Origin of the sequence: Nostoc sp., from assembly GCF_036919615.1 — a bacterium.
Lineage (GTDB): Bacteria > Cyanobacteriota > Cyanobacteriia > Cyanobacteriales > Nostocaceae > Nostoc.
In genome coordinates, this window is record NZ_JBALCN010000033.1 from 1 (window position 1) to 57671 (window position 57671).

The following is a 57671-nucleotide window of genomic DNA, read 5'->3' on the forward strand; positions in this document are numbered from 1 at the left end:
AAACGCTCTAAATTGGTTTAATCATTGTGGTCTATTTTTTGAGCCTATTCGATAGTTATTTTTGTGGTTTTTTTGATCGCAAACTGCTGTAAGTGAACGTTTTCAAGCTTTTATTTCTGAATGGAATACAAAAGCACATCCTTTTGGTTGGAATGAAAAGTCAACTTTGAAAGTATCGCAAAGTGCCAAATTCCAGATTCCAATTCTACGGCCCAAATAGACTTAGCGATCGCAGCTTAATTTCCGACCCTTTTTTGTGATTATTTATACTTAGTAGCAAAAAGTTGGTATCGACAAGATAAGTCACTTAAATATCTTCGGACTCCTGATCGTCGTATATTCCTGCCCGACTTAAAGCAGACTCTTGATAGTAGGGGCGTATCTCGCCTATGGCTCTCTGCCCATTCCCAAAAAGCTGTTATCCACTCAAGATCCGTTGCAGTTTTGTAAAATGGTTGCTCCTGTTTTGATTTTATCAACTGCTCAATCAATGCATCTAAATGTGGCTTAACCACTTCAACAGGGAGCTTAGTTACGTTTGCTAACACCTGCACAACGCCTTCTAACTATTCTTTGTCAACCTCTGGGGGTAATGGTAGTATTTAATTATTATTGTTGACCACGCTCGTAGCTCTCCATAAATAATATTGTATCTACTTTCTTCATTATCAGGTAGTTTTGGAATGTAGAGTTGAGTTTTTCCAAAATGTCTTTAACTGAAGAAATTCTTTCCCAATTACCCGGCAATGTTTTAGGAGGTTTGCGCCAAAGCGATCGCATCCTCACATCTGTGCGAGAAAACTCTGCACCTATCCCAATGTTAGTTAAAGAAAGTCAACAGCCTTTAGGCGTTGTAGACTTCGATGTAGTTATCTGCGGTGGTACTTTAGGCATTTTAATTGGTTGCGCCTTGGCGGTGAAGAGGCTACGGGTGGCGTTAATGGAAAGGGGAATTTTGCAGGGGAGGGAACAAGAGTGGAATATTTCTCGCAAAGAATTAGATGTGTTTGTGGAATTGAACTTGTTAACAGAGGAGGAATTAGCAAGTGCGATCGCCACTCAATATAACCCAGCGCGAGTTAGTTTTGATGGCGGTACAGAAGTTTGGGTGGAGGATGTTTTGAATATTGGTGTAGATCCAGTTTATCTACTAGCTACTTTGAAAACCCGATTTCTCACCGCTGGTGGAAAGTTGTTAGAAAACACACCCTTTACCGAAGCGGTGGTTCATCCAGATGGGGTGATGGTAAATAACCAATTCAAAACTCGGTTGTTAATCGACGCGATGGGACATTTTTCACCCATCACCCAACAAGCACGCCAAGGAAAAAAACCAGATGCCCTGTGCTTGGTGGTAGGAAGTTGCACCCAAGGTTTTCCAGAAAATAACTCAGGCGATTTATTATTATCATTCACATCTTTGCAGAATCAATGCCAGTACTTCTGGGAAGCATTCCCAGCCAGGGATGGCAGAACCACTTACTTGTTCACCTACATGGATGCACATCCTCAACGTTTGAGTTTAGAAGCTCTATTTGAGGAATATCTGCGTCTTTTACCAGAATATCAGGGAGTGGAATTGAGCAAGCTGAAATTTCAGCGGGCGCTATTTGGTTTCTTTCCCACCTATCGCCAAAGTCCGCTAAAAACTCCTTGGAGTCGCATCCTACCAGCCGGAGATAGCAGTGGTAGTCAATCTCCTTTGAGTTTTGGTGGTTTTGGGGCAATGGTACGTCACCTGAAGCGTTTAACATTTGGCATTTACGAAGCGCTGGAAACTGAACAATTATCTGCAAAAGCCTTAGCACTGCTGCAACCCTATCAGCCAAGTCTGACTGTCACCTGGTTGTTTCAAAGGGCGATGAGTGTTGGTGTAAATCAGAAAATTGCTCCAGATCAAATAAACCAACTCCTCGCAGTGGTATTTCAGGAAATGCAACAGTTGGGTACACCAGTGCTAAAACCATTTTTACAGGATATAGTGCAGTTTTCAGCATTAACACAAACACTGTTAAAAACTGGTTTATCCCATCCAGGATTAGTTGCCAAGATAATTCCCCAAGTAGGTTTAGGAAGTTTGTTAGATTGGATGGTGCATTACGGAAACTTAGGTGTATATACTGCCTTGTTTTGGTTGAGTCCAATGCTAGAAACATGGATTAAGAATCAACCAAATGAACAACAATTTTATTGGCATCGTTTAATTGATGCCTGGAAGTATGGTTCTGGCGCTGATTACTCAGATGAAACTTAGAATTTTACCTGTGTGAAAATAATATGATTGAACGGAAATCTTTAGGGATAAAATACTTTGCGGTGTTGATTGGTTTTCTGCGCGATCGCCAAGGATTTCTAGAGGAAGTTCGCCAAAGTACAAGATTACCAAATAAAATTATTTCTCTGCTGGTTTGTAGTTCCTTATTTATCGCTGCTTATGGCGGAATCATTGGTGCATACCATAGTTGGATGCAAGCCTTGTCTTCCGCCATTAAACTCCCAGCCCTTTATTTAATCACACTCCTGATTTGTATCCCGACGTTGTACTTTGCTAATATTATTTTTGGTTCAAAGCGAACTTTTGCACAGCATTTAGCATTAGTTTTAACTGCTGTTTCAGTTACAAGCGTACTTTTATTTAGCTTTGCTCCAATCACACTGTTTTTCTTGATTACCACCAATAATTACCAATTTTTAATTCTGTTAAATGTCTTTATCTTTGCCATAACTGGATTTATTGGTGTTTCGTCTTTATATCACGCCACGAGTTTAGTTTTAGAACAAGATAATGAAGGTAGCAAGACACGCCAGAAAATTTTACAATTTTGGCTATTTCTTTACGCTTTTGTAGGTAGTCAGTTAGGATGGACTCTCAGACCGTTTTTTGGCACACCTGGTTCTGCCTTTGAACTATTCCGCGAAAGAGAAGGTAATTTCTATTTGAGTGTAATTCAAGCTATTAGCTATCTTTTGGGAATCCATTAATGAGTTATTAGTAATTTAACAAAATATAAAAGATATAAATTTATGCTGAAAAAGCCAAATCGCGGAATTCAACAATTTGGGGTTTTGGTTAATTTACTCCGCGATCGCCAATCATTCTTAGAAGAAATTCGTCAGGGAATCCGATTACAAAATAAAATCAGTTCTCTGTTTGTAACTAGTTCTATTTTCTTTGCCATCTATGGTGCAATTATTGGTGCATCTAACAGTTGGGCACAGGCATTATCTGGTGCTATTAAACTTCCAGCATTTTATTTATTAACACTGATTATTTGTTTCCCGACTTTATTCTTTTTTAATGTTTTGTTTGGTTCCCGGAGCAGTATTCAACAGCATTTTGTTGTGTTACTCACATCTGTATCAGTGATTAGTGTGCTTTTATTCAGCTTAGCACCAGTTACGCTATTTTTTCTGATCACTACACCCGATTCTTATCAATTTTTTAAACTGTTGAATGTGTTAATTTTTGGGATTACAGGCATTTTTGGCGTTAAATTCCTGTATGAAGGAATGCAATTACTTTCTCAACAAGATGAAGTTGGTAAAAAAACCCGCACCACTATTTTAAGATCCTGGTTATTGCTTTATGCCTTTGTTGGTATGCAGTTAGGATGGTTTCTCAGACCGTTTTTTGGTGCCCCTGACTCGAAATTTGAATTGTTTCGGGCGGTGAAAGGCAACTTTTATCTTGATATTGTAGCGGCAATTTCTGAAATTTTAGGTTTGCACTAATCTAAGATTGATACCAATACCCTTGGTGTTAGTGATATTTTTGACATTTATGCGTGAAAACTGGGAGTGGCATTAATAGAAGATATCACGAGTGACTGTGGTAGTACTGCATTTACTAGAGAGCGTTAACTAGGGTAAAAAATTTCTCTGATGACTTGTAACACTTTTGCTAACAGTGTTGGGGCGTGAATTTACCCCATCTAGAGTTAGAAAATTATGGGATTGCATCCGAAATCAGCTTATTTGAAGATGTAGAAGATTTTGTCAGCATAGAAAAGCAAAATCATGAAGCGAAATTTATTTAGTGTAATTGCTCTTTTAGCAACATCTACTTTAGTTGGGATTAATAGCCCTGCTAATGCTAGACCTAGCAGTTATCAGAAAAGCTGTAACCACATCTCAGTTTATGGCAACATTCGCTCAGCTTATTGTAGCCAAAGCAATGGTTCGTTCAAGAAAACTTCAATAGAATTACAGGGGATTGAAAATATTAACGGCACTTTAAAAGTGACTGACCCTAGTAAATCTAGCAATTATCAGTTCAGTTGCCAGCATATCCGCATCAGAGGAAACTATTTAAAAGCTGCTTGTAAAACAAGAGATAGCACACTTCAGTGGACTTCAACAGTCTTGCAAGGAATTGAAAATGTTGAGGGTGCTCTGAAGTATACCAGCAGTCCCTGAGTCGAAGTAAAACCGACCTCCAAAACGGCGATCGCGAAATCAGCGAACTTCTGAGTACGAAATACCTGACTTTCGTCTGACACTACAGTTGAGTGGAGCGTTGCCGATCGAGTTCCGACAGGGCGATCAACTGTATAAGACATGTATTAAAACCAGAGTATTTAAACGACTCACATTTAGACTTATCGTCAATACATGTACATGGTGAGGCAGCGCGGTTTTCTCCCTTTGGGAGAGGCTAGCGCCAAGGGGAGCCAGTTCCTTCTTTTGTCAGGAAGGAACTGGCTCTCCTTGAGCGACTGCTGAACCCAAAGAGGGAATACAATTCGAGTTTACTAAAGGTAATATTTTAAAATCAAACAGTTGTTAATTCTTCACAAAAAAAGAATCACAACTGTGGAGAATAATAGCTCGCGAGTGTATTGGCTTTTTGCACTAGGAACAAAAATAAGTCATCCAGTGTCTAGAGACATAATGCTTTCTCTAAAAGCCCATAACACTTACAACGGCATGGCATCAAGTTGACAGCCTTTTGATGAGGTGAACAACAGCGCAACCTTTACCCACAACTAATAATTGCAGTTTATTGATTACAATGTGGTTTCATGAATAAATTTGTAATTGGCAGTTTTTTAGCACTTTTGATTCCTGTGGGATACACACTAGCTCAACCCGTACCATCCAGACAACTAGTTAAACATGTAACTACTCCTAAACCAACTACTATTAGGTTGAGAGATAACAGTACATTGACTGCCGAAAAATTGATTCCACAAGCTAAAATTCTTGCCAGGGTTAATAAAAAAGCTGTGATTAAATCTATCAAACTTGTGCATTTTGGCGAACATCTAGCCACCGGTAAAAAAGTGGTTGGTGTAGAGTCCCAAAATCCAGTGATATCCAGCAATCGATTAGTGTATGAATTGATTACGGAATTGACAGATTTTACAATTCCCCGCGCCGGTCACTTTGATCGTGCTACCATCACAACGATTATTGACGCTGAGACAGGAGAGGCTTTGAGTAGTGATATTTATGCTCCAGCAGGTGCATTTCAATCTAACCATGACGCCTTACCACCTCGTGAGCAATGGAAAAACAAGTAAGGGGTATTAGTAGCATTGGATGCTGTTTGTTAATTTTTATTTACTAACCACTACTGGTGTTTTAATCTCAGTAAACCAAAATTTTTTTAAGTAATTAAACTATAGAGTAGGGTAGCACAGCTAGCTGTGCTTCCTTATGACACTGCATTGCATCTTCTAACTAAGTAATGATCTTTGGAGTTATAAAACTCCCAATACGCTACAACAGAAAAAACCCTCTGCTAAACCTATGAAAAAACGAGTAACACTCACCTTCCCGAAACGCGCCGTGCAAATGCCAGTCACTTATGTACTGGCCAAAGAGTTCAACGTCGCTGCCAATATTATCCGTGCCCAAGTTGCTCCAAATCAAATTGGCAAACTGGTAGTAGAACTATCGGGAGATATCGATCAACTAGATGCAGCGATCGAGTGGATGCGATCGCGCCATGTTAGCGTTTCTTATACATTAGGCGAAATTGCGATCGACGAGGATGTGTGTGTCCACTGTGGTTTGTGTACTGGGGTTTGCCCTACCGAAGCCCTCACCCTCCACCCAGAGACATACAAGTTGACATTCACGCGATCGCGCTGTATCGTCTGCGAACAGTGTATCCCCAGCTGTCCTGTACAGGCAATCTCTACTAACATTTAAGATTACAGAGGTAAGGGTTGGGTTCTGATTCAATTTTTGCTAGCCTTTTAAAATTTTTTACATCTGTATTTTCGGGTTTGGGTTTTTACGTTTGTAGCTGTGAGAACCAACAAACCATAAGTAATAATCAGTGTAAGCAAGTCCTTCTATATCAATTTTTTGGTCTTTAGGTGCAGGTAAATTGATAAATTCTGCTACCCAAAATTGTTCATGGTCTGTAAATTTATCAGTATCAACCAAAGAGAGACGTTCAATAGTTGAGGTTTCATCTGACCCCAACTATAAATACTTCTGATGTGTTAGCCGCACTGCTGATAAGTCTTCTCTATGTTCTTTAAAATTATCTACAAAAGTCAAAGAAACTTGACTGAGCAAATGTGAGTTTTTCATTATAAATCATGTTAATAGTTACAAAAATGTTAATCATGCTATTATGATGTCAAGTTATATCTCCGTAAAAAATTATCTAAAAAATATAGCTGATATCAAATCGCCAGGGGGAATCTGCTACTTAGACCTTTGATAGATATTGCAGATTTATCGAAGAGTATGCAACTATCAATAGTCATAAACATACTTTACAATCCTCATTGCATAAAAAAATATCAAAAGTAGATACAAGTTTTTAACTAATGTTATTATGCAATAACCTCATGAGGTAGTAATTAAGATCAATTATGAAATTAGCCACACAACCCACGGTAAAAACTTTGGGGGACTATGCCTACCAAGCGATTGAAAAACACTTTAAGAAAACCTTGAAGTGGGAAAAATCAGTGAAGAAAGATGAAGATCCAGAAGCGCTACACCAAATGCGAGTGGGAATGCGTCGCCTACGGACAGCGGTAAGTCGGTTTGGGCTTGCAGTGGATGTGCCAAAACCAGTCAGCGATAAAAATATCGGTAAAATAGCCCGTCGTCTTGGTAGTCTCCGAGATTTAGACGTACTCAAAGAAAGTTTGGAAAACAATTACAAACCAAACTTACCATGCAAAGAGCAGGAATCTCTGCAAACAGCTTTCACAGCTTTGGCGAAACAACGTGAAGATGTACAATCGAGTGTGCAAAAAACGTTAAAGGATGAATCGTATAAGTCTCTAAAAGATGCATTAGATAAGTGGTTAGATAAACCCAGTTATCAACCTTTAGCATCTATTCCCATTCAACAAGTGCTACCAGATTTACTTTTACCAGAAGTAAGTAGTTTTTTACTGCATCCGGGTTGGCTAGTTGGCACCCAATTTGTGGAATCAGAAGTGAAAATTCATAAAAACTGGAAACCAGAAAAGATAGAAAAACAATTGACAACAGAAGGTGAAGTTCTTCATAGTTTGCGAAAAGAAGCTAAACGTATACGCTACCAGATGGAGTTATTTACTGATTTGTATGGCGAGTCTTATGAAGCTTGTCTTACAGAAGTGAAAAGTATCCAAGAAATTTTGGGTACGATGCAAGATAGTGCGGTCTTAACTGACTGGCTTTCAGATGTCTTCAAGTCAGAAATTCAGACTGAGTTACCCACTCTTGCTACTTTGTTAACTAAAAATCGTTACCAGTCGTGGCAGCAATGGCAACCTCTGCAAGAACGGTATCTGAAAACTGAAACTAGACATAGTTTTCATTTAACAGTATTGCACCCGCTTTCAGGAGTAATAAATTAAAAGTTTCTTTTTGTTGGGCAAGGATTGGACTAACGAGCAGATAATTGAATAGGAGCCTCTAGCGACAAAACATAAACACTGCTCTGAGGAATCTGGACAATACGGGTATTTTCGGCAGAGCGCAAACCTGAAATTAGTCCAACAGCGCTTCCTAGCATTGCGCCTCTGTCAAACTGTTCGGGATCACCTTGGTTGAAAAAGCCCAAGGTACTTCCACCAATCCTGCCCCAAACAGAGCCATTCTCGATCGCTTTATCATTAGCTCGGATATGGGTAATGGTAGTGCCAGGAATCATCTGACTTGATGCTTTAATTGAGACAATTCGACCGTTGACAACCAATGATTGCGCTACAATTTTAGCGCCTCCATCAGTGGGTTTGAGGGTAATAGTTACAGGAGTATTTTCCGGGGCTACAACATTACCCTGATTATCTTTAATAGCGCTAGCTAAAGGAAGTGTGAGGGGATAATCCTTTTTTTGCCCGACATCTACGGTCACAGACGCTGGAAATGAGACAATAATCGCTGTATCTTGAGGAATGTTAATCTCTTGATTGACTGCTTGAGTTGGCTGAAGTGGCTGAGTCGTTATTGGTTGGGCGATCGCTGGTAGTATGATGGAACCTAACACAGACATAGAACAGGCAAGGCTCAAGAACATTTGCGTTTTCATCACCGTTTTTCCCTTTGATGTGAGTAGTGTTTTTTAGGATTGAATCCCTTCACTCAATCAATAGGTTTGCAGTTATAGGTTTATGCAACCTTGTATCAGAAAAATATTTAATTTCTTACCTCGCTCCCAGTCTCCGGCTGGGAATGCCTATTTTGAGGCTCCACCTCCCCAATTCACAACAGAGCCGCCATGAAAATGCATTTCCTTTTTAGAACCTGGAAACGATAATTTACAAAAATTAAAGGTAATATAGCAGTCCTAAATCATTAGTAAAAATAATATATCTCTTTCTTATTTCTTCCCTTTGTGTCCTTTGCGTTCAACTCTTGGAGACGCTGCACGTTGGCGTCAGCCTCTCCAAGAGTTGGGGGTTTGTTTCCTTATCTATATAGAACTTACGCACAAGCAACGGAAAATCGTAGACGCATACTCCTACCGAGAAGCAAGCTACGCGGAGCGTCTGTCTGCGACACGCTGCGCGAACGTAGAGAAGCGGCTTGCCGCAGGCTACCACAGAGTCCGCAGAGAAGCCAGTCTGCCCTTCTCCCTTGGCGTTAGCCTCTCCCTTTGGGAGAAGGGGAGACGCCAAGGGCGATAGCGCAGCGGTAGCAAGCCTGTAAGCGTCTGCGGTTAAGAGACTTGTACTCCTACGGAGAAGCAAGCTATACGCAGCGTCTCCCCGCAGGGTAGCAACTGGCGCGACACAGAGATCAGAGGTTAAAGAAGAATTTATGGACTAAGATTTCCATCCACCTTGAAAGGGCTAGTCCTAACAGTATTAGCGATCGCATAACGCAGCATCTTAATCTGTTGCAGTGCGTTATGCCTTCCATCGAATGCAGACTATGGAATTAAAAGTTTTGCACTTTATTAAATCCACTTTTCTAAGTACAGCATTTGATTAATTTGTAGCAAATTAAATCTGGTAATAACTTGCAATACCAATGTATCGGCTGCATTGTTAATGCGTTTCCCTACAATGCCAATGCATCCTGATACAATATTAATGCGTCGGCCGCATTGTTAATGGATCTCCTTACAATGCCAATGCATCCCGATACAATGTTAATGCGTCCCCTTACAATGCCAATGCATCGCGATGCATTGTTAATGCGTTCCCCTGCATTAAAAAGGCTACACTTTTACATAAAACTGTACTAAGTGACAATGCTAGCCGATAATTTGGAGATAAATGAAACGATCGCGGCACAATTTGCTCAATTAGTGCTGAATTGCATCGGGCGGGAGTATCCCAACAGTAATCTGTATTGGGCTGATAGCGACGAGGATATAAAACCACCGCGTAAATTAACTCCTGCTTTTTATGGCTGCTTAGATTGGCATTCAGCCGTACATGGTCACTGGTTGCTGGTACGTTTGGTGCGTCACTTTCCTGAAGCCTCTTTCAATGCAGCTTCAAAGCAAGCACTTGAGCAGAGCTTAACACCTGAGAAGATTCAAGGAGAGATTGCCCATTTCCAACGGCTACCCTTTTATGAATTTCCTTATGGCGTGGCATGGCTTCTGCAACTAGCTGCGGAACTTCACGAGTGGAATCATCCTCAAGCCAAAGAATGGCGGATTGTATTAGAACCGCTCGAAAATTTGATTGCAGGTAACTTACAGCGCTGGATTGAGGCACTGAAAATCCCAAATCGCACAGGGATGCATAGCCAAACAGCTTTTGCTCTTGGTTTGATGCTAGATTGGGCACGGATTACCGAAAATACTGATTTCACTCAGTTAGTGGAGAACAAAGCACGGCAATTCTATCTCAATGATCGCAACTACTCCTTACAATTCGAGCCGCTTGGCTACGATTTTCTCTCTCCTGGACTTGCTGAAGCAGACTTGATGCGGCGAGTCCTCCCAACAACAGCTTTCACTGACTGGCTCACCGATTTTCTTCCCCAAATACCAATTGAAAATTGTGCAAATTGGTTACAACCGAATATAGTAGATAATCCTCAAGATTATATGCAATCCCACTTCTGGGGTCTTAATCTCAGTCGCGCTTGGATGCTTGATGGTATCATTTCTGGATTAGCAAATAGCGATCGCCGCATAGAAACACTTCGCTCTGTTGCTGTTCACCATCGTCAGAATGGACTAGCAGATGTTGTAATTGAACATTATGCAGCTAGTCACTGGCTAGGAACTTTTGCTGTTTACCTCCTAACGAATCGTGGGTTGCAAGGGCAAATTATTTGAACAGTCTACGCCATCTAAGCTAAACCACATCTAGTTTGCGTAATCTGAAATTGTCCATTTCTTGTGGGGTGGGCGACACGAGCGGTCAATATATGCTTTGGTTTTTGTCCAACAGCTTAACAATGCATCAGACTTTGTAAAAACTCGAACAATTAGCTTAAACACATAAGTAGTAGATTAAAGGGGGATTTTCCCAATCCCTAATCTCCTATGCCCCAAACCTTAAAAGATGCCAAGTAAATATCCCTTAGCTGACTGAGACTGTCAGGATCAGAAAGTAAAGAGTAAAAGGCAATCTATTTTGACTTTTAACTTTCTCCTTTTGTTCAAATTTCCACAACGGGAGGTTTAATCTTGACTAAATTGAAAGTTGGTATCAATGGCTTCGGTCGAATCGGGCGACTTCTGCTTCGTGCTGGCATCGATAACCCCAACATTGAGTTTGTGGGGATTAACGACCTAGTACCACCAGATAACCTCGCTTATCTGTTAAAGTACGACTCAACCCACGGTAAATTAAAGCACAAGATTGAAGCCAAGGAAGATGGCATCCTGATTGACGGGCACTTCATTCCTTGTGTGTCTGTGAGGAATCCAGCAGAGTTGCCTTGGGGAAAATTAGGTGCAGATTATGTCGTGGAATCTACGGGACTCTTCACTGACTACGAAGGAGCCGCAAACCACCTGAAGGCAGGTGCAAAGCGAGTGGTAATTTCCGCTCCCACCAAAGATCCAGATCGAGTTCCTACCTTGTTAATGGGTGTCAATCATCACCTATTTGACCCCAGCAAGGATATAATTGTCTCCAATGCTAGCTGCACTACCAACTGTTTAGCTCCGATAGCTAAGGTGATCAATGACAACTTTGAGTTGACTGAAGGATTGATGACCACAGTCCATGCCATGACTGCCACCCAGCCAACTGTAGATGGCCCCAGCAAGAAGGACTGGCGCGGTGGTCGAGGTGCAAGCCAGAATATTATTCCCTCCTCCACAGGTGCAGCTAAAGCCGTAGCACTGGTTTTACCAGAATTGAAAGGTAGGTTGACTGGTATGGCATTACGAGTTCCGACTCCCGATGTCTCTGTAGTTGATTTAACTTTCAAAACTGCCAAAGCCACCAGTTATCGGGAAATCTGTGCTGCCATGAAGGAGGCCGCTACCGGTTCACTGTCGGGTATTTTGGGCTATACAGATGAAGAAGTAGTTTCCACAGATTTTCAAGGCGATACCCATTCCAGTATCTTTGACGCAGGTGCTGGGATTGAGTTGAACTCCAACTTCTTCAAGGTAATTGCTTGGTATGACAACGAGTGGGGTTACTCGAATCGTGTGATTGACCTGATGTTGTCTATGTCACAGAAGGAAAAACTCGCACCGACAGCGGCTGTGGTTTGATTGGTCATTTGTCATTGGTCATTGGTGATTAACTTTTGACTTTTGAGCGCCAGTTCGCACAAATCGGGAGACTTGCCCATGCGACTGGCTCCCCTTGACCTTTGATTTTTGGGATTTGGGTCAAATGGTAAATACCCCTAAAACAAAACGCAATCTAGTACAACGCAGCGTAAATAAACATACCATTTTAAATGGCGCAAAAGCCCGGAATACAATTCTTTTGACTTTTGACTTCCGCCTTGCTGTACTAGTATCTTTATTTAGCAAACCAGTGATATGAAGCACGTGTGAATTTGGATGATTTGGGCGATCGCTCAAACCATCCAAATTTGCAGGTTATTCCTCAACTCCCAATCCCTATGCGTCGAACCAAGATCATTTGTACTGTTGGGCCTGCTTCATCTGCACTTGAAAGGCTGCAAGCCTTAGTAGAAGCTGGAATGAATATGGCGCGGCTGAATTTTTCCCACGGAGCCTATGAATTCCACGCCCAAACGGCTCAGTATCTCAGACAAATTAGTACTGAGCAGCAAAAGCCGATCGCAATCATGCAAGACCTGTGTGGCCCCAAGATTCGCTTAGGAATCTTACCACAGGAAGGGTTAAATTTAGAAGCTGGTAGTGAAGTCACCTTTGTTTTGCAACAAAAAGGTGAGAGTATCGACGAATTACCCCTACCATTGCCGACTTTGTTTGCAATGGTGCGACCAGGCGAACCGATTTTGATTAATGATGGTCGCGTCAAGTTGATTGTTACTGATCGCGATGCCGATCGCATTCGCGCCCAGGTGAAAATTGGCGGGTTAATTTCTACGCACAAAGGAGTAAACCTGCCAGAAACTCCTTTACCTGTCAGTTCGATCACCGAAAAAGACTTGCTGGATCTGCGCTTTGGGATTCAGTTGGGTGTAGACTGGGTAGCGGTGTCCTTTGTGCGATCGCCACAAGACTTAGAACCCGCCAAGCGAATGATTGAAGCCGCTGGGGCTTCCATCCGTTTAATTGCCAAAATCGAAAGAGCAGAGGCAGTAGAAAACTTTGACTCCATTCTGAAAGTTGCCGACGCGATTATGATTGCCCGTGGCGATTTAGGAGTCGAAGTGCCAATTCATGAAGTACCCCTAATTCAAAAAGATATTATTCGCCGTTGCAATCGTGTTGGCAAGCCGGTGATTACAGCCACCCAAATGTTAGAGTCAATGATTAGCGCCCCTGACCCCACCCGCGCTGAGGCAACCGATGTTGCCAACTCCATCTTAGATGGTACGGATGCAGTAATGCTTTCTGGTGAAACTGCCGTCGGACAATATCCCATTGCTGCTGTCCAGATGATGCACAATATCGCCGTGCGGACAGAACAGGCTCTAGATGAGGGTAGCAAACATGCCTGGTGTCATGAAGCAGGCAGTCTCAGCGTTACCGAATCGGTAGCAGAATCAGTGTGTCGCATCGCCTATGAAACAGGCTCACGGGCAATTCTCTGTAACACGACCTCCGGAAGTACGGCGAGAATGGTGTCTAAATATCGGCCAACTTCTCCGATTATTGCCTTAACCTCTGATATCACTGCTTATCGCCAGTTAGCACTTTCTTGGGGTGTGGAAGCTTTGCTCATCCCACCAGTCTACAATGCTGAAGAGATGTTTACCAATGTGGTGAATACAGTTGTAGGCATGGGTCTAGCAAATAAGGGCGATAAGGTGGTAATTACCTCTGGGGTTCCAATTGGTAAATCAGGAACAACTAGTTTAATCAAAGTGCATTCCATTGGACAGCCAATTTCAGCATAAGGCGCTTAGAATAGGGCTGTGGCTGTGGATAGTAAGCAAACGTGGGCAATGTAATTCCGAAAAATTGCCAAAATCAGAATTGAAGGAATAGTAGAGAGTGTAAAGAACTGGGGAATAAAGTAAATCCTGTAACATTCATCACGGAGCATTTTATGTCTAAGAGTTTACTGGAACAATTGCGGAAAATGACTGTCGTGGTTGCGGATACGGGGGATATCCAGGCAATTGAAAAGTTCAAACCCCAAGACGCTACCACCAATCCTTCTCTGATCACTGCTGCGGCGCAGATGCCGGAATATCAGGAAATTGTCGATCAAACTTTACTCCAGGCCAAGAAAGATGCTGGAGCCAAAGCTACCCAAACACAGATAGTTTCTCTAGCTTTTGACCGTCTGGCAGTTGCCTTTGGATTAAAGATTTTACAAATTATTCCTGGTCGCGTGTCTACGGAAGTGGATGCTCGCCTGTCCTACGATACCGAAGCTACCCTAACTAAAGCACGGGAATTAATTGCTCAGTATAAAGCTGCTGGAGTTGGCCGCGATCGCGTGCTCATTAAAATTGCCAGCACCTGGGAAGGGATTCGGGCTGCGGAAATCCTCCAAAAAGAAGGTATTCACTGTAACCTTACCTTGTTGTTTGGTCTTCACCAAGCGATCGCCTGTGCAGATGCTGGAGTCACCTTAATTTCTCCCTTCGTCGGTCGGATTCTCGACTGGCACAAAAAAGATACCGGACGGGATAGCTACCCAGCAGCCGAAGATCCAGGAGTTTTGTCTGTCACCAAAATCTACAACTACTACAAGAAATTCGGCTATAAAACTGAAGTTATGGGAGCTAGTTTCCGTAACCTTGGTGAAATTACTGAACTTGCAGGTAGTGATTTATTGACAATTTCACCGTCACTTTTAGGTGAATTACAGGCAACCATTGGAGAACTGCCACGCAAACTTGACCCCGCCAAGGTAGCAAACTTGGAAATTGAAAAGATATCCATTGACAAAGCTACCTATGACAAATTACACGCCGCTGACCGCATGGCAACTGACAAACTAGACGAGGGGATCAAAGGTTTCACCAAGGCACTAGAAGACCTTGAGAAACTTTTGGCAGACCGACTGGTTCGCCTTGAAGGAGAGGTAGTAGCAACTCATTAGAATGTAACGATAGTTATTATTTAATGGTTAGTGGTTATTCTAATAACCACTAACCATTAACAATTGGCTTAGTTGCATCAGCAGTCATCAATACCGTGGGTATCCTCGGAAATGCTCTCGTCGTTGGTAATTTTCGTATCCTCGGAAATGCTCCCGTGGTCGGATAATTTCATACCCTCGGAAATGCTCCCGTCGTCGGATATTTTCGTATTGTCCAAAAGGGTATCGTTGTCGGATAATCTGCCGTCGTCGGAAATTTTCGTGTCGTCTTGACCACCGTCGAGCGATTAAAAGCTCTCCAGTTTTATTTCCAACTAGGTTAGCCTCTGGTGCAGCGCTCTGTTCATTGCGAGCATTACTTAAAGAAATATCCTTCGCTTCAGCTAATGAGGGCGGATACACAAAGGCACATAGCAATAATGCTATTGAGGATAACTTCCTGAAACCTTTCATGTTTTTGCTTCTACTAGACTTTTGGTAATAACTTTATTAAACACCTTAAAGTCCAAGAATTATCGCTCATAACTTTTTTTTAAACTTAATTAGGTATGAAATTTTGTATTACCATTTCAGTCTTATGGATAATTGTAAATTAAAACAAACTATGTATATAAATAGTTAGTGTCTAGCAAAAGAGAGCATCTCAATGCAAGCAAATTTACCAAAATTGTTACTCGTCAATTGCGAATGAAGCGGACTCCAACTCTTGGAAATGCTCTGCGAATAAAGAACCAGCATGGTAGCTGAAATGTTGCAATTTGCTTTATCTGGACTTTGCGATCGCTTTGCTTGACTACGTTCTGCTCACTATGACAAATTATATTTTTACACATTTGGGATGCTCCCTAGCAAAATGTAACTTTTCCCAATTGGCAAAGTATTATAAAACATTTAAAAAGGCTATAGATTGAGTTGAGGTAATAAACTTGACATGAAATATTAAATCGGCAAAGTAATAATAAACTTAGTTCCCTCACCAGGAATTGACAAACAGTCGATTTGTCCATTATGTTTATCAACAATGATTTGGTAGCTGATAGCTAATCCAAGCCCGGTTCCCTTGCCTACGGGTTTAGTTGTGAAAGATTGCTCAAAAATTCGAGTTTGTACCTCAGGAAGTATCCCAGGTCCGTTATCTTGAATGCAAATTGTGACAGTTTCTTGCTGATAATTAACTGATGTAGTGATAGTGATAGTGTTTGGACAAGTAGCAATCTTTTGATCAGAGTGGTTTTGATTGAGGTCATCCAATGCATCAATGGCATTAGCGATGATATTCATGAAGACCTGGTTCAGCTGTCCGGGATAGCAACTGATTGGAGGTAACTTACCGTATTGGGTGATAACCTTGATTGCCGGGTGGTTTCCTTGGTTTTGCAATCGGTGTTTCAATAGCATTAAGGTGCTATTAATCCCTTCGTGAATCTGAAACTCCATCTTAGATGAAATATCTGAACGAGCAAAAGTTCTCAGAGAAAGGCTAATGTCCTTAAGGCGGTCAATTCCCTGGCGCATTGATGCTAGCAATTTTGGAATATCCTCTGCTAGATACTCAAAGTCCATTTGATTGAGAAGTTCTTCAATTTCTGGTTCTGGATGCGGTAGCTTCTGCTGTTGGAGGTTGACCAAGTGAAGAAGATTATTTGTATATTCTGTAATATAGGAGAAATTTCCTTCAATAAAACCAATCGGGTTATTAATTTCATGACCAATGCCTGCAACAAGTTGTCCCAGAGTAGACATTTTCTCACTTTGGATCAGTTGTAGTTGGGTTTGTTGTAACTGCTGTAGAGATTGGGTTAATTCTGCGGTGCGCTCTTGTACCCTTTGCTCTAGGGTATATGTGAGATGGGAGATTTTCAGGTGTAACTTTAATCTGGCAATGACTTCTTCCTGCTGGAAAGGTTTGGTAACGTAGTCAACTGCGCCAATTTCTAATCCTTTCACCTTGTCTTTAGAATCGGATAGGGCAGTCATGAAAATGACTGGAATATTCTGAGTTATGGGATTTGCTTTCAGCCTGCGGCAAGTTTCAAATCCATCAATACCAGGCATCATCACATCCAGGAGAATCAGATCGGGAAGGGCATATTCAGTTTGTTCGATCGCCGACTCTCCATTCGTTGCCATGAGTGCTTTCCAGCCATATCCCTGAATCATTTCTGATAGCACCTTGAGATTGTTTGGATTATCATCTACCAAAAGGATATGTATTGGCTTCGAGAGAGAATCAGCCATCATTGCCGTGACTCCATTGTTACAAATGATTTTATAAATTTACGTATTTGTCCGGTTTGGAAATTGACAGTGAGTTTGTTTAACTCAACTACGAAAGGAGTTAGCTGGCTGTTTTGTGCAATTAACTCTTCTAACATTTTCTCGATCGCCGCGATATCGCCCATCATTGCCAAATGGTAAAGTTGTTGCAAAACATCTTGCGATGGCAGAACCCATTCGTTATCGGGTAACTCGCCTTTAGGAGATGACTGCTGAGGTATAGATTGGGCATAGCTCCAGTCAACTTCTAGCACCGAGCGGAGTGTATTGAATAGTTCATCAACCTGGAGGGGTTTGGGCAGGAATGCTTTTGCTCCTGCTTGTAAACTCCGCTGCCGATTTTCCTCGAACACGCTGGCACTAGAGACGATGATCGGAATAGAACGGGTTTTTAGATCAGATTGCAGGTGAATCATTAGCTCAAAACCATCCATATTGGGCATGGCTAAATCGAGCAAAATCACATCCGGGTTACATTCTTTTACGATTTGTAGCCCGTGTTTACCATCGGTTGCTTCCAAGGTTTGACAGCCAATTTCTTGCAGCAGATTCGTCAATATGGAGCAGTGATTGCGATCGTCATCGACAATGAGAACCAGAGGCGCACTACCCGAAGTTCTGGTAATCGAATGCTGGGTTGGGGCGATCGCCTGTTCATGCCAGTCATGGGAAAGTGATAATGGGACTGTCAAGTCTAGCCAAAATATACTTCCTTCACCCAAGCGACTCTGCACTTGAATTTGGCTCTCCATCAATGCTGCAATTCTTTGACTGATGGCCAATCCCAAGCCAGTACCTTCAGATCGCTGCCCTGCTTCACCCACTTGCTCAAAGGCCAAAAAGATTTTCTCTAATTGGTCTGGTAACATTCCAATACCCGTATCTTCAATCTGGAAACGAATCTTGGTGGTTAGGGATTGGGCAGAATCTTGCCCAGTCTTCAGTGCCTCTACTTTGAACGTCACACTACCGATGTCTGTAAATTTGATCGCGTTGCCTAGCAAGTTAATCAATACTTGTCGCAGCCGTTGTTCATCTGCTTCAATGGCAAGGGGAAGGCGATCGCTGATTAAAACATTAAAAGTAATCCCTTTCTGCTCGGCTCTGATCCCACAAATCTCGGTAACACCGTGTAAAAAGTTCGGTAGATGCACAGCAGTTGCTACCAATTCCAATTTCCGAGCTTCAATTTTTGAGATATCAAGAATATCATTGATCAACATCAAAAGATGCGTCCCGCATTGAGAGATAATATTGATTCCTTCGCGGTTTTTATTTGTGATGTTTGGCGATCGCTCTAGTACTTGTGCAAAACCAAGGATGCCATTGAGCGGTGTCCGTAGCTCATGGCTCATATTTGCAAGAAACTCGCTTTTTGCTTGGTTAGCAGCATCGGCAGCCTGCTTTGCCTCAACCAGTTCATGAGTTCGCTCTTCGACTTTTACCTCTAAGGTTTTGGAATAATCTAATAGTTGATTGTTGGCAATTTCCAGTTGGTGATTCGCTTCTTCTAGCTGCTGCTGTTTATAGGCATTCATTGTCGCAATTACACTGCTGATGAACGCGGCTAAAGCTGGTGTAACCGGTATTAGAATCCCATTTAAAAATATCCCGTAAGCACTCCCCAGACAGGCCCCACTGATCCCTACAGTTATCCAAAGAATCTGGCCCCCTGGAATCTGTAGCTTTCTAGGCGCACTGGCTAACCACCAACTACTCGTAGAACCGATCACAGACCACAAAACAATCCAGAGCCACAGAGAAATGCTGGAAACGCCGTGGAGGGTTGTTTTTCCTGTTTTAGCTCCTTGTACCAATTGATGGGCAATATTGGCATGGATAACAACACCAGGTGTCGGTTTTTGAGCAGATATCCAGGAAGAACTGAAGGGTGTGCTGAAAAAATCGTTGGTACTAGAGGCGATTGATCCAATAAATACCATGCGATCGCGCATCAGGTCTGCCGGAATCTTCCCTGCCAACACATCGCGCATGGTAGCTGTGTGAAATGCTGCATCCGTTCCATGCCAGTTGAGGAGAATTTGATAGCCTCCTAAATCGCCATCAGCATAACCTGCTTCTTGATTTTGCAGTGGCTGGTAGATTTCTTTACCCAATTGGAACTTTTGCCGCTGGGCATCAATGCTTTCTAAGGTAATCCCTTCAACTTCGAGGTACTTGAGCGCTACACTGGTTGCCAGCCCTGCTTTGATGGTGTCTTGTTCTTTGGCATCCACCGCTGTGAGCAGGGCGCGACGAATAGAGCGATCGCCATCGAGTACCAAATCTGCTAATCCTACCTGATCTCTTTTTTTCAATTCTGGTGGCGGATTGACGCGCTCACCGATAATTTTCTCAACTCCGATTAAATTGGGAGTACTGCGGAAAATTTGCCCAAGTTGCTCATGTCCACTTCCTTCGGGCAAATCTCGATAGAGATCCAGTCCGATGGAGCGAGGCTGTTGCGCCCGGATTTTATCGAGTAATTGTGCTAGTGCCCAGTCTGGAATTGGCCATTTACCCACCGATTGAATATCGCGCTCATCGATTGTAACAATTACAATCTCGTTGGCTATTTTCTCTGATGATTGCAAACGAACCCATTGATCGCGAAGTTTCCATTCAGGTAAATTAAAAAGCCCCAAGGACTGCCCGACAATAACTGCTAGAGCAACACTGGGACTAATGATCAAGACACTGCGAGTGCGTTGGATGAAAGTCTGAAATCTGTGCCACATATTTGTGCCATACAGTTCATTGATATTGGTCAGTGTTGGTGGAGTAATACCCCACTAACACCTGTTGATTATGTTAGTTAGCGGATACTATAGCGCTTTTTGTTAATACACTTTGACTTCTCTTCTAAAAGGAGAGAGGCTTTGAATTTACTCCCCTTCCCTATAAGGAAGGGGTGGGGGTTAGGTCTGTATTCCGACTCAATTGAGAAGTGCTATATTAGCGGTGCTGTTACAATCTCCTTCAAACTAACTGAGGAAAGAAGTTCTTCCCATTGTTTAGAGAGAGTTGCATTGGTAGGTTGGGCGGTGTGCAGTGCAGCAAGTGTTGCTACACAATCATACCAAACCCCATTTTTACCCAAACCAGTCGCCCGCTTCAGCGCATCCTGTTGTTGCATTGTGGTTGCCAGATCAGCACTGGGCTGGATTCGCTCAATCCAACCATCAACGTAAGGCGTACTTGGACTGAGTTGCCCATCCAGTTTGAGTGCTAGGAACCATTGGTAGTTTTTGCCAACGGTTAAAGCGGGTGCATCCGCTGGTAATTTGATCGCAATCACCCCAGTTTTCCCTACAACTGAAATGTTCATCTGATGCTGCATGTTGCCAGCTTCATCCTTGAGGCTGAACACAGCTTCTTGGGCGTTGGAAGCAGGGAGATACACCAGAATTGTGGGACGTTCAGACACTGTTGTGCCATAGAAGCTTTGGGGTAGAAGTGCGATTAGCGCTGTTGGCCCTTTTGCTTCTACAGTTGATGGATTCAAGTAGTAAGTACCAGTGCGAGAAGCTCCCCCAGCTGCTTGTCTGGGAGCACCCTTGCCAGAGGCAGGGGTAAATAGATTACCGCGAGAAGCTCCCCCAGTCGCTTGTCTGGGCGCACCCTTGCCAGCGGCAGGGGTAAATATACTACCGCGAGAAGCTCCCCCAGTCGCTTGGCTGGGCGCACCCTTTCCAGAGGCAGGCGTAAACATATTACCGCGAGAAGCTCCCCCAGTCGCTTGGCTAGGAGCGCTATTTTTTGCAGGTGGGGTAAATGTCACAGCACTAGCGCTAGTCCAGGCACAGTTAGCAATTAGAGCGATAAGGCTCAATGTACTAGCGAAATATCGACGTTTCATAATGTCATACCTCAATTGCTTGAGAAGTGATACAAAATACATTAATTGCGACTGTGGGAAGTAACCTATAGAATATCTCTAATCACGGTAATAATGGGATAAAATCTCCTAAAATATAGACTATTTGTTAATAAAAGTATGTAATAAACGCATTAATTTATTATATAGAAATACGTGTTATTACTTAATTAAAGCCAGTTTCCAACTAAAACGAAAGCAGACCAAAAAAACGGATCATGGAAATCAGTTTGTTGAATCATGTTTATTTGTGCCTGCCGTAGTGCTTCGGCTTTAGTGATTTTGGGTTGTCGCAGTTGCTCATAGAAGTGAGTCATGAGCATCGCGGCTGCCTTATCTTTAACTGGCCATAAAGTGGCGATGGTTGAGCGGGCCCCAGATTTGACAGCCAAACCTGCCAGCCCAAGGACAGCGCGATCGTCCCCTGCTGCTGTGTCACAGGCACTCAGCACCAGTAACTCGATTGCTTTCGATGGATCACCATGCCGATTTTTCAAGAGTTCGGACAACTCTTTGACGTTGACTTGTCCATTCCAGGTAAGCAAGAAAGTATCTTCGAGGCGGGAGCTAAACTGTCCGTGGGTTGCTAGGTGGACAATACCAGCATTACTGGATTTCACGCGTTGAGCGAGGGCTTGACTTGTGAATTTCTGGTTCAGCAATATAAAGGATGACACCGCTTTTGAGATTTGTTTAACTTCTGATTCCACAGCAGGCAAAGCATTAAAACCAGCGCGAGATTCGCTAATACCACCCACGATCGCATTTATTTTGTTTTGCTTTAGCGATCGCGTAGCCATAAGTTGCAATCCTGGTGAGAGTGCGACTGCATACTTCTCGATTAGATACTGTTTACCGTCATATAAGGCAGCCATTGGAATGTTACGCAAATGGCCATCTAAAACAAACACTAATGTCTTAGTATCTTTGAATCCTTGATTGATTTGGGCTGGACGAATCAGCCAATCATAAATCTGCTGGGATAATCGATTTCGGTCTTTGGAATCTGAGACAGGATTGAGAGCAACTAAAAAATTGCCCAGAGTCTGCTCAATTTCAGCTTGAGATTTAGAAGTGACATAGTAATCGAGCGGTTGTCCAGCTTTGGAGAGAATCACCGCTAAACGATCGGGCAGGATGATTGGATAAATGACGGTTGCAGTGGGATCAACCTGATCAATTTGCTGAGTTTTATCTAAACAGGCTTCCCGGAAAAAGTTATCGAGTTCTGCAATTTGGAGTGCCTCAATTAATTCACGGGCTTGCACCAATGCAGCTTGGCTCGGTTGATTATCTAGAAGTAAACCGACTAGTTCTCGGTAAACAGGCTCTACACTTTCGCGGAAAGAAAACTGAACATCGGGGTTGATGGCAACCAAATCCCCTCGCAGTGACTTTAAGGCTTTGACGGCTTCGGTATAGGCACTAATTGCTTTTGAGCGATCGCCCTGTTGTTTATCCAACTGTCCCATCTGCCAAGCAGATTGAGCAATGATATCGTTAGCTTGGAGTTGACGGGCAATATCGAGGGATTTCTGAGTTAACTCCTGTGCTTGTGATAACTGCTGTGTACGACGATAGAGTTTTCCCCACTGATGCAGTGCATAAGCTTCTGCTTGAGCATCTTGGATTTGCTGTGCAGACTTGACTGTGACTGCCATGAGTTGCACCAGGTCTTTCAAGGGGATGATTTGGTCAGAAGTTGAGTGCCGATTTAGGGTGGCGACAAAATTGATGGCTGCGTAGAGGGAGGTGTGACTAGGGGGCAGTTCCTTAAGTTGTTGTAGTAGTTGAGGTGCCAACGGGGTGGCAAACTCAGGCTTGTCGTAGTCGAGGAAAAGTTTGAAACGAGCTAAACGTGCTTGCAAGCCATCGCTTGGATTGGTGGCTACCTGTTCTGCTTGTTCAAAGTAATCTAACGCCGTCTGTGGATCTTGCAAGTCAACAGCAGTTGTTCCCAGACTCAGCAGGATAGAACTCAAGTAGGGTTTGGCTGCAATTTTACGAGCGATCGCTAAACTTTGCTCCAACACCTCTTGATTTTTTGCATCACCAATCATTTGTAGGGCTAAACCAAGCGATCGTAACCCACTGATTTTGATTTCCGAATCTGGCATTGTTAAAAGCTTTTGAGTCAGCATTTCCAACTGCACTTTAGAACGGCGATAAAATCCTAAACTTTGTAAAGCTTGTGCCTGGTTGATTTGACTCCCCAAACTGCCCATTTTGTCACCTGCCTGCTCATAATATTTTTGAGCTTGCTGCCAACTTTCAAGGGCGGTTTCGGCTTTGCCATTGTGCAATTGCAAATTTGCCTGGGTATTGAGTGCTTGTGCCCAGAGAATTGCATCAGCAGAGGGAATAGAGGTTTGCAATAGTTTCAGACTTTGCTCAATAGATTGACTGGCTGCTTCCCATTGGTTAAGTTCCTGTTGTGCCAGTGAAAGGTAACTCAAGCTTAGGGCTTCGTTAAGGCGATCGCCTTGGGTATGGTATTGTTGTGCTGCCGTTTGCCAAATTGTCACTGCTTCTGCAAAGCGTCCTGAACGGTAGAGGTTCCGTCCCTGTTCTAGCCAGTTGGTAGGCTGGGAAGAAGAAATAACTGTAGTTGTTACTGGTAGAGATGCTTTTACAGGTGTAATGGTAAATGCTAAACACAAACTTAAAATACTGAGGCTGACATATAGCCAATGAGTTTGTTTAATTCCGAAAGCCATAAATAATTACCAAGATTCATAACAGCTTTTGAAAAATCACTCACAGCACAAGTGCTTAAAGAATGAGTAAACTTATATTGCCCAACTTATAACTTGGATCTATTAGACATCTCCAAAAAGGAAATATGCATTATCCATAAACCTTGTAGAGACATAGCAGTGCTAGGTCTCTACATTCTTTGTCACCGAATTTTAGATGTTTAAATTTTGGATAATGGAATTGTTGGCGGAGCCTCTCGTAGAGAAGATTCCAAATCCAAAATTTAATGCATGTCTCAGAGCAAGCGGATTTATCCGTGCGGGTTAATCCAAAATCTCAAATCGTTCGACTGAGCGTAGCCGTACTCCTTCTCTACGAGACGCTCCGAGAACAAAGAAGCAAGCTATGCGTAGCGTTCCGCAGGAAAGTCCAAAATTGGATGATTCCTATGTCAGGTTCGTCAGCGAAACCCTAAGCATTTCAATCGTATCCACTGCGGTTACAGAGATTCTTCCCCCAGTCCCTGCCCTAAAGATTTCATGACGTAAGTCCTATACAAATCAAATAGGATTGCTATATTGCTATATTATCGGGAGTTCGCTAGACTGTAGATAAAAAAAGGCTCTACAAAGCACTATTAAAAATCTGATTAGCAGTCAGTTTCAACTCTGGAAAAATAGGGGATATAATTCGTTCATAATTTTTAAATTGGGCGACTTGATATTCTTCATCAACTAAATGATAAATAGAAATAGTTGGTTGTTTGGGATTACCAATAAATTTTCTTGCTCCCAAAGCTGCATAATCAATGATCCAATATTCAGGAATCTTCATTGCTTCTCTTCTCTACGAGAGGCTGCGCCAACGAGACGCTACGCGAACATAATTTCCTAATTTTGTGTAATAATCGTCTTCCCAGTTTGTACTCACAACCTCAATAATCAAAGGAATGGATTCACTTTGAGTCACGGTAGATGCTTTTTCCCACAATTCCTCGTTGTGTAAATTAGCATCGTTGATTAAAACTACATCCGGTGAATAACCCGATGATTTTCTCAGTGGTTTTACTAATGCTGTTTTGGGGATAAAGTATGGCAATTTCAAGCGTTTGTATTCAACGGTAATTTCCCCTGCTACAAATCTGGTAACTTTTTCATGTTTTCCACTCGGCTGAGGCATTTCAACAATTATCCCGTCGTGTAATTCGTAACGCTTCCCGGTGTTTTCCGGCAACCATTTGATAAATTCTTCAAAGGTCAATAGTTTGGGTAAAACTTCAGCCATATCAAAACCTCCGCTTGTTTTGACTTTACCATTTCCAACGTCGGGACTGATTAGTTTGACACCGCAGCACAGGTTAAAGATGGTTCTACATGGGCTGATTGAGCCGCAATTAACTCAATTTTCCCCTGTGCATTCCGTCGCCAAGAAGTAGCTTCAACGAGAACCTCTGGAGATTGGGGTATTTGTGCTTGTAGCTTCTGGGTTTTCCGGTATGCAGAGATGTTGCGGATATCAGACCAAGTGCGATCGCTGGTTACTTGCTGATTGGGATTTTGCGGCACACCACCCCGGCCTGTTGCCACAAAGCTACTGCCTTCACTACCCGCGCAGCCTGTGGCAATTTGCTGAGATGGATCAATTACATTTGCTGGCAATTCGACTAAGCCAGAATTTGGATCAACGCCAATGGTATTGACTTTAACCGTGCCGCTAACCCCAAATTGGGAACTAGCAGTGATGTCATTCTCTGATGTCAGTTGGGGACGAAACTTCAGTCCGAAAAGCCCTTGTGTGCTGATTTGAATATTACCCCCTCTACCTTTCACCGCATTAGCAATAATATCGCTGTTTTCTAATCCGACGATAATAGGTGCATTGATATTAATATTACCTCCATTACCGTTACCGCCTGCTGTAGCACTAATATTGCTGCGATCGCGTATTAGCAACAAATTTCCCACTTGTAAGTCGATGTTGCCACCATTACCAGATTCTGTCTGTGCTTGGATTGAGCCTTGATTTTTTAATTGGATGCGATCTGCGGTGATGTTGAGATTGCCAGCATTTCCACTACCTTGGCTGGTAACGCTTACACTACCGCCATCATTGAGTGTCAAATTTGGTGTGGTAATACTAACACTACCTGCATTTCCCATCAGTACATCCTGTAAGCCAAATAACTTAAGTAGTTGTGGACTTGAACGGATGACAGATGAACCGAGGCTACTATAAGTGTTAGGACTGACACCACTAATTGTGATCGCCTCTCTAGCATTAATGCTGACATTTCCTCCATTGCCAGTATAAAATACTAATGAACCAACTGCTCCTCCATCTAAGATTTGTAACTTCCCAGTATCTAGGATCAAATCTTTTGTATTTCCACTCGCAAAGCTACTGATACTAATGTTACTAGAAATTTCAAAAGGGGTTTTCCCCATAACTGTGGTATTTTGATTGCGAATTGTCACTTTACCACTAGAGCCACTGCCATATGTATATGAAGTCAATAAAGCTCCACCAGATATTACCAATCTATCCCCATTAATAGAGATATCACCTGCTGACCCAGTACCGTATGTGCCAGTGAGAATGTTTGTTGCAATGGGCGTCAGGGGTGAGAAGCCGGACATCTCTATTGCTGCGGCTTCAATCTGAATGTTGCCACTGTCAGCTACTCCGTGTGTTGAGTTCTCTATCCCTGAACCCTGTTGGAGTGTTAACCGGGGAGTGATGATACTTATATTCCCACCAGTTCCGGTGCTCAAGGTGTTACTGCGAATCCCACCTCGAATTGTGGTAGCGGATGTTCCGCCAATCATATCGATGGCTTCTGATGCTTGAAAACGAATGTCTCCACCAGGAAGACTTCCATAATTCTGCGCTAAAACTAACGAACCATCGCTCAAGCGAATATTTCGTCCCTGAAGCTGAACTGAACCCGCATTTACCCCACTGACATCTAATAGTGACTTTTGTGCTAGTTGAATGTCACTAAAGCTTTGCCCATTGCCATACTCCAATTTATATCCCTGAGTGATTGGCACTAAACTAACTAATCCTGCACCTCCTAGGCTACCTAATTCTATATGCCCTGTTTCGGCAGTTAAGGTAGCGCCATTCAGATTCAGATTACCACCTACCAACGCCAAAGTTTTTCCCGCCTGTACTTGCAATCTTGTCGGGCTAGGATTGCGAATCGTCGGAATAATATCGCTCTCGATGTCTAAATGCCCTGTACCTTGGACTTGTATCGCTGAAGGATTATTACCTAGTTGCAGTCCAATGGGAACATTGATACTTAATAATGCGTTAGTTTGGGGATTAATGGCGCTAAATTCACTTCTATCAGCAAATTTGATGCTATTAGCTGTCGTTGCAATCAATGAACCGCCTATATTTAATTGGGCATTAGCACCAAAAATGATCCCATTAGGGTTAAGTAAAAAAAAATTGGCCCTACCATTGGCTGTAATTAAACCATCAATGTGGGAAATACTGCCCCCAGTCACACGGCTAAAAATATTTTGCACATCTGCGGCATTATTGAAGAATGCAGAACCATTGCTAGGAATAGAGAATTGGCTGAAGCTGTAAAACAGGTTGTTGCCGACACGACTGCCGTTGGTAATGGTAAAGTTATTGCCGCTTTGGGATACTGTGCTGTTGAGAGTTCCATCGGTAATTACTTGAGCATTTGCACAACTATTCCAAATCCCACATATTAACATTCCACCAAGCAAACTGAACCTAGCAGAAATTACTTTCATCACCCCGCCTCCATTTCGATCTGTGTACTTAGGTTTCCCAAAATGGAATTGTTGCTAACCTTATTTGTAGTTAACTCTTAGCTGAAGCAGCACAGGTTAATGATTGCTGCACGTAGGTAGGAAATGGAGCCGTGATTAATTCAATTTTGCCATCAGCGTTACGATGCCAAGAAGTGGCTTCAACGAGAACCTTTAGTGATACATGCGTTTGGGGAGTAACATTGCCAGTTTTTCGGTAAGCAGATAAATCTCGCACATCGTCCCAAGTGCGATCGCTCGTTATTTGCTGATTGGGATTTTGTGGCACACCACCCCGTCCTGTTGCCACAAAGCGACTGCCTTGGTTTGTAGAACAACCAGTCGCTATTTGCTGCGCTGGATTATTTACATTCGCTGGTAGTTGGACTAAACCGGAATTTGGATCGACACCAATGGTATTGACTTGCACATTACCATTCACACCCAACTGTGAACTTGCAGTAAGATCATTGTCTGGTGTTAGTTGGTCATGAAATTTCAGACCAAAGATGCCTTGGGTAGTGATTTGAATATTACCACCACGACCTCGCACTGCATTAGCAACAATATCACTGTTTTCTAATCCGACAATGATCGGTGCATTGATATTGATATTACCCCCATTACCGTTACCACCAGCTGTTGAGGTAATCAGGCTATTGTCTCGTAGAAACAACAGGTTTCTGGTTTGTAAGGTAATATTGCCACCATTGCCGGATTCTGTTTGGGCTTGAATAAACCCTTTATTCTTTAATTGGATGGTATCTGCATTGATGTTAATATTGCCACCATTTCCACTCCCTTGAGTGGTGACACTGACTGTCCCGCCATTCGTCAGCGTTAAGTTCGGTGTGGTAATGCTCACAGTACCTGCATTAGCTGTTAGCATATCTGGCAAACCGAATCGCTGCCGCAATGACGGATCGAGTCGGATGCTGGACGCATTAATGCTGCTATGATTTGTCTGACCTTGACCACTGATTGCGATTGATTCGGTAGCGTTGATGTTCAAATCTCCCCCATTACCTGCAAAAAATGCGGTGGCAGCAACTACTCCCCCATCCAGAATTTGCAATTTGGCAGTATCTAGCGTCAAGGTTTTGGCACTTCCGGTTGCAAATGTAGTTGAGCTAATGTTGCTGTAAAGTCCGGAGGGGCTTTCTCCCGTCACCGTGGTGTTGGTGTTGCGAATCGTCACTTTACCGCTAGAGCCACTGCCAAAGGTAGCCGAAGACAATGAGGCACCGCTTGACACCACTAGACTATTGCCATTGATAAAAACATTACCAGCGTTCCCAGTGCCTAGCGTGGTAGTGTTAATGTAGCTAGCAACACCGGGATTAATGGGTGAGAAGCCAGATATATCAACCGCCATCCCATCGATCTGGATATTGCCACTGGGAGCCGCTCCGAATGTTAAGTTATTTAATGTCGCTCCCTGCTTGAGGGTCAGCCTGGGAGTAACAACGCTGATGTTCCCACTAGCCCCAATGCCAAAGGCTTCATTACGTACCCCGCTTGAAATCTTAGCATCGGATGTTGTACCAATCAGATCAATTGCCTCCGTAGCCTGAAAGCGAATGTCACCACCAGGGAGATTGCCGAAATTCTGCGCCAGCACCAGAGAGCCATCGGTGAATTGAATTTGCTGACCCTGAACTTGCACAGAACCTGCATTCACTCCGCTGATATCTAATAGCGATCGCCCTGCCAGATGAATATCGCCAAAGCGTTGCACATTTCCATACCCCAACGTATAGCCCTGTGCGGTTGGCATCAAGCTGACTAGCCCTGCGCTACCCACACTGCCCAATTCTACTCGCCCTTGTTCGGCTCTCAGAGTAGCCCCATTCAAATTTAGGTTCCCACCCACCAAGGCTAAGGTTTTTCCAGGCTGTACCGACAGTTCTGTAGAACTAGGAATCCGAGTGATGGGAAGCAGAGCCGATGCACTGATCGTGGTCAAGGAGTGTCCTGTACCTTGAACCGTTATTGGTGCAGGATTGCTGCCCAGTTGCAGACCAAAAGGAACATTGATACTCAACAATGGGGCAGCTTGAGCACCAATTGCACTAAACTCAGCACCATCAGCAAATTTAATGCTGTTAGCAGTAGTGCCAATAAACGATCCACCAATATTCAATTGAGCATTCACACCGAAAATAATCCCACTGGGATTGAGCAGAAACAGGCTGACGGGATTACTATTGTTAATTGTTTGAATTACGCCGTCAATCTGGGAAATACTACCCCCAGTTACACGACTGAAAATGGTGGAGATATTGGGCGTGTTGATTAAATTAAAGGTGGCTGAACCACCAGTGGGCACGGAAAACTTACGAAAGCTGTGAAACAGATTACTACCTGCGGCACTACCGTTAGTGATGGTGAAGTTATTACCACTTTGGGAGACGGTGGTGTTGAGGGTGGTGTCGGGAGTCACCTGGGCATTGGCAAAGCCGCTCCAGAGGAGCATCCCAGCTGTCAATATTCCATTTACTAAACCCGAAACAACAGAGGTCGTTTGCATTATCCAGTTTCCATTTATACTTAATAATTAGGGTTCCCTAAATTGCTCTTAACATTCACCGAAACAGTGCCGAGCAATGAGTGCTTCCTCTGGACTCATAATTTCAGCACTCAGCACTATTGTTGGATTAAAACGGTGAATAACCTATTGAGAAGTACAGCCCATTTTCCTGGAGCGATCGCTTTTCACCTTCCACTGATGTCAGAGGAATGCCCCAATCCAGATGGGCTGAGAAATTATTGCCCTGTTTCCACAACAGCCCTAACCCGATACCAACCAATAGACTAGGCGATGGATTTTCGTCCTTGACATTCCAGCCTTTGCCCATTCCATACTACTTTTGACTTTTGAATGAGGGATACTTCCTCTGCCAGCTTAGTTCATTACAGTTTCAGCAAAGCCAAAAAAAGGTTTACGATTTTTACACAGATGCTTCCAATAGTAATTAATCAACCATACTTGATATTATTTGTCCAAAGTCCAAAATGAAGGTAAACAGGAGAAATACATTAGCAATATTGATTAAACTGTAAGTAACAGTAAATGCAACTTAGTATGAGGTAGTTAACTACTTATTTTATTTGTATCCCTAAGTTGAGTTACCAGCCAAGCTCCTCCAGAGCATATCAACAACAAAGGTGTTAACCAATCATCCCAACGCACATATAAAGTTTGTGTCTGTCGGCGATAAATTGTTTCAGCATGAGTTTCGTAGGTATTATATCCAGATATCCACAAGGTTCCACCGTGAGGATCTACAAAGGCTGAATATCCTGTATTAGTTGCCCGTGCTGACCATCGATCAGTTTCAATTGCCCGCATGATATCCTGTGCATGGTGCTGGAATGGCATGGATGCAGTGTAATGGGCATCGTTAGAAGAACTGAGGATAAATTGTCCACCCGCCGCAGCTTGACGGCGAAATTGCTCAGGAAAAGCAGATTCATAACATATACTAGCGATCGCCCGACCAAAAGGGGTATCAAATAGCTGATTTGCTGAACCGGGAACTTGGTGTGCATCTAAAGGCGACAAGCGCTGAACTATTTTGCCTAATATTCCTTCAAAGGGAATATATTCTCCCAGAGGTACTAATTTAGCTTTATCGTAGCGGCTGACAATTTCAGCTTTTTTATTGAAAGTAAACAAACTAATTGTATAACTGTCTCCCCGTTCGCCAAAAGCCCCAATCCAAGCAACTATACCTTTTTCTTTCACGGCTGCGACTAAGGCAGTTTGCATCAAGTTGCGCTGGAAAATAGGTAAGGCTCCTTCTGGGGTGAGGACGGCATCTACACCTTGATCTGCTAAAGTTAGATATCCATTGGTGTAGTTTTCTTGGGCGCGACGAAACCCTTCGGAACTTCGTAAAAGTCGGTTCGGAATATTACCCTGAACAATCCCCACTTTCAAGGCTGCTTCTGGTGGTTGGGCGATAGGACTGCTATATAAAATAAAACCGATGAGGTGTAAAGTAATTAATAATCCTGTGGCGATAATCCAGTATTTATTAACGAACCGCAGAGGCGCAGAGAAGCTAGTGCGTTGGGTGGGTTCCCCGACTTGTTCGCTCTTAGCGTTCCCGTAGGGTAGCAGCTGGCGCGACACAAAGGAAATCTTGGCGTCCTTGCCATCTTGTCGGTTCGTCCATCCTTCTGCAATTAACCCATTAACGGCAACGATCGCTGCTGTGACAGTATTAGGCCCAGAGAGTTGACCCAGATGTACAATTACGAGATTGTGCGGACTTTGAGTGTAAGCCAGGGAACTCCACCACAGAGGCCCAGCACTCCACAAACTCTCTAAGCCGCACCAGACGGCTGTGCCAATCAGTACACGTAGCCAGGATTTTTGCCCGCCCAGATGAACCATTACAGCCGCCCAAATAGCAACGAATACTCCTCCCAAGAGGCTAATAAATCCCCAACAAAAAAGGGTAATTGCCAAACTTGGCAACCAAGGAACACCCAACCATGTCATCGGATGAATTCCGGTAATCCAAAATAGGGCGACACCGTGATAAGCAATACCCCAGAGGAAGGCCGGGGGGGATTGATTTTTGCCTTTGGCTGAAGTAACAACTAGCACCCATAAGGGAACTAAGGCCATCCAAGCCAAGAACCATGCACCTACTGGGGCTACGGTTAGCCCCATTAAAATGCCGCTAGCTAAGGTAATTAAATAAGGGAGTAAGGTGGTTAACCTCTCCCCCTGCTTTTTATTCTGCTTCTTCTGCATCGACAGCATCAGGTGGAACTATTGCCACTCCGGTAATAGCGTCGTCTTCGTCTAAACGCTGCACTCTAACTCCAGTTGCCGATCGCGATTGGATGGAAATCGCATTTACCGCTTGCCGGATGATAATACCGCGATTTGTCACCATCATGATTTCATCGTCATCATTGTTGACAATGCGTAGGGTTGCCAACTTGTCTTTGTTTTTGCGGTTTTTGAATTTGGTTGCCATTAAACCCTGACCGGCACGGTTTTGCAGGCGGAACTGGGCAACTGGTACGCGCTTACCATATCCTGCCATTGTAATTACCAACACCCAAGGGCCAACAATGCCGTTGCTAGGCACTTCTGCGGACTCTTCATTAATTTCGGTAATTTCGATATCTTCTGTTTCGATTGTTTCAATTGTTTCGATATCTTCAATTTCGGCTTCTGTAACTATATCCAAAGTTTCAAGAATTGCTGCGGGGAGAATATCCATACCCACCAGTTCATCTTTGTTTTTGAGTTTCATGGCTTTCACCCCACGAGTCGCCCTGCTTAACGGACGTAGTTGTTCGTGGTTGCACCGGAAGTTAATCGCCATCCCGTTACGAGAACCAATAATTACACTGTCCTCTACTCTAGCGCGTCGCACCCAGCGGAGTTGGTCGCCTTCTTCTAAAGAAATGGCAATCAAACCATTAGCGCGAATGTGACTAAATGCTGCCAATTCAGTTTTTTTGATATTGCCGCCCTTGGTAAGCATGACCAGATATTCTTCATTGCTAAACTCATCAACAGGTACAATTGAGGTGATTTTTTCCTCTTTAGGAATCGGTAGCATTTGGACAATTGGTGTCCCGCGACTAGTACGCGAACTCACGGGAATTTGATACGCTCTTAAGCAATAAACAACGCCACGCTCACTAAAGAATAAGATACTGTCGTGATCGCAGCAAGTCAAGAAATGCTCAACGGTATCATCATCTTTCACCTTGGCTGCGGCTTTACCTCTGGTAGCACGGCTTTGCGCCTCAAAGGTGTTGACTGGCATCCGTTTGATGTAGCCTTGCTCTGTAACCAGAATGATCGCTTTTTCATTGGCAATTAGGTCACGATCATCTAACTCCCCTTCCCCTGGTAGAATCACCGTGCGGCGGGGTGTGGCAAAGCTAGTTTTTAGTTGTGTGACTTCAGTTTCAATGATTTCCAGCACCCTCTCTCGCCGTGCCAAAATATCTAGCAAGTCGGTAATTTTCGCTTGTAGTTCCTCGTGTTCCAAACGAATTTTGTCGGCTTCTAAGGCAGTCAACCGCCGCAATTGCATCTGCAAAATCGCATCTGCTTGCACTTCCGAGAGTCCGTAAGTTGTGATTAGTTCGCCTTTGGCTGTGGGCGCATCGGGAGCATGGCGAATCAAGACAATAATTGGATCTAACTGGGACAGGGCAATTAATAACCCTTGTAGAAGATGGTCGCGTTCCTCGGCTTTCCGCAGTTCGTAGCGGGTGCGTCTGGCAATGGATTCGATCCGGAAATCCAAGAAGACGCTTAAGAACTGCTTCAGGGTAAGTACTTGGGGTTCGCTATTCACCAACGCCAGCATATTCGCCCCAAAGTTGGCTTGCAGTGGCGTTTGCTTGTAGAGGTTGTTCAGAACGACGCGGGGATAAGCATCACGCTTGAGTTCGATCACAATCCGCATCCCGTCGCGATCGCTTTCATCCCGGATATCTGCGATGCCCTCTAGCCGCTTTTCATTCACCATTTCGGCGATTTTTTCAATCAGCGCCGCTTTGTTGGTTTGATAGGGCAATTCGGTGATGATAATTGCTTCTCTATCTGGGCGTCCCCGTTGTTCAACGGTTTCAATGTTAGCTACACCACGCATGGTAATGGAACCGCGCCCAGTGGTATAAGCTTCTCGAATCGCAGATGTCCCCAAAATTTGCGCCCCAGTCGGAAAGTCTGGACCGTGGACATACTGCATTAATTCGAGATCGGTGATTTCTGGATTGTGGATCACTGCCACCAAAGCATCAATCAATTCGCCCAAGTTGTGGGGGGGAATGTTGGTTGCCATGCCCACAGCAATTCCAGACGAACCGTTGAGCAGCAACTGCGGAATCCGGGCTGGTAAAACTGTCGGTTCTTGCTGGGAACCGTCGAAGTTATCGGCAAAATCTACAGTTTCTAATTCGATATCGTGCAGTAGGCCAGCACTAGTTAAAGCTTGCAAGCGGCATTCTGTGTATCGCATTGCCGCTGGCGGATCATTATCTACCGAACCAAAGTTACCATGTCCGTTAACTAAGGGCGATCGCATGGAAAAATCCTGTGCCATCCGCACCAAGGCATCATACACTGCCGTATCGCCGTGGGGGTGATATTTACCCAGCACTTCCCCTACCACACGGGCGCATTTCTTAAACGGGCGATCGTGGAGCAGACCTAGCTCGTGCATTGCGTAGAGAATGCGACGATGCACAGGTTTTAGACCATCCCTGGCATCTGGCAGCGCCCGACCCACTATTACGCTCATGGCGTATTCCAGATAAGACTGCGACATTTCGTTTCGCAAGTCTGTCGGGATAATCCTCTCCTGTGAGGTTGTCATAACCTAAAAATCTCCAAAAATCGTAGATTTTAGCTTTTTTATTCAACAAAGCGCAAAATTATTCTAAATTGCTCTTGAATAATTGCCATAGTTTGATATAATCCTAACATAATATTGCTTTTTTTTGCCTCAATAACTAACCCAAATATCTAGTTACGTAAGGGTATAATAAACTACCCTACAAAAGGTCTTAGCTAGTTAAACAGAGCAATGACAGCGTAAATTTAAGAGAACAATCTAAATTGGCTTGATAAGCTCTTACTTTTATAACCGTTATTTAGCAAAAATTCTGAGGATCTGATGACTTTCCAACAACTAGAAATAGGTGACTACTTTCGGATACCTGGTATGAGTGAAGGTTGCGTATATAGAAAGGCTAACAGTTCACATTGCAGCCTAAAAGCTTTATTACAGCCAATCCGAGCAGAAACAAAAGTTACACTGCTTACTTTTGCAGAAATTACTAACTATTTTACGCTCAAGCAAGAGTTCCTTCAAAGTCTCAGGTGATAAAGGTTTGACGTTTTCCTTAACACTCAAGCACACGTTTATCTTGGGCTGTTTTGGTAAAAATTAGACCTACCTTTATTTTTGGCAAAGGTATTAACTGGACTTTAGACTAAAGGTGAGCGATCGCTTACATCTCGAACTCTTGAATAATCTGCATTGTTTCGACGCTGACGGTGCAAACTCTTTGCAGTAAATCTATTACCTGTTCTTTGTAATTTGTAAAGCGATAGGTATTGAATTTTTCGGCAATAGTTGGATTTTTAGGTTTCTTTTCTTTGTATTGATCTAAAATCCATTCTAAAGCACAACGATTGCCAAGGCGATATTCCCAAGCAATTTTGGGGATACCTTCTAAAGTTGTGACATCATCTAAAATAATGGTTCCATTAGTTGTATCGGCTTTTAGTTTTGCTTTTGGTGTTCTATTGTCATTTTTAACCAAAGGTAAATCAATTCGTTTTAAAAGATAAGGTTTGACAGTTTCATAATTGATGTGCAAATCCATCAACTGTTTACCCCAGTTAACCCATTTGTGAAAGTCATTATAGAAAGGTAATCGGGGAAATTCTCGTTTTAAATTAAGTTCGTATTTGGTGCGATAGGCGGGATTGTGCAAGACGGCGTAGGTGTAGTGGAAAATATCTAATTTGGTAATTGTCAAGTCTTTGTAATGGTTTTGGAATTGTGTTAAATACAATAGCTTAAGTAATAATACGGTAGATTCATTTCCTTCTCTTTTTCTCTGCGCCCTCTGCGGCTCGACTCCTAAAAACGATCGCAAACTGGTGCGTCACACTACGTTAATGCACCCTACCAATTACCTACTCGTCAATTTGACCAAGGCGGCGGATATTCAAAAGCGTATATCTATCTTTGCCCATCTCTAATCGAGTGTGTTTTAGTATAATTATGAATATTTTGTTGGTTTTTTCAATCCAATCCCCAATTGCTGCTCTAATGTGACACCACAGGATATTTTCACGTAAAGGAGAGCAAATTTTGGCAGCAGTCCGAGTCCGTCAGCATGTTAATCCACTTGGTAAAAAGTATCAAACACCAGCAAGTCCCCTTGACTGGGAAAACATTTATGCAAAGCCAAATCAACCACTACATTTAGATATTGGCTGCGCTAAGGGACAGTTTTTGGTGAATATGGCCAAGATAGAACCCAACTGGAATTATCTCGGCTTAGAAATTCGGGAACCGCTGGTGGGAGAGGCGAATAAGTTACGTTCTGAGTTGGCTTTAACAAATCTGCATTACTTGTTTTGCAATGTGAATAACTCACTGCACTCACTTTTATCTTCCCTCCCTCCAGGAAGTTTACAACGCGTTACAATTCAATTTCCTGATCCCTGGTTTAAAACCCGCCACGCTAAACGTCGTGTAGTTCAACCAGAACTAGTGGCAGACTTAACTAATTATCTTGCGGTTGGTGGAGTTGTATTTCTGCAATCAGATATGGAATTTGTTGCTGTGGAAATGCGCGATCGCTTTGCTGAAAATCCAGCTTTTCAGAAAGTCGGTACGGGAAAATGGTTAGCCAAAAATCCACTACCAGTCCCCACAGAACGAGAAATAGGTACACAAAAAAGGGGTGAACCTGTTTATCGAGCTTTGTTTGAGAGAGTGATAAATACTGAATAGAAATATTATTAATATTACATAATTCCCAAATTTACAAGTTTTATTAATCAGCCTTAAAACATTCGCCTCCGTGTGCTTCGACACACTTTTTAGCGAGCGCGTCGCGAATGTTTCCAATATTGTCCGCATGTTGGAAAGGGTGAAATAGTCGCTTTTGGTCTTCTTTAGGAATGTTAATTCCCTAATCTTGAATTTAAATCCAAGAGTTGAACCACATTCGCAGCTTATAACCGTCAGGAGAGAGAGGTAAACCCAAATAAATGGGCATCCAGAAAATAAAAGCAACCAGAATTATAAAAGTAATGGTGACACCTACTACGCGAAGTTGCTGATAATAACTGCGAAGACACTGATCAACAAACCAAGCGATCGCTAAAAATACAAACACTACTGCACACATATAGTGGTAGATAAAAACACACCTCGTCACCTTCACCCAAGGTAATAAGTTAGCAGCATAATTTATAACTAAATACAAGGCAATCCAAGTATCAACATTAAGAGTTGCAGGCACAGAAAAAGGCTTTTCCTTCACCCAAAAGATCACTACTTGTGACACCAGCATCCCTATTAAAAACAACATCGCAGCAACACCAAACCACCACAAAAATGGATTGCCCATTGCATGGACATCATAAATAACTTGTCCAGCACCGGCAGGCAAAGGAGGCCCCATTACAGGTAATGGTTCAGTGATCCTTTCAGCCGTTTGATAATAATATGCCATTGGTCGAGTCATCAAAGGCCATTTGTACCAGGCAGCACAGTAAGGATGTACTTTAGGACTATTACCACCTAAATGTAAGTGAAACTTCAAAATTTGCTGATGTACTGCAATAAATCCATATGTTTTATCTAATTGAAGGTGGGGAATCCAGATGATGCTGTAGATAGAAGCTGGGATAATTCCTAGATAAAACAGCATCTGAAAAATATTTAGTTGAGTCAAGTTTTGTAGTGGTGTCTGAGATGAGGGGGATGTAGCTTTAGCTTCCCGCAGGGTGGGGGATGAGGGAGAATAAGTACTAACCCCTGACTCCTGACTCCTGACTTCCAACTCCTGACTTCTGCCTCCTGCTTCCTGCCTCCTGACTCCTGCCTCCTTCAATGAGGGGGATGTAAAAAAGAGTTTGGGGTTAGAAAAAGAATGTATCAAATGAATTATCCAAGCTGCTATCCAAATGAGATAAGCCCCTGACAGAAACCATAAACCATTCCACTTAGTACCAACTGATGCACCAAAAGTAATGCCAGCAAGAACTAACCAAAAAGAACGTCGCCGATTTTGGTTATCTAATGCTAATAATAAAAACCAGTGCGCTAATAAACCAAAGATGACGATATAAATATTACTTAAAGCATAGCGAGACTCAACCAGAAAGATGCCATCACAAGCTGTGAACAAACCTGCAAGCATTGCAAAGCTACGACGATAACTCAATTGATAAGCGATCGCAGCCACAACTAAAGGGATAAATGAGCCAGTAAGCGCATTTAACCACCGATAAGTCCAAGGCGATCGCAATGAACCTGTCAGCCCATTTACCGTATCGTGCCAAAAAGGAATGTGACTGCCAATCCAAATGCCGATACCAATAATATATTGACTTAGCGGCGGATGAGCATTAAAAAATGGTGTATGCGTGAGATAATTATTACCGAATTTAGCAAAGTAAACTTCATCAAATACCAGAGTGTTAAATCGCTCCAGTCCCCAAAACCGTAAGGCAAGTGAGAGAAGAAATATACTCACCATCCCAATTTGGAACCACTTTTTATTCATTAGTCATTAGTCGTTAGTCATTTGTCATTGGGCACTTGTACTGAGCGAACGCAAGAGCGTCTCGTAGAGAAGCCGTTGGCATAGCCTCTGGTAGAAAAGTATTTGGCATTAGTTATTTATTCTCCCCTTGCTTCCCCTGCTTTCCCTGCTTCCCCTGCTTTCCCTGCTTCCCCTGCTTCCCCTGCTTCCCCTGCTTCCCCTGCTTTCCCTGCTTCCCCTGCTTTGCCTCCACCGCCTGCTCCACCTGCTCCACCTGCTCCACCTGCTCCGCCTCCACCACCTCCACCACCTCCACCACCTCCACCGCCTCCACCGCCTCCACCACCTCCACCACCTGCTCCACCTGCTCCGCCTGCTCCACCTCCACCACCTCCACCGCCTACTCCACCTGCTCCCCAGCTCCCCCTCCACTCTTCAGGTGCATCTAGTTGGAACAGGAGCAGTTCAATACCGTAATACTTGTTTGTCCGCCCCATTGGTTTCATACCCAGTCTTTGAGTTACACGGATTGAGGGATGATTTTCTGGCTTCACTACGGCATAAATCACTGGCAAGTTCAAAACACTAAATTCATAGTTGAGCATAACTCGTCCTGCTTCTGTTGCATATCCTTTACCCTAAGAAGCTCGCCTCAAGTGCCAGCCTACCTCATAATCTTGAGTGGGTAAACCATCTTTGTCGAGCAATTGTAACAGAAGGATAGTTCCCACAATTGTTGTAGTTTCCTTTTCGACAATTGCCCAAGATCCAGTAACATTATTGCGTCGGTGTGTTCGCTCGATACCTTGAATCAGGCGCTGACGCTGTGACTCAATGCTCGCGGGGCGAGAAGCTTTACTAAGAAAGTGCGTAACTTCAGGGTCACTATACATTACAAAGGCTTGCTCAGCATCGCGTTCGGGTATCCAACTGCGAATAATCAAGCGTTCAGTTTCCAAAAGATTTGTCATTTTAACTTTTGGCTAAACAAAGTTGCTATTCTGCAAGATAATAAGATACTTGTGGTTGCCCAGTCAAAAGCTATAAAGACAATTACATCAGCAGAGTGTTACTAAAAGAACAGGTCAAGTTTTCTTTTTAGCTAGAGAATAAATAGTAATCTTCAGCGATCGCTAGAAAAATTCCATCAAGAATAACAAGGTTAATTTTCGAGTAGTTTACCAAATTGCTGGTCATTGAGTTGGTTATGCAATAGCAAATTCTGAATCTTTCCTCAGTTCCTCAGACCGAAATCCCAATACAATCTGATCCTTCGCCACGCCAGCCCTAACTAGTTCCGTTGCTACCCCCTCTTCAGTGCCATCACGTTGAATCCAAATTTTGCCATCAATAATATCAAGGTGAATCAGACAGCCGTGAACACGACGCGTTGCAGTTGGAGAGAGTTCTGGCACTGGCTCTCGACCAAGAATCATTACCAAATATCGATCCTGTTCTCGATCAAAGATAGTTTCATGCTGAATATTGCCGTAAGAGTAAGGAATCTTTGTGTGTTCAGTAAGAATGCTGCAAATTAGCTGCCTATATTGCTCTAGATTAGCCATTGGACAATAACCTCTCGCTTTGGATTAAAAACGATCAGAGGAATTTTGTAGTCTTCCAATATAAGTTTACCAAGCGGCTCTTCCTCAAAAATATCAGTAAAAACATCCTCATGAACAGCGATATACAAAACCCGATCTCGATAATTGCGGCTCATGACAGCAAGGTACGTAAAGTACTGACCAATCGCCTGTTCTAGGTCTGCTACTTCTGAGTCGCCACTGAAGGTTTTGATTTCTACAGCAATCTTCTGTGTTCCTTTTTCTGCTATGAGCAACTTTTCGGCAGCCAAATCCACGTAAAGATCCTTTTTTCCCCACTTTAGATGAAAAGGATCGTTAGTAACAGTCCAGCCATCTTTAATTAGAGCATTCTTCAAGTTTTCGTGGTAACGGTCTCTAACTGGCATAAATTACTCGAATTACGAATTAGTACCCTCGACTTTTGCCACTTCCAACATCGTCTTTAAAACCGAATCTGGATTCAGACTGATTGAGTCAATTCCTTGTTCCACCAAAAACTGAGCAAATTCTGGGTAATCGCTGGGTGCTTGCCCACAAATGCCGATTTTGCAGTTATATTTTTTTGCAGCTTTTATAGCCATTTTCACCATTTGCTTGACAGCAGGACTGCGCTCATCAAACAACCTCGCTACTAACGCTGAATCCCTGTCTATCCCCAGTGTCAGCTGAGTTAAATCATTGGAACCAATCGAGAAGCCATCAAATACCTCGGCAAAGTCCTCAGCCAGAATAACATTACTGGGCAACTCACACATCACATAAACCTGCAAGTCGTTAACACCCTGCTTTAAACCATTTTTTGCCATCTCTGCCAAAACCAAACGCCCTTCATCAGGAGTACGACAAAAGGGAATCATCGGGATAACATTCGTCAAACCCATTTCTTCCCTTACCCGCTTGATGGCATGACATTCTAGGGCAAAAGCTTCCCTGTAACCTTGATCATAGTAACGCGCCGCCCCCCGCCAACCCAGCATTGGGTTTTCTTCATGGGGTTCAAACTGTCGTCCACCTAACAAATTGGCATATTCATTACTTTTGAAATCTGACATTCGGACAATCACTGGTTTAGGATAAAATGCCGCCGCAATTCTACCTATGCCTTGGGCTAATTTATCTATAAAATACTGGGGTTTATCGTCGTAAAGTGCAGTGATTTCGGCAATTTTAGCTTTCACAAATTCATCTTTTAATAAGTCATAGTGAATTAACGCCATTGGATGAATTTGGATTTGGTTCGCAATGATAAATTCTGTCCGCGCTAAACCGACTCCATCGTTGGGAATTGCCGATAAACTTAATGCTTCTTGGGGATTACCAACATTCATTAAAATTTGAGTGCGGGTGCGGGGTAAGTTCTCTAAAGGGACTTCTTCAACTTCAAAAGGTAATAAGCCTGCATAAACTTTTCCTTCTTCCCCTTCAGCACAAGAAATTGTTACCTCTTGTCTAGGTTTCAAAATTTCTGTAGCATTGCCGCATCCCACGATCGCAGGTACACCCAATTCTCGCGCAATGATTGCTGCATGACATGTGCGGCCCCCAGAATTAGTGACAATTGCACTGGCGCGTTTCATAATCGGTTCCCAATCAGGATCAGTTCTTTCTGTTACCAAAACTTCCCCAGGTTTGAACTGTTCGAGTTTCTGAACATCTAAAATTAGGCGTGCTTTCCCTTGACTAATAGCTTCCCCAATCGCTCGTCCCGTAATAAGAGGGATTGGGAATTGGGAATCAGGGAGGGAAGATTTTTCCCCATTCCCTATTCCCCATTCCCTATCTCCCAATACCAATCGATAACTCTGCAACACATTTCCCGTCTTCTGCGACTGGACAGTTTCAGGACGCGCTTGCACAATAAAAAGTTGGTTAGTAATTCCATCTTTCGCCCACTCGATATCCATTGGAGTGAAAATGCCGTGGACTTGGGAATAATGGTCTTCAATTAAACACGCCCAACTTCCTAGTTGTAAAATCTCTTGATCACTCAGAGCAAATTTGCCTCTTTCGCTAGACGAAACAGACACATTTTTCGTAAATTTAGAGCCGTCATCATAAATCATTTTCAGTTCTTTACTGCCCAATTTTTTATCGATAATTGGGCGGAAACCAGCTTTTAAAGTTGGTTTAAAAACATAGTATTCATCGGGATTTACAGACCCTTGAACAACATTTTCCCCTAAACCGTAGGCAGCTGTAATTAGTGCAGCATCCTTAAAACCGGTTTCTGTGTCAATGGAGAACATCACCCCAGAGGTTGCTAAGTCAGAGCGCACCATTTTTTGCACGCCCACAGCTAGAGCAATGCTAAAGTGGTCAAATCCCTTGGTGTGGCGATAAGATATGGCGCGATCGGTAAATAGGGAAGCAAAGCACTTGTGACAAGCTGCTAAAACTCCTTCAGCACCGACAACGTTGAGGTAAGTTTCCTGCTGTCCAGCAAAACTAGCATCAGGCAGATCCTCAGCGGTGGCGCTGGAACGGACTGCAACATCTGTCTCTGCGTTGTATCGTTCACCCAGACTCTGATAAGCTTTAGCGATCGCCTCTCGCAAGTCTACAGGAAATGGCGTATGGATTAATAGCGATCGCGCTTTTTTTCCCCGTTCTCGTAAATTTTTGACATCCTCAACATCCAAGTCGGCAAAGAGTTGGCGTAACTTTGCTTCTAAACCTGCTGATTGAATGAAATGACGATAAGCATAGGCAGTGGTGGCAAATCCAGTGGGAACGTTAATCCCTTTGGGCGTTAGCTGTTGAATCATTTCCCCCAGTGAGGCATTCTTCCCACCAACTATAGGGATATCAGCAATGCCAACTTCATCAAACCACAAGATGAGCGATCGCTCTTTTGCAAATCCAGATAAAGTGCTTTTAGATACAGTAGCCATAATTACCTTTTAAGTTTATACTCAATTTGATCAGTGCGTAACCACTAGTACTGCAAGGCGGAAGTCAAAAGTCAAAAGTCAAAAGTATTATGGAATAAGCTTTTTAGGGATTTTAAATGGTCTGCTTATTTACACTGTGTTGTACTTGTATATTTTTCCTATCTTCAATTTTAGATTTTGCAGTCAGCGAGGTGATTTTGGATTATGCAATTAAATTGCAAACTCTAGTCTAGAAATAACAATTATTCGAGATAATGGCTATATCTGAATACTTGAAGTAATCCACAATGGTGCAACTAGAACGACTGCTGAAAATGGCAGAAGATGAGCTAACTGAGTACAGCACTGATGCCCGTAAAATTGAAAAACTGCGCCGTAAAATAAGTTTAACAGTATCAGCAACAGAACAGCAGCAAGTCAAAGAGGCATTACTTGCTACTATCAAATCTAATATGATTACCCAAATTGTCGAAGAACAAAGACAAGCGGTATCCTTACCATTTTGGGGAATTGCTGGATTGGGTTTGTTAGTGGGAATTTCTTTAAATCAACCCATAGGCTTGTTAGCATCTGTAGTTGGGACTGTATCAGCTTACAGAATACAGAAATGGGGTTGGAAATTGCAGGCAACTCGTTTATTGTTACAAACCTTGGAGGATATCGAAATACGTATTACCCAACCCAACAAATAACAAAACAGATGCACTTTAAAGATAAATTATCTGTATATACTTATAGTCTAATATTAGAATATATACCAAAAAATCGACTAATCACTTGATTGATACCTCGTAAGCACTTAACAATTCCTTTGGGATCACCATAGCAAAAAAAATTAGATATTGGATTTGAGATTAGATATTTACGATGCTGGTTTGCGTGTAATGAATCCTACATGACCCTTCGACAAAACGTATTGACCATAACTACGGGTTGTTTCAACTTGGAAGCCCACATGACAGAGTTCACTTGCAATCGTTGTCGCTTCGTATAACCGCACGTAGTGTACTTCGTCAGATCGTCTGTAGTGTTCCCCCACCTTGCGGAAGCTGGTAATTCGGCGAGTCAAAGTTATTTGCTCTTGATCCTCCTCCTTTTCAACTAATACTACCCAGCCTTTTCCTTCCGTGAATCCCCTTGTTGTAGTACCTTGTGCAACTTGTCCTTTCTCGGCAATATCAAAGATGAATACACCCCCAGAAGTTAAGGCATTATATATGCGGTGGAAAAATTGAACAAGCGTTTGGCGATCGTTGTCTGGATCAAACAAGTAGCTGATGCATTCACTAATTGATGTGACGGCATTGCATGGCGGAATATCTATCTTAAATAGTGAATCGATCCGAAATTCGGCATCCGGCACTCTTGTTCGTGCGATATTAATCATCGACTCAGAAATATCAACTCCGAGAACATGATAATCAGCCTTGGTAAGTTCTTGTGCCCATAAACCGCTACCACAACCCAAGTCAACCACTAGTCCATCATCTATTTTGTTTTGAGCCAGGATTTCTAAGATGCCGGGAGCAGATTTGAGAGCAAAGTCACGGAAACCGTCATCATGAATAAACGCAAGGTCTTCTTTGTACCACTTATTCATATTGCTTAGTATCAGCAGTCTAACTTAGAGGAATGCAGGATTAAAAAGTTGTTCCATAGTGAAAGGACACTCAAGGGGGAAAGTTTCTATTGGCTTTTGAGTCTCATTTGCTGCATCTCTACGGGCGCATCGATAATATTTCTGTATCCACTCCCAATCCTCATTACCTCTTCACTAAAATTGTGTAATTAGGTAAATGTGAGGCATCTGTTTGAGTTTTCACAAGTCGCCAGTCATTATCTATATATAAATTCTCAAACACTTGAGAAGTTGCTAAGGATATTTTTTGAAATTCATTAGGATGATTTATGTCTAAATTTTCTAATTTGACAGCTTTAGGCAAAGCCGATTTGGACGTATTCAGTTTCACTTTAGTGTTAACTACATTAGTAAACCAGTTGTAGACTGATTCTAAAGTTAGAGGAATTTCTCTATTTTTAAAAGCCTGAAATCTATCAATATTTTTAAGACCCCATTTACCATTTTGAACTCCATATTTTTGGATTACCATGAAATCATAAGCTGGTAAATTTGATTCAAAATTATGGGATAAAGACGACTCTTTTCCCAATATATAGCGAGCTATACTGGCACAATAACCATCACGCTGGAAAATTTGGAAGGACTGCTCTTGTATTCTTTTTGGTAAACTTTCATGAAACGAGATAGTAGACCAGATTGGTGTCCAAACACCCACTAAAAGCCGTAACTGCTCTGTTACATTTAAAGCAGGATTATGTTGGCTCAACTTGATAAAATAAGGAAGTAATTCAGTTATGTAAAATTTCATTTCGGCATTTAAAGTTTCTGGCTTTCGATCTTGAACTCGTGCCAAAATTTCATTTTTAACTTTTAGTGTTTTTGTAGCACTTAATTGATTTTTTTGTAAGAGGTCGAGCATTACCATTTACCTTTTTCTCATTTTTTTAGATAACTTGGTAAGAATTAAAAACTGGTGAGTTTAGTCCTCATCAAGGTATCATGCATCCTTTTAGCCTGTAAAAGTAGAGCCTTTTAGCTCCTCTTTTTGACAGTTATTTGGTGTTTATGTGCTTGATACTATCTATTTTTACTAATAAAATGGTGTGATCCCGATCACTGTAAACTAAAATATACCCCTCTTCTGTCACTTTCCTCGAGAGCGATCGCTAGAAGCCTCATGAGGCAACCAATACAAGCTATACTATTAGAAAAAAATTGGTCTTGTATTTGTTATTAGAAAAGAATCACGCGTAGGCGTAGCCCGTCGTAGACATCGCCTGCTATACAAAAACTCTAGAATTCAGAAATTGCAAAAGTTTTCGGAGAGTGACAGAAGAGTGGGTAGATTCTTGCTGTGCCTGAAGTACAGTATCTTGAGGAATAGCCCCTTCCTTCAAAAGAGACTTGCGATCGCTCCAGCGCTTCTGTAACGTGGGTTGTACCTTGCGTAATATTTGTAAGCCTGGACGAGTTGAAATTAAACATGTAATATTTCGCTACCGAGAAGACGGGCCGCTTACCCTCGATGATGTTAGCTTGCAGGCAGAACCAGGAGAATTTATCGCCTTTGTCGGTTCCTCTGGAAGCGGGAAGTCCACCCTATTTCGACTATTATTAGGATTTGACACCCCAGAATCTGGTAGTATTTATTACGACGTACAAGAACTGGCAGGGTTAAATGTGAATGCGGTTCGTCGTCAGTTAGGCGTAGTGCTGCAAAACAGCCGCTTGATGTCTGCATCCATCTTTGAAAATATTTCTGGGGGACAAAGACAGAGATTATTAATTGCCCGAGCGCTGGCTTTACGTCCGCGAATTCTGCTTTTTGATGAAGCCACCAGCGCTTTAGATAACCATACGCAAGCAATAGTTAGCGAAAGTTTAGAAAAGCTGAATGTCACTCGGATCGTTGTGGCACATCGCCTGAGCACAATTCGCAATGCCGACAGAATTTATGTTCTACAAAATGGAAAATTAGTCCAGCAAGGTAATTTTGAGCAAATAGCAAATCAAGCAGGATTATTTAGTCAACTTATTCAACGGCAGCGTTTGTAACTGACTTTTCACCGTTTCCTTTTGCATTAAGGCTTTAATTACCCTCCGGATCTCAAATGCTAAACAGTCCAGTCTAGTTATTACTTTATCTTATTCTCCGGCAATAGAGTATGATCAATACTCTGTTGTAAAAAACTAAGTAATGCTTTTTCAGGCGATCGCATACAGCTAATTATCCATATTCGTTCAAAATTGCAGAGCGCAAACTTCACACTATCTGGCAATGGTCGCTTGAGTCTTTGTGCCAGTTGTGTAAGTCCTGAAATCTTTAAACACTCGCTCAAATAATTCAGAGGGGAAAACTAAAAATCAAACTGAAGATTGATTGTTGGGCAACTTTAGTAACAGGACACCATAATAAAGCTTCTCGTGCTAACATATGATTAAACTCTTAAACGTTAGGAACTTGTCGCCATAACAGTGTTAATACTGCTGCTACCATTAAGGATAAATTAAGAACTCTGTCTCGTAATCCTAACTGTTTATAATATTTTTGTTGTGAAAAAACTGCTGGGGTTAATAAGGCTTCTAAGTGATTGGCGATGACTTCATTATTTATAGTCGGAGTATGATGTCGTTGTGCGTGGTCAGAGTTGACTTTTGGTCGCTTGAACAAAGTCTACTTAGCTGAAAATCGTGCTTATTGCGAAATTAACTGCGGTTATCTATCTGAGCGCGTTGCAAACTTCCAGAAAAGTCAACATAAACACTTTTCCACTCTGTGAAAACATCCAAGGCTGTAGTTCCAGCTTCGCGGTGTCCGTTACCAGTTTGTTTCACACCACCAAAGGGTAAGTGTACCTCTGCACCAATAGTGGGGCCGTTAATATAGGTGATACCTGCTTCAATGTCGCGCATAGCAGTAAAAGCCCGGTTGATATCGCGGGTGTAAACTGAAGAAGAAAGACCGTAATTGCTATCGTTGAGAATTGCGATCGCTTCCTCAAAAGAACTAACCTCAATCAATGCCACTACTGGTCCAAATATCTCTTCACGGGCGACGCGCATATCGGGAGTGACATCATCCAAAATAGTTGGTTGAAAGAAATAACCGTTTTTCAATAAGCCTTCACTAGCAATTTCTCCACCAATTAAAACTTTTGCTCCTTCCTCACGGGCGATATCCAAATACTTGCTCACCTGTTGGAGTTGCTTTTCATTGACAATCGGGCCAATATCTGTATTAGGGTCAGTGCCAGCACCCAAGCGTAACTTACTGGTACGCTCATAAAGCATGAGGGTAAATTTTTCCTTGATGTCACGATGCAAGATCAGGCGACTGGTAGCCGTACATCGTTGACCAGTTGTCCCAAATGCTCCCCACACTGCACCATCGAGAGCAAGTTCTAAATCCGCATCTTCCATCACCACTTGGGCGTTTTTACCACCCATTTCCAGACAGACACGTTTGTGAGTGCGTCCGCAAGTAGCGCCGACAAAAGCGCCTGTTTCTGAAGAACCAGTAAACGACACCAAATCTACATTGGGATGCTCAACTAAAGCTTTACCCGCCTCTTCTCCTACACCATGCACCAAGTTAATTACTCCTGGTGGTAAACCTGCTTGTTGGAAAATTTCAATCAATTTAGTTGCACAGGCTGAGGTATCCTCGGCAGGTTTGAGGATGACTGTATTGCCACACACCAAAGCTGGCATAGCTTTCCAGCAAGGAATTGCCACTGGGAAATTCCAGGGAGTAATCAAGGCACAAACTCCTATGGGCATTCGCACAGTCATGGCGAATTTATTGGACATTTCCGACGGTGTGGTTTGCCCGAATAGTCGCCGCCCTTCGCCAGCAGTGTAAAAGGCGCAGTCAATACCTTCTTGCACATCTCCCCTGGCTTCTGTCAGGGGTTTACCCATTTCCTGACTGATTAACTGGGCAAGTTCTTCTTTATACTGGAGTAATATTTCCCCAATGCGAAAGATGTATTCTGCCCTAGCTGGGGCCGGGACTGTGCGCCAACTGCGGTAGGCTTTACGGGCAGCGGCTACGGCTGTATCTACATCCTTAACTTGGGAACGGGGAAATGTGGCAACCACTTCGGTTTTGTCCGCAGGGTTGCGACTTTCTAAAGTTACTTCCCCTACAGCACTCAACCATTGACCATCTATGTAATTGCGGCAAGATAGCGGAGTTGTCATCTTGAAAATCTCCGGCTGATGATCCACTGAAACTTGTGTATTAAGTTTGCTTGCTTTCTACATTATCGTCAAGTCAACCCGTTTGGGGAATTCAAAATTCAAAATTCAAAATTACAATCCCCATAAATAAATTTTAGCGATGCACTGAGCGGCTTGCCCTGAGCGGCGTCGTAAAGCCTGTGGCATAGCTACGCTTAGAGCGCAGCCTCTCATAGAAAGAGTTCTGAATTCTTTGCCTTAAGGCACTAACGCCAACACTCCCACAGGAGAACCAGAGCCACCACGTAACCTCAGAACTGCGATCGCTAGAGTAGTACCTTTAGGTGGCAGTTGATCCAAATTTGTCAGATTCTCCAACACAATCCGCGGTTGTTCTAAAACTAAGCGGTTAATCGCAAAACTTTTATCCTGTCCAGGATCTACGCCATGAGTATCAATTCCTACTCCAGCAATTTGCCGTTCATTCAATAATAATTGAGTTGCATCGCTGCCAAACCCTGGAAAGTGGGCAATTCCTTGAGCATCATGATTTAGGAATGCACTTTTATCCAACCACTTCTCTTGCCATCCAGTATTCAGTATAACTACGCAGCCAGGAAAAATTTCACCGTATTGTTTTTCCCAAGCCACAACATCAGCAATAGTCAGGACATAATCAGGATTAACCGCTGTGGCTTGGCGAATATCTATGACCACCGCAGGTACAACCAGGGACTGGGCGGGGTATTGGTCAATTCCCACGGTAGAACTATGAAAACTGTTAGGGGCGTTGATATGGGTAGCGCTATGTTCACCCAAGGAGAAACGTCGCAGATAATAGCCATCATTATTTAGTTCAGCTACAGTTTCAAATTCTACTGTGGGATCTCCAGACCATTGAGGAATATCTATGTCAATTACATGACTTAGGTGGATAACGCGTGTGTAGGTGATACTATTTTGACTTTGGGGTTGTATCATCCCAGCCTTCTATTTTATTTGTACTCAGGGATTTTTTTCAACGGTGCGATGCCTGTTTTGAAAAGTGACGCTCCTGTTTTGAAAAGTTCAGAGACGCTCTCTACGAGACGCTACGCGTAGCTTACTTCTTTGCAGGAGTATGCAGACTCGCTACCGCTGCGCTAACGTTGGGAACCGACACAATACACTTTTCGCTGCGTTGCTAACAGGTCGGCGGGAACCGCCGCTCTATGCCAGAAGATTCCGACGCAAGACGACAGGAACGTACTGGCTGGAGTTTTCGCTGGGTTGGGCTACGCCTACGCAAAGATAATACTACCATTACAACGTTTTTCAATCGATTTAACTGCAACATTCCTACTCTTAATTCCCTATATTAGGAGAAATAATCCCCCCAATTCCTGTAAACTTAGGTTGCTGGGGGGTTCAAATGTTGCAGCAAAAAGTGAATTAATCTTAGTTAACAACCAATAGGTTAAATTTTAATTAAGTTTAGATTAAGGTTGTATGATATCTACGTTGAGGGTTAGCTCCTGTAGTGGAATCACGATGATAAACTCGGCACCTTCTCCTGGTGCTGAAATACACTGGATTTGCCCGCAGTGTTTTTTGACAATAATTTGGTAGCTAATTGATAAACCCATACCCGTGCCTTTACTTACAGGTTTTGTAGTGAAGAAAGGGTCAAATAGGCGTTTGCGTACTTCCTCAGTCATACCTAGTCCATTGTCGGCAATACTAATGATTACATGGTCTTCTTGGATGAGGGTGCGAATGTGAATTGTGGGCATGGGAAGAGGCAGAGGGGCAGGGGGCAGGGAGCAGAGGGGAGGATCTTCTCCCCTACTTCCCACTCCCTCTTCTAAAACATCGATCGCATTTATCAACAGATTCATAAACACCTGATTCATCTGTCCAGCGTGACACACTACTGGTGGCAGGTTGCCGTAGTCTCGGATGACTTGAATTTCGGGATGTCCTGGTTTGGCTTTCAGGCGATTTTGCAACAGCAGTAAGGTGCTATTAATACCTTCATGAATATCTACTGGCTTCGTGCCGTCTTCATCAAGGCGAGAAAAATTGCGTAAAGATAGGACAATCTGCCGAATCCGTTCGGCTCCCATCTTCATAGAATCTAGGATTTTGGGTAAATCGTGCCTGATAAAGTCTAAATCAATGGCGTAGATTTGTTCGTGAATCTCTGGTGTTGGTGGGCAGTAGTTCTGTTGATAAAGTTCTACCAAGTACAGTAAATCCTTGATATATTCATGGGCGTGGCTAATATTGCCGTAGATAAAATTGACGGGATTATTGATTTCGTGGGCAATACCTGCAACCAATTGTCCCAAACTAGACATTCTTTCAGTTTGAATCAGTTGCGCTTGGGTTTGTTGAAGTTTTAGCAATGCCGCTTCTAGTTGCTGGGCTTTGTCTTGGGCAGTTTGGGTGGCGATCCGACTTTGGGTGTAAAGTTTGGCTTGGTCAATGGCGATCGCTAGTTGAACTGTAACTGCTTGGAGTAATTCTACTTCATTGTCCAGCCAAGGTCGAAAGTCACTACAAGAACCACAGCTAAATGCACCTATCTCACCAGATTGGGTGTGTACAGGCAGCGACATAAACGCAGTGAAACCAAAATCCTGCAAAAACTTACGATCGTCCACAGTCTCAGCATCATCAATGCGGATGATTTCTCTATTCAAGGTTTTGACTGCGATTAGTTCGATTTCTGCATTAGTTGCTTCTTTGTGGTTAAGCAGACAGGGTAAAAAGGAACTTTTCACCTCATATACTTTCTCCCAGTAGGGTACATCAGCATCTTGCCTATACCATAAGAAGGCGCAGCGATCAATCTGGAATAAGTTGTGAATCTCCCGAACTGCGGTTTCCACAATGTAATTGAGATCCAGGGAAGCTCGAATTTGGCTAGAAAGACGATTGAGGAGTGCTTCTCGCTGGGCACTTTCTCTGAGTGCAACTTCTGCTTGTTTGCGCTTGATGCCAATGGCAATCTCCTGGGCGGCAAATTCCAGCGCTGTGAAAGTTGATTCTGTTATCACTTGGCGGGCAAACATGGCTATCACCCCTACAGTTTCATCTTCAACAATCAGAGGATAGCCAGCGAAGGCGACCATTCCCTCTCGCTGTGCCCACTCTTTGTTACTCACGCGGGGATCTGTTTGCACAGAGTTAGTTAGGTGGGGTTTGCCCTCTTCGGCAATCAAACCAATTTTAAATTGACCGACTGGCACACGTTTATGGGGTCCATTAATGTGGGTGTACATCCCAGAACTGACTTGCAACTCTAGTACATTGTCTTTTTTGTTCAGCGTCCAGATGCGAGCAAACGCTGCATCAAGATGTTCAACTAAAGCGTTAGTGCAATGGCGCATCATGTTCTGTAAGCTGTCACTCTGGGTGAGGGCCGCGTCTACATCGGCACGAAAATTTGCTAAACGCGCTCGTTCTGCTAAAGCTTCCTCTGCTTGTTTGCGATCGGTGGTGTCAAAGCAAATACCAACCAAGTTTAAAATATTACCATTGGCATCTCTAATAGCAGATGAGTTGCTTGTATGCCATGGCCAACTGCCATTTTTATGTTTTACTCGATATTCAATTGCGTCTTGTTTTTCGCCTGTTGTCAAAATTCTTTGGAAATAATCTTCACAAATAAGCACATCGTCAGGATGTATGAAGGAAATTAAGGATTTACCTTCAACCTCTGCAAGTTCATACCCTAAAATATCAGTCAAATTAGGAGAAACGTAGGACAATATCCCTTCAAGGGTCAGTGCAAAAATAATGTCATGGGCGTTTTCAACAATGCTGCGAAACTTAGCATCGCTTTCTATTAATGCTGCTTGGATGTTGTCACTGGTGTCGCGGATAAGAACTATGATTTGCTGGTCTGGTAATGGTAATAACCTAGCTTCAAAATTATTTTTCCCTTCTGCGAGTGGTAAGGTATATTCAAAACTGACTTCATATTGAGTTTCAAGTACTTGAGTTATTGCTTGGTGGAAGCGATCGCCTACAGCAGTTGGTAGGCATTCTTGCAAACTCTTGCCCTGACAATCTCCTATTGGAACATACGAATTCTCCATCAATCCTGGCTTGTAATCCAGGATAGTTCTATTAACATCGAGACGAAAATACAAATCAGGAAGTACTTGCAAAATCGCTGCAAATTCTAATGTTTTTTGGTGTAACTGTGCTTCAACTGCTTGGCGTTTTGCAGTTTCGGCTTGTAGTTGTTTTAGTGCTGTTGTTAATTCTGCTGTCTGATCTTTCTCTGTATTTTCACGTAGGTGATGAAAAAAAATTCTAGACGCCGAGGAGTTTTCTGTTAGGATAGGTTGGCTTTCCACTATAAGCACTTATGTTATATATATACAATAACCGATGTAACCGACAAAGCTACTATCTGCTGCAAATCGTGGCGCGGCTGTATCTAAGCAATTCTCACAAATCAAACAGGATTCCTATATTTAATACCGACATTACTATAGCTATCTGTGCAGGAGTTAGGAACAAAAAGATCCCCGACTTCTTCAAGAAGTCGAGGATCTGATCCTTTGAGTGGAGAGCAAATCAAATACTAATTTATCTGCGAGATTTTTGAGTTTTTCAGATGATTGTAATGAATTGATATTTATTGCTACTTTAACTTTTGCATTTCCATAGCTACTTGCAATAGCTAAACAGTTTAAAGACATCAGGATGGATATAAACAACATAAAAATTTCTTAATTTGGTTACCTGGTTTGAATATAAACTGGCTTTTTCATCTAGAGCATCAGGAATAATTCTGATTTTTATTAGATGTTAATTTATGCAAACTTTATTAACTTTCAATCAAGTTCTAGCATGATATGGTGAGTAACACGTAAATAAAAATTGACTTAGGTACAATCAAAATAAATATCTTAATCATTATTGTTTAAAAGATTATTTAACCTGACAATGGTGGAAAAGTTTGATATATCAACACATAACGATTATTTTTTTTGCAAGTAAAAATTTTGATAAATTTTACTTTTAAAACTTTATATTTACTACTTACAATGTATTGCAGGTAAATGAAGTACACGCGTAGGGCACAACATGTTGTGCCCCTACGATGATCTGTACCTCACCAAATTGCAATCTGCTATATGTAATTAGACTTATTAGGCATGATTTTTTGGCTCTGGAAGAGAAGCGTATCAATCATTTAGAGCTGATATCCCCAAAAGATTTGGGAAAAACTGAAAATGATTCGTAATTCGTAATGATGCTCCAATAGATGCTTGTTCCAACGCTCTCTACGAGACGTTGTGCGTAGCTTGCTTCTCCGTAGGAGTACGATTACTCGTTAACACTAAGGTAATTAAGTTTTGCCACGGGGATTTAGACCCCACTACAAAACTTGCCACAACTCGACGGCTCGACTGAACGCTCGCCGAACGTTTTGTTAGTTGTGAGGGACTTAAAGTCCCAGAATTTAGTAAATTTTCCATTAACCAAATTCTCCATTCCCCCATCTCGCTTTTCGTATCGAAACATTAAGGAATATTGCATTTCAGTAGGAACCTGAAGGTAAAGCGCCAAATCAGCCGAAAGACCGTGATAATATGCTCTCGGTAAATGTGAAGATTGGGAGAAAGACCTTTGACACTACGGGTTGCTGTTATTGGGTCAGGCCCTGCTGGTTCATCTGCCGCAGAAACACTGGCAGCCTCTGGGATTGAAACCTACCTGTTTGAGCGGAAGCTAGACAATGCAAAGCCTTGTGGGGGTGCAATTCCCCTATGTATGGTGAGTGAGTTTGATCTACCACCAGAGATTATTGATCGCCGGGTACGGAAGATGAAAATGATTTCGCCTTCCAATCGCGAGGTTGATATCAATCTGATAAATGAAGATGAATATATAGGAATGTGCCGCCGGGAAGTGCTAGATGGTTTTTTGCGGGATCGGGCGGCAAAAGTAGGCGCAAATTTAATTAATGCTACTGTTCATAAACTCGATATACCAGGAAACAATACTGACCCCTATACCATTCATTACGTTGACCATACAGAAGGTAGATCACAGGGTATTGCCAAAACCCTGAAGGTAGATTTAATCATTGGGGCGGATGGAGCTAATTCTCGCGTTGCTAAAGAAATGGACGCTGGGGATTATAATTATGCGATCGCCTTCCAAGAGCGGATTCGCTTACCCGAAGACAAAATGGCCTACTACAACGACCTCGCCGAAATGTATGTCGGTGATGACGTTTCTACCGATTTCTACGCTTGGGTTTTCCCTAAATATGACCACGTAGCTGTCGGTACTGGCACAATGCAGGTCAATAAAGCCAGCATCAAACAGTTACAAGCTGGTATCCGCGCCCGTGCTTCTGAGAAGCTAGCAGGCGGTAAAATCATCAAAGTAGAAGCGCACCCCATTCCTGAACATCCCCGTCCCCGTCGTGTTGTTGGTCGCATCGCTTTGGTGGGTGATGCTGCTGGTTACGTTACTAAGTCGTCTGGTGAAGGTATTTATTTTGCTGCTAAATCTGGGCGGATGTGTGCCGAAACCATTGTAGAAGCATATAACAGTAGTAGCCGTATTCCTACAGAAGATGACCTTAAGGTTTATCTGAAGCGTTGGGATAAAAGATACGGACTCACTTACAAGGTACTGGACATTCTGCAAACTGTGTTCTATCGTTCCAATGCCACCCGCGAGGCGTTTGTGGAAATGTGCGATGACCTTGATGTCCAGCGGCTAACATTCGATAGCTATTTATATAAGACGGTTGTCCCAGCTAATCCAATCACCCAACTGAAAATTACTGCCAAAACTATTGGTAGTCTAATTCGGGGTAATGCCCTTGCACCTTAATTGAGGGCAAAGGACTGGGAATTCCAACAAGTACATTACTCAATTTTGTGGGGTGGATATCTTGCACGCTGATTAATCAGGCGAGCGAGACGCCCACCCCACAACATATATCAATACTCCCCTTTAACTGCCGTATTTGAGATAAAAATAATTCTGGAAAATCCCATTAGGATCATACTTGCGCTTGAGGGCGAAAAATTTAGCAGCTTGTGGATAAGCTCTACGAAATTCTTCAGGTGTAGCACGAAGGCGATAGGGAAGATAGTACCTACCGCCGACTCCTAAAGCTGCATCAATCAGTTTCTAGGTCATTACCTGCATCTTTGCCTCCCCTTCTGGGGTGCGTTGCTGATGAAACAGCATCACCAGTCCAAAAACTTCCCGGTCGGCATATCTGAGAAAACTGTCGTTATCCTGGTGAACATTTCGTACCGTGACATTGAGCAAATCTCCTTTGTTCTGGGGAATAATGGTGCGACACTGCTCTAAAAATGCTTGCAGAGATTTAGGGGGAATAAAGTACTCATGTAGGATGTCAGTCTCTGCCTGGTGATAATTCTCAAATAAGGCAGAGGAACGGTTGAGAATCTGGTTTCTCAAAACCCGGTTTCCAGCTTCTCCCCCAATAATTTTTTCTAATTGCCAGCGCAAGCTTTTACCATAGTCACTGCCGATGCTGCCACGGAATACCGTCCGAGGTAATCCAGACTCTGCTTGTTTTTTTAAAGAGACAATAGTGTGAGTTGTTTCTGGAACTCGGTGGTAGGTGGTAAGAATAGCTTCTTGTAAAAAGCTTTCCGGTGCAACAGAAAGTCTACCGTATGCCATACCAATAGTGGCTGCATCATCTACGCGTTGCCGATAGGTATCAATATAGTTCTCACTTTTAATCACGAACCGTTCAGCTATATACGTCTCATTGGGTACTACTCTCAAGTCCACATCAAGAATGATCCCGAATAGTTCGTAACCGCCTAAAACTAGAGAAAATAACTCTGGGTTTTCCTGTCTGGAACACTCCACAACCTTGCCACTTGCCAGCATTAACCGGAAACGTTCGACCGTGCTAGCAAAGGGGGGACTATTATGTTGCCAGCCATGAGCATTGGCACTCATCGTGCCGCCGACAGAAAAATCGTTGTTGGACTGCATGACGGCGACAGAATAACCACGTTCATTTAGGTAAGGAATAATATCAGACCATTTAGCTCCCGATTGCACCGTCAGGATTTTAGTTGCCGGATTGAATTGCATTTGGTTGAAGTGGAGCATCAAAAGGGAGATGCCTTTAGCATACAGAGTATGACCACCCATAGTATGACGTGAACCCGCGATCGCTACCTTCTTACCTTGATGCAAGGCATCTCTGAGTACAGACTGTAGTATCACCTCAGCAACTCCAGGCTGACTCTTAACCTGCTTAATTGTTACCTGTGTCTGGTTCAGGTGACTAGCATCATCAACTGTGCCGGGAGGCAGAGGTTGACGGTCATCGCGATCGCTCCAGGCTGTTAAAGTCAGGTGAGCAACAGGTCTGGCGATCACTGTCAGGACAATTGTGGTAGTTGCCACAAGCACAAGCAAAATAATCTTCAGCCTGTTTTTT

Annotated in this window: 37 protein-coding genes and 5 pseudogenes (1 of these 42 running past the window's edge); 15 read left to right on the top strand and 27 right to left on the bottom strand. The window is 42.9% G+C overall.

The window, feature by feature from the left end:
- Nucleotides 1-706 precede the first annotated feature (706 nt).
- The 6 genes from V7K48_RS10655 (at nucleotide 707) to V7K48_RS10680 (ending at nucleotide 6156) form a co-directional block, all read left to right on the top strand.
- A complete protein-coding gene (locus V7K48_RS10655; RefSeq protein ID WP_335072175.1) occupies nucleotides 707-2254 on the top strand; it encodes an FAD-binding oxidoreductase in 1548 nt (515 codons plus the stop codon).
- Nucleotides 2255-2277: 23 nt separating this feature from the next.
- Nucleotides 2278-2982 carry an actin-binding WH2 domain-containing protein gene (locus tag V7K48_RS10660; RefSeq protein WP_335072177.1) on the top strand — a complete coding sequence of 235 codons (705 nt, stop codon included), beginning with the start codon at nucleotides 2278-2280 and terminating at the stop codon, nucleotides 2980-2982.
- Nucleotides 2983-3024: 42 nt separating this feature from the next.
- The gene (locus V7K48_RS10665; RefSeq protein ID WP_335072179.1) at nucleotides 3025-3732 is read left to right on the top strand and encodes an actin-binding WH2 domain-containing protein; all 708 of its coding nucleotides are present in this window, start codon (nucleotides 3025-3027) and stop codon (nucleotides 3730-3732) included.
- A 285-nt stretch (nucleotides 3733-4017) separates the two neighbouring features.
- Nucleotides 4018-4416: a CVNH domain-containing protein gene (locus V7K48_RS10670; RefSeq protein WP_335072181.1), complete on the top strand. Its 399-nt coding sequence runs from the start codon at nucleotides 4018-4020 to the stop codon at nucleotides 4414-4416.
- 605 nt (nucleotides 4417-5021) lie between these two features.
- Entirely contained in the window at nucleotides 5022-5522 is a 501-nt protein-coding gene (locus V7K48_RS10675) for a hypothetical protein (protein ID WP_335072183.1), read from the top strand.
- A gap of 229 nt (nucleotides 5523-5751) precedes the next feature.
- Nucleotides 5752-6156 carry an NIL domain-containing protein gene (locus tag V7K48_RS10680; protein ID WP_334968663.1) on the top strand — a complete coding sequence of 135 codons (405 nt, stop codon included), beginning with the start codon at nucleotides 5752-5754 and terminating at the stop codon, nucleotides 6154-6156.
- Nucleotides 6157-6163: 7 nt separating this feature from the next.
- Here V7K48_RS10680 and V7K48_RS10685 read toward each other — a convergent pair.
- A pseudogene (locus V7K48_RS10685) lies at nucleotides 6164-6435 on the bottom strand (DUF3616 domain-containing protein); the annotation flags it as partial.
- Between the two features lie 398 nt (nucleotides 6436-6833).
- On the opposite strand from V7K48_RS10685, the gene V7K48_RS10690 reads away from it, so the two are divergent.
- Nucleotides 6834-7817 carry a CHAD domain-containing protein gene (locus V7K48_RS10690; protein ID WP_335072185.1) on the top strand — a complete coding sequence of 328 codons (984 nt, stop codon included), beginning with the start codon at nucleotides 6834-6836 and terminating at the stop codon, nucleotides 7815-7817.
- A 29-nt stretch (nucleotides 7818-7846) separates the two neighbouring features.
- Here V7K48_RS10690 and V7K48_RS10695 read toward each other — a convergent pair whose 3' ends face one another.
- Entirely contained in the window at nucleotides 7847-8491 is a 645-nt protein-coding gene (locus tag V7K48_RS10695; RefSeq protein ID WP_335072187.1) for a hypothetical protein, read from the bottom strand.
- 1167 nt (nucleotides 8492-9658) lie between these two features.
- Here V7K48_RS10695 and V7K48_RS10700 point away from each other — a divergent pair.
- From V7K48_RS10700 to V7K48_RS10715, 4 genes are all read left to right on the top strand, one after another.
- On the top strand, nucleotides 9659-10702 hold the full coding sequence (locus V7K48_RS10700; RefSeq protein ID WP_335072189.1) for a DUF2891 domain-containing protein: 1044 nt from the start codon (nucleotides 9659-9661) through the stop codon (nucleotides 10700-10702).
- A gap of 354 nt (nucleotides 10703-11056) precedes the next feature.
- On the top strand, nucleotides 11057-12100 hold the full coding sequence (gap, locus tag V7K48_RS10705) for a type I glyceraldehyde-3-phosphate dehydrogenase (RefSeq protein WP_335072191.1): 1044 nt from the start codon (nucleotides 11057-11059) through the stop codon (nucleotides 12098-12100).
- A 359-nt stretch (nucleotides 12101-12459) separates the two neighbouring features.
- A complete protein-coding gene (gene pyk / locus V7K48_RS10710) occupies nucleotides 12460-13890 on the top strand; it encodes a pyruvate kinase (RefSeq protein ID WP_335072322.1) in 1431 nt (476 codons plus the stop codon).
- A 152-nt stretch (nucleotides 13891-14042) separates the two neighbouring features.
- Nucleotides 14043-15047 (top strand): transaldolase, encoded by a 1005-nt coding sequence (locus V7K48_RS10715; RefSeq protein ID WP_335072193.1) that lies wholly within the window; start codon nucleotides 14043-14045, stop codon nucleotides 15045-15047.
- Between the two features lie 87 nt (nucleotides 15048-15134).
- Here V7K48_RS10715 and V7K48_RS10720 read toward each other — a convergent pair whose 3' ends face one another.
- The 12 genes and pseudogenes from V7K48_RS10720 to V7K48_RS10775 all read right to left on the bottom strand — a co-directional run bounded on the left by V7K48_RS10720 (nucleotide 15135) and on the right by V7K48_RS10775 (nucleotide 36344).
- Complete coding sequence (locus tag V7K48_RS10720; RefSeq protein ID WP_335072195.1) at nucleotides 15135-15500, bottom strand: hypothetical protein; 366 nt, start codon at nucleotides 15498-15500, stop codon at nucleotides 15135-15137.
- A 486-nt stretch (nucleotides 15501-15986) separates the two neighbouring features.
- The gene (locus tag V7K48_RS10725) at nucleotides 15987-17285 is read right to left on the bottom strand and encodes a hybrid sensor histidine kinase/response regulator (RefSeq protein ID WP_442949430.1); all 1299 of its coding nucleotides are present in this window, start codon (nucleotides 17283-17285) and stop codon (nucleotides 15987-15989) included.
- Nucleotides 17285-20062 carry a CHASE2 domain-containing protein gene (locus tag V7K48_RS10730; RefSeq protein ID WP_335072199.1) on the bottom strand — a complete coding sequence of 926 codons (2778 nt, stop codon included), beginning with the start codon at nucleotides 20060-20062 and terminating at the stop codon, nucleotides 17285-17287. The genes V7K48_RS10725 and V7K48_RS10730 overlap by 1 nt, the downstream gene beginning before the upstream one ends.
- A 212-nt stretch (nucleotides 20063-20274) precedes the next feature.
- Entirely contained in the window at nucleotides 20275-21183 is a 909-nt protein-coding gene (locus V7K48_RS10735) for a DUF928 domain-containing protein (RefSeq protein ID WP_335072201.1), read from the bottom strand.
- Between the two features lie 188 nt (nucleotides 21184-21371).
- Nucleotides 21372-23918: a CHAT domain-containing protein gene (locus tag V7K48_RS10740; protein ID WP_335072203.1), complete on the bottom strand. Its 2547-nt coding sequence runs from the start codon at nucleotides 23916-23918 to the stop codon at nucleotides 21372-21374.
- A gap of 604 nt (nucleotides 23919-24522) precedes the next feature.
- Nucleotides 24523-25182: pseudogene (locus V7K48_RS10745) on the bottom strand (Uma2 family endonuclease).
- Nucleotides 25183-25232: 50 nt separating this feature from the next.
- Nucleotides 25233-27671 (bottom strand): S-layer family protein, encoded by a 2439-nt coding sequence (locus V7K48_RS10750; RefSeq protein WP_335072205.1) that lies wholly within the window; start codon nucleotides 27669-27671, stop codon nucleotides 25233-25235.
- 70 nt (nucleotides 27672-27741) lie between these two features.
- Nucleotides 27742-30219 carry an S-layer family protein gene (locus V7K48_RS10755; protein WP_335072207.1) on the bottom strand — a complete coding sequence of 826 codons (2478 nt, stop codon included), beginning with the start codon at nucleotides 30217-30219 and terminating at the stop codon, nucleotides 27742-27744.
- 127 nt (nucleotides 30220-30346) lie between these two features.
- A pseudogene (locus V7K48_RS10760) lies at nucleotides 30347-30547 on the bottom strand (ShlB/FhaC/HecB family hemolysin secretion/activation protein); the annotation flags it as partial.
- 236 nt (nucleotides 30548-30783) lie between these two features.
- Nucleotides 30784-32457, bottom strand: a complete 1674-nt coding sequence (lnt, locus tag V7K48_RS10765; protein ID WP_335072209.1) for an apolipoprotein N-acyltransferase — start codon at nucleotides 32455-32457, stop codon at nucleotides 30784-30786.
- The gene (gyrA, locus tag V7K48_RS10770; protein WP_335072211.1) at nucleotides 32438-35053 is read right to left on the bottom strand and encodes a DNA topoisomerase (ATP-hydrolyzing) subunit A; all 2616 of its coding nucleotides are present in this window, start codon (nucleotides 35051-35053) and stop codon (nucleotides 32438-32440) included. The genes lnt and gyrA overlap by 20 nt, the downstream gene beginning before the upstream one ends.
- A 637-nt stretch (nucleotides 35054-35690) precedes the next feature.
- On the bottom strand, nucleotides 35691-36344 hold the full coding sequence (locus V7K48_RS10775) for a type ISP restriction/modification enzyme (protein ID WP_335072213.1): 654 nt from the start codon (nucleotides 36342-36344) through the stop codon (nucleotides 35691-35693).
- 218 nt (nucleotides 36345-36562) lie between these two features.
- On the opposite strand from V7K48_RS10775, the gene trmB reads away from it, so the two are divergent.
- Nucleotides 36563-37210, top strand: coding sequence for a tRNA (guanosine(46)-N7)-methyltransferase TrmB (gene trmB, locus V7K48_RS10780; RefSeq protein WP_335072215.1), 648 nt, complete (start codon nucleotides 36563-36565; stop codon nucleotides 37208-37210).
- 193 nt (nucleotides 37211-37403) lie between these two features.
- Here trmB and V7K48_RS10785 read toward each other — a convergent pair whose 3' ends face one another.
- From V7K48_RS10785 to ppsA, 5 genes and pseudogenes are all read right to left on the bottom strand, one after another.
- On the bottom strand, nucleotides 37404-38993 hold the full coding sequence (locus tag V7K48_RS10785; protein WP_335072217.1) for a dolichyl-phosphate-mannose--protein mannosyltransferase: 1590 nt from the start codon (nucleotides 38991-38993) through the stop codon (nucleotides 37404-37406).
- A gap of 116 nt (nucleotides 38994-39109) precedes the next feature.
- A pseudogene (locus tag V7K48_RS10790) lies at nucleotides 39110-39943 on the bottom strand (GNAT family N-acetyltransferase).
- Nucleotides 39944-40177: 234 nt separating this feature from the next.
- Nucleotides 40178-40537 (bottom strand): XisI protein, encoded by a 360-nt coding sequence (locus V7K48_RS10795; protein ID WP_335072219.1) that lies wholly within the window; start codon nucleotides 40535-40537, stop codon nucleotides 40178-40180.
- Nucleotides 40525-40944 (bottom strand): element excision factor XisH family protein, encoded by a 420-nt coding sequence (locus V7K48_RS10800; protein WP_335072221.1) that lies wholly within the window; start codon nucleotides 40942-40944, stop codon nucleotides 40525-40527. The genes V7K48_RS10795 and V7K48_RS10800 overlap by 13 nt, the downstream gene beginning before the upstream one ends.
- 12 nt (nucleotides 40945-40956) lie before the next feature.
- The gene (gene ppsA, locus V7K48_RS10805) at nucleotides 40957-43449 is read right to left on the bottom strand and encodes a phosphoenolpyruvate synthase (RefSeq protein WP_335072223.1); all 2493 of its coding nucleotides are present in this window, start codon (nucleotides 43447-43449) and stop codon (nucleotides 40957-40959) included.
- A gap of 287 nt (nucleotides 43450-43736) precedes the next feature.
- On the opposite strand from ppsA, the gene V7K48_RS10810 reads away from it, so the two are divergent.
- On the top strand, nucleotides 43737-44141 hold the full coding sequence (locus V7K48_RS10810) for a hypothetical protein (protein ID WP_335072225.1): 405 nt from the start codon (nucleotides 43737-43739) through the stop codon (nucleotides 44139-44141).
- Nucleotides 44142-44311: 170 nt separating this feature from the next.
- On the opposite strand, the gene V7K48_RS10815 is transcribed toward V7K48_RS10810, so the two are convergent.
- The 3 genes from V7K48_RS10815 to V7K48_RS10825 are packed head-to-tail and all read right to left on the bottom strand — an operon-like array spanning nucleotide 44312 to nucleotide 45950.
- Nucleotides 44312-45049 (bottom strand): class I SAM-dependent DNA methyltransferase, encoded by a 738-nt coding sequence (locus V7K48_RS10815; protein WP_335072227.1) that lies wholly within the window; start codon nucleotides 45047-45049, stop codon nucleotides 44312-44314.
- Between the two features lie 24 nt (nucleotides 45050-45073).
- On the bottom strand, nucleotides 45074-45196 hold the full coding sequence (locus tag V7K48_RS10820; protein WP_335072324.1) for a DUF29 family protein: 123 nt from the start codon (nucleotides 45194-45196) through the stop codon (nucleotides 45074-45076).
- Between the two features lie 16 nt (nucleotides 45197-45212).
- The gene (locus tag V7K48_RS10825) at nucleotides 45213-45950 is read right to left on the bottom strand and encodes a hypothetical protein (protein ID WP_335072229.1); all 738 of its coding nucleotides are present in this window, start codon (nucleotides 45948-45950) and stop codon (nucleotides 45213-45215) included.
- 545 nt (nucleotides 45951-46495) lie between these two features.
- Between V7K48_RS10825 and V7K48_RS10830 the strand changes: the two are divergent.
- A pseudogene (locus V7K48_RS10830) lies at nucleotides 46496-47086 on the top strand (ATP-binding cassette domain-containing protein); the annotation flags it as partial.
- A 391-nt stretch (nucleotides 47087-47477) separates the two neighbouring features.
- Here V7K48_RS10830 and V7K48_RS34990 read toward each other — a convergent pair.
- The 4 genes from V7K48_RS34990 to V7K48_RS10850 form a co-directional block, all read right to left on the bottom strand.
- Nucleotides 47478-47702 (bottom strand): hypothetical protein, encoded by a 225-nt coding sequence (locus tag V7K48_RS34990; protein ID WP_442949428.1) that lies wholly within the window; start codon nucleotides 47700-47702, stop codon nucleotides 47478-47480.
- A 35-nt stretch (nucleotides 47703-47737) separates the two neighbouring features.
- Entirely contained in the window at nucleotides 47738-49234 is a 1497-nt protein-coding gene (locus V7K48_RS10840) for an aldehyde dehydrogenase family protein (RefSeq protein ID WP_335072231.1), read from the bottom strand.
- A 237-nt stretch (nucleotides 49235-49471) separates the two neighbouring features.
- On the bottom strand, nucleotides 49472-50194 hold the full coding sequence (locus V7K48_RS10845) for a cyclase family protein (protein ID WP_335072233.1): 723 nt from the start codon (nucleotides 50192-50194) through the stop codon (nucleotides 49472-49474).
- Nucleotides 50195-50691: 497 nt separating this feature from the next.
- A complete protein-coding gene (locus tag V7K48_RS10850) occupies nucleotides 50692-53562 on the bottom strand; it encodes a GAF domain-containing protein (RefSeq protein ID WP_335072235.1) in 2871 nt (956 codons plus the stop codon).
- A 1282-nt stretch (nucleotides 53563-54844) separates the two neighbouring features.
- Here V7K48_RS10850 and chlP point away from each other — a divergent pair.
- Complete coding sequence (gene chlP / locus V7K48_RS10855) at nucleotides 54845-56065, top strand: geranylgeranyl reductase (protein WP_335072237.1); 1221 nt, start codon at nucleotides 54845-54847, stop codon at nucleotides 56063-56065.
- A gap of 303 nt (nucleotides 56066-56368) precedes the next feature.
- On the opposite strand, the gene V7K48_RS10860 is transcribed toward chlP, so the two are convergent.
- On the bottom strand, nucleotides 56369-57671 hold the 3' portion of the coding sequence (locus V7K48_RS10860; protein WP_335072239.1) for an FAD-binding oxidoreductase. It continues 29 nt past the right edge of the window; only the last 1303 of its 1332 coding nucleotides appear in the window; its start codon lies beyond the right edge, outside the window; it ends in the stop codon at nucleotides 56369-56371.

What these genes read in the sequence shown, in the direction of transcription:
- V7K48_RS10655 (WP_335072175.1), top strand. Translation starts at nt 707, where the DNA reads ATGTCTTTAACTGAAGAAATTCTTTCCCAATTACCCGGCAATGTTTTA.
- V7K48_RS10660 (WP_335072177.1), top strand. Translation starts at nt 2,278, where the DNA reads ATGATTGAACGGAAATCTTTAGGGATAAAATACTTTGCGGTGTTGATT.
- V7K48_RS10665 (WP_335072179.1), top strand. Translation starts at nt 3,025, where the DNA reads ATGCTGAAAAAGCCAAATCGCGGAATTCAACAATTTGGGGTTTTGGTT.
- V7K48_RS10670 (WP_335072181.1), top strand. Translation starts at nt 4,018, where the DNA reads ATGAAGCGAAATTTATTTAGTGTAATTGCTCTTTTAGCAACATCTACT.
- V7K48_RS10675 (WP_335072183.1), top strand. Translation starts at nt 5,022, where the DNA reads ATGAATAAATTTGTAATTGGCAGTTTTTTAGCACTTTTGATTCCTGTG.
- V7K48_RS10680 (WP_334968663.1), top strand. Translation starts at nt 5,752, where the DNA reads ATGAAAAAACGAGTAACACTCACCTTCCCGAAACGCGCCGTGCAAATG.
- V7K48_RS10690 (WP_335072185.1), top strand. Translation starts at nt 6,834, where the DNA reads ATGAAATTAGCCACACAACCCACGGTAAAAACTTTGGGGGACTATGCC.
- V7K48_RS10695 (WP_335072187.1), bottom strand. Translation starts at nt 8,491, where the DNA reads ATGAAAACGCAAATGTTCTTGAGCCTTGCCTGTTCTATGTCTGTGTTA.
- V7K48_RS10700 (WP_335072189.1), top strand. Translation starts at nt 9,659, where the DNA reads ATGCTAGCCGATAATTTGGAGATAAATGAAACGATCGCGGCACAATTT.
- pyk (WP_335072322.1), top strand. Translation starts at nt 12,460, where the DNA reads ATGCGTCGAACCAAGATCATTTGTACTGTTGGGCCTGCTTCATCTGCA.
- V7K48_RS10715 (WP_335072193.1), top strand. Translation starts at nt 14,043, where the DNA reads ATGTCTAAGAGTTTACTGGAACAATTGCGGAAAATGACTGTCGTGGTT.
- V7K48_RS10720 (WP_335072195.1), bottom strand. Translation starts at nt 15,500, where the DNA reads ATGAAAGGTTTCAGGAAGTTATCCTCAATAGCATTATTGCTATGTGCC.
- V7K48_RS10725 (WP_442949430.1), bottom strand. Translation starts at nt 17,285, where the DNA reads ATGGCTGATTCTCTCTCGAAGCCAATACATATCCTTTTGGTAGATGAT.
- V7K48_RS10730 (WP_335072199.1), bottom strand. Translation starts at nt 20,062, where the DNA reads ATGTGGCACAGATTTCAGACTTTCATCCAACGCACTCGCAGTGTCTTG.
- V7K48_RS10735 (WP_335072201.1), bottom strand. Translation starts at nt 21,183, where the DNA reads ATGAAACGTCGATATTTCGCTAGTACATTGAGCCTTATCGCTCTAATT.
- V7K48_RS10740 (WP_335072203.1), bottom strand. Translation starts at nt 23,918, where the DNA reads ATGGCTTTCGGAATTAAACAAACTCATTGGCTATATGTCAGCCTCAGT.
- V7K48_RS10750 (WP_335072205.1), bottom strand. Translation starts at nt 27,671, where the DNA reads ATGAAAGTAATTTCTGCTAGGTTCAGTTTGCTTGGTGGAATGTTAATA.
- V7K48_RS10755 (WP_335072207.1), bottom strand. Translation starts at nt 30,219, where the DNA reads ATGCAAACGACCTCTGTTGTTTCGGGTTTAGTAAATGGAATATTGACA.
- lnt (WP_335072209.1), bottom strand. Translation starts at nt 32,457, where the DNA reads ATGCAGAAGAAGCAGAATAAAAAGCAGGGGGAGAGGTTAACCACCTTA.
- gyrA (WP_335072211.1), bottom strand. Translation starts at nt 35,053, where the DNA reads ATGACAACCTCACAGGAGAGGATTATCCCGACAGACTTGCGAAACGAA.
- V7K48_RS10785 (WP_335072217.1), bottom strand. Translation starts at nt 38,993, where the DNA reads ATGAATAAAAAGTGGTTCCAAATTGGGATGGTGAGTATATTTCTTCTC.
- V7K48_RS10795 (WP_335072219.1), bottom strand. Translation starts at nt 40,537, where the DNA reads ATGGCTAATCTAGAGCAATATAGGCAGCTAATTTGCAGCATTCTTACT.
- V7K48_RS10800 (WP_335072221.1), bottom strand. Translation starts at nt 40,944, where the DNA reads ATGCCAGTTAGAGACCGTTACCACGAAAACTTGAAGAATGCTCTAATT.
- ppsA (WP_335072223.1), bottom strand. Translation starts at nt 43,449, where the DNA reads ATGGCTACTGTATCTAAAAGCACTTTATCTGGATTTGCAAAAGAGCGA.
- V7K48_RS10810 (WP_335072225.1), top strand. Translation starts at nt 43,737, where the DNA reads ATGGTGCAACTAGAACGACTGCTGAAAATGGCAGAAGATGAGCTAACT.
- V7K48_RS10815 (WP_335072227.1), bottom strand. Translation starts at nt 45,049, where the DNA reads ATGAATAAGTGGTACAAAGAAGACCTTGCGTTTATTCATGATGACGGT.
- V7K48_RS10825 (WP_335072229.1), bottom strand. Translation starts at nt 45,950, where the DNA reads ATGCTCGACCTCTTACAAAAAAATCAATTAAGTGCTACAAAAACACTA.
- V7K48_RS10840 (WP_335072231.1), bottom strand. Translation starts at nt 49,234, where the DNA reads ATGACAACTCCGCTATCTTGCCGCAATTACATAGATGGTCAATGGTTG.
- V7K48_RS10845 (WP_335072233.1), bottom strand. Translation starts at nt 50,194, where the DNA reads ATGATACAACCCCAAAGTCAAAATAGTATCACCTACACACGCGTTATC.